Annotated in this window: 55 protein-coding genes and 1 rRNA gene (1 of these 56 running past the window's edge); 53 read left to right on the top strand and 3 right to left on the bottom strand. The window is 39.4% G+C overall.

The window, feature by feature from the left end; genetic code table 11:
* The 34 genes from fliN to EK17_RS07785 form a co-directional block, all read left to right on the top strand.
* On the top strand, positions 1–143 hold the final stretch of the coding sequence (gene fliN / locus EK17_RS07950; RefSeq protein ID WP_035589475.1) for a flagellar motor switch protein FliN. 829 nt of this gene lie to the left of the window's left edge; 143 of the gene's 972 nt are visible here — the last part of the coding sequence; the start codon falls outside the window, past its left edge; its stop codon occupies positions 141–143.
* 1 nt (position 144) lies between these two features.
* Complete coding sequence (locus EK17_RS07945) at positions 145–609, top strand: CoA-binding protein (RefSeq protein ID WP_198018180.1); 465 nt, start codon at positions 145–147, stop codon at positions 607–609.
* Positions 602–1,855 (top strand): UDP-N-acetylglucosamine 1-carboxyvinyltransferase, encoded by a 1,254-nt coding sequence (gene murA, locus EK17_RS07940; protein WP_035589473.1) that lies wholly within the window; start codon positions 602–604, stop codon positions 1,853–1,855. The genes EK17_RS07945 and murA overlap by 8 nt, the downstream gene beginning before the upstream one ends.
* Positions 1,852–2,454, top strand: coding sequence for an ATP phosphoribosyltransferase (hisG, locus tag EK17_RS07935; protein ID WP_035589471.1), 603 nt, complete (start codon positions 1,852–1,854; stop codon positions 2,452–2,454). Before murA ends, hisG begins: the two co-directional genes overlap by 4 nt.
* Complete coding sequence (locus EK17_RS07930; RefSeq protein WP_051904527.1) at positions 2,451–3,080, top strand: uracil-DNA glycosylase; 630 nt, start codon at positions 2,451–2,453, stop codon at positions 3,078–3,080. The genes hisG and EK17_RS07930 overlap by 4 nt, the downstream gene beginning before the upstream one ends.
* A complete protein-coding gene (locus EK17_RS07925; RefSeq protein WP_035589469.1) occupies positions 3,077–4,132 on the top strand; it encodes a type 1 periplasmic-binding domain-containing protein in 1,056 nt (351 codons plus the stop codon). Before EK17_RS07930 ends, EK17_RS07925 begins: the two co-directional genes overlap by 4 nt.
* Positions 4,108–5,178 (top strand): 3-dehydroquinate synthase, encoded by a 1,071-nt coding sequence (gene aroB, locus EK17_RS07920; protein ID WP_051904526.1) that lies wholly within the window; start codon positions 4,108–4,110, stop codon positions 5,176–5,178. Before EK17_RS07925 ends, aroB begins: the two co-directional genes overlap by 25 nt.
* Positions 5,159–5,827 carry a tetratricopeptide repeat protein gene (locus EK17_RS07915; RefSeq protein WP_035589467.1) on the top strand — a complete coding sequence of 223 codons (669 nt, stop codon included), beginning with the start codon at positions 5,159–5,161 and terminating at the stop codon, positions 5,825–5,827. The genes aroB and EK17_RS07915 overlap by 20 nt, the downstream gene beginning before the upstream one ends.
* Positions 5,811–6,383 carry a hypothetical protein gene (locus tag EK17_RS07910; protein WP_035589465.1) on the top strand — a complete coding sequence of 191 codons (573 nt, stop codon included), beginning with the start codon at positions 5,811–5,813 and terminating at the stop codon, positions 6,381–6,383. Before EK17_RS07915 ends, EK17_RS07910 begins: the two co-directional genes overlap by 17 nt.
* Positions 6,384–6,422: 39 nt before the next feature.
* On the top strand, positions 6,423–7,265 hold the full coding sequence (locus tag EK17_RS07905; protein ID WP_035589463.1) for a sulfide/dihydroorotate dehydrogenase-like FAD/NAD-binding protein: 843 nt from the start codon (positions 6,423–6,425) through the stop codon (positions 7,263–7,265).
* A complete protein-coding gene (gene gltA, locus EK17_RS07900; RefSeq protein WP_051904525.1) occupies positions 7,265–8,677 on the top strand; it encodes an NADPH-dependent glutamate synthase in 1,413 nt (470 codons plus the stop codon). Before EK17_RS07905 ends, gltA begins: the two co-directional genes overlap by 1 nt.
* 125 nt (positions 8,678–8,802) lie before the next feature.
* A complete protein-coding gene (locus EK17_RS07895; protein WP_035589461.1) occupies positions 8,803–9,153 on the top strand; it encodes an NADH-quinone oxidoreductase subunit A in 351 nt (116 codons plus the stop codon).
* On the top strand, positions 9,144–9,605 hold the full coding sequence (locus EK17_RS07890) for an NADH-quinone oxidoreductase subunit B (protein ID WP_035589459.1): 462 nt from the start codon (positions 9,144–9,146) through the stop codon (positions 9,603–9,605). Before EK17_RS07895 ends, EK17_RS07890 begins: the two co-directional genes overlap by 10 nt.
* A 14-nt stretch (positions 9,606–9,619) precedes the next feature.
* On the top strand, positions 9,620–10,150 hold the full coding sequence (locus tag EK17_RS07885) for an NADH-quinone oxidoreductase subunit C (protein WP_051904524.1): 531 nt from the start codon (positions 9,620–9,622) through the stop codon (positions 10,148–10,150).
* 12 nt (positions 10,151–10,162) lie between these two features.
* A complete protein-coding gene (gene nuoD, locus EK17_RS07880) occupies positions 10,163–11,359 on the top strand; it encodes an NADH dehydrogenase (quinone) subunit D (protein ID WP_035589457.1) in 1,197 nt (398 codons plus the stop codon).
* Between the two features lie 10 nt (positions 11,360–11,369).
* Positions 11,370–13,715: a 2Fe-2S iron-sulfur cluster-binding protein gene (locus tag EK17_RS07875; protein ID WP_035589455.1), complete on the top strand. Its 2,346-nt coding sequence runs from the start codon at positions 11,370–11,372 to the stop codon at positions 13,713–13,715.
* A 2-nt stretch (positions 13,716–13,717) separates the two neighbouring features.
* Positions 13,718–14,710, top strand: coding sequence for an NADH-quinone oxidoreductase subunit NuoH (gene nuoH, locus EK17_RS07870; protein WP_035589453.1), 993 nt, complete (start codon positions 13,718–13,720; stop codon positions 14,708–14,710).
* A gap of 9 nt (positions 14,711–14,719) precedes the next feature.
* Entirely contained in the window at positions 14,720–15,133 is a 414-nt protein-coding gene (locus tag EK17_RS07865; RefSeq protein WP_035589451.1) for a NuoI/complex I 23 kDa subunit family protein, read from the top strand.
* Positions 15,134–15,138: 5 nt separating this feature from the next.
* Positions 15,139–15,642, top strand: coding sequence for an NADH-quinone oxidoreductase subunit J family protein (locus tag EK17_RS07860; RefSeq protein WP_198018179.1), 504 nt, complete (start codon positions 15,139–15,141; stop codon positions 15,640–15,642).
* Between the two features lie 10 nt (positions 15,643–15,652).
* Complete coding sequence (nuoK, locus tag EK17_RS07855; RefSeq protein WP_035589449.1) at positions 15,653–15,949, top strand: NADH-quinone oxidoreductase subunit NuoK; 297 nt, start codon at positions 15,653–15,655, stop codon at positions 15,947–15,949.
* 12 nt (positions 15,950–15,961) lie between these two features.
* On the top strand, positions 15,962–17,860 hold the full coding sequence (nuoL, locus tag EK17_RS07850) for an NADH-quinone oxidoreductase subunit L (RefSeq protein WP_035589447.1): 1,899 nt from the start codon (positions 15,962–15,964) through the stop codon (positions 17,858–17,860).
* A gap of 15 nt (positions 17,861–17,875) precedes the next feature.
* On the top strand, positions 17,876–19,432 hold the full coding sequence (locus EK17_RS07845) for an NADH-quinone oxidoreductase subunit M (RefSeq protein WP_035589445.1): 1,557 nt from the start codon (positions 17,876–17,878) through the stop codon (positions 19,430–19,432).
* 12 nt (positions 19,433–19,444) lie between these two features.
* Entirely contained in the window at positions 19,445–20,896 is a 1,452-nt protein-coding gene (locus EK17_RS07840; protein WP_035589525.1) for an NADH-quinone oxidoreductase subunit N, read from the top strand.
* A gap of 75 nt (positions 20,897–20,971) precedes the next feature.
* Positions 20,972–22,144, top strand: a complete 1,173-nt coding sequence (locus tag EK17_RS07835) for an aspartate aminotransferase family protein (RefSeq protein WP_035589442.1) — start codon at positions 20,972–20,974, stop codon at positions 22,142–22,144.
* Positions 22,141–22,602 carry a phosphatidylglycerophosphatase A family protein gene (locus tag EK17_RS07830; RefSeq protein WP_035589439.1) on the top strand — a complete coding sequence of 154 codons (462 nt, stop codon included), beginning with the start codon at positions 22,141–22,143 and terminating at the stop codon, positions 22,600–22,602. Before EK17_RS07835 ends, EK17_RS07830 begins: the two co-directional genes overlap by 4 nt.
* Positions 22,599–23,618 carry a CinA family protein gene (locus EK17_RS09300; protein WP_198018178.1) on the top strand — a complete coding sequence of 340 codons (1,020 nt, stop codon included), beginning with the start codon at positions 22,599–22,601 and terminating at the stop codon, positions 23,616–23,618. The genes EK17_RS07830 and EK17_RS09300 overlap by 4 nt, the downstream gene beginning before the upstream one ends.
* Complete coding sequence (gene thpR, locus EK17_RS07820; protein ID WP_035589437.1) at positions 23,615–24,166, top strand: RNA 2',3'-cyclic phosphodiesterase; 552 nt, start codon at positions 23,615–23,617, stop codon at positions 24,164–24,166. Before EK17_RS09300 ends, thpR begins: the two co-directional genes overlap by 4 nt.
* A 3-nt stretch (positions 24,167–24,169) precedes the next feature.
* Entirely contained in the window at positions 24,170–25,183 is a 1,014-nt protein-coding gene (gene recA / locus EK17_RS07815) for a recombinase RecA (protein ID WP_035589435.1), read from the top strand.
* Positions 25,173–26,243: a type IV pilus twitching motility protein PilT gene (locus EK17_RS07810; protein ID WP_035589433.1), complete on the top strand. Its 1,071-nt coding sequence runs from the start codon at positions 25,173–25,175 to the stop codon at positions 26,241–26,243. Before recA ends, EK17_RS07810 begins: the two co-directional genes overlap by 11 nt.
* Complete coding sequence (locus EK17_RS09150; protein WP_051904521.1) at positions 26,244–26,696, top strand: regulatory protein RecX; 453 nt, start codon at positions 26,244–26,246, stop codon at positions 26,694–26,696.
* Positions 26,683–29,274, top strand: coding sequence for an alanine--tRNA ligase (gene alaS / locus EK17_RS07800; protein WP_035589431.1), 2,592 nt, complete (start codon positions 26,683–26,685; stop codon positions 29,272–29,274). The genes EK17_RS09150 and alaS overlap by 14 nt, the downstream gene beginning before the upstream one ends.
* Positions 29,275–29,276: 2 nt before the next feature.
* Positions 29,277–29,540, top strand: a complete 264-nt coding sequence (locus EK17_RS07795; RefSeq protein ID WP_035589429.1) for a beta-ketoacyl-[acyl-carrier-protein] synthase family protein — start codon at positions 29,277–29,279, stop codon at positions 29,538–29,540.
* A 3-nt stretch (positions 29,541–29,543) separates the two neighbouring features.
* Positions 29,544–30,347, top strand: a complete 804-nt coding sequence (amrB, locus tag EK17_RS07790; protein WP_035589427.1) for an AmmeMemoRadiSam system protein B — start codon at positions 29,544–29,546, stop codon at positions 30,345–30,347.
* On the top strand, positions 30,344–31,792 hold the full coding sequence (locus EK17_RS07785) for a ComEC/Rec2 family competence protein (RefSeq protein WP_035589425.1): 1,449 nt from the start codon (positions 30,344–30,346) through the stop codon (positions 31,790–31,792). Before amrB ends, EK17_RS07785 begins: the two co-directional genes overlap by 4 nt.
* On the opposite strand, the gene EK17_RS07780 is transcribed toward EK17_RS07785, so the two are convergent.
* The gene (locus EK17_RS07780; RefSeq protein WP_035589423.1) at positions 31,722–32,471 is read right to left on the bottom strand and encodes an SAM hydrolase/SAM-dependent halogenase family protein; all 750 of its coding nucleotides are present in this window, start codon (positions 32,469–32,471) and stop codon (positions 31,722–31,724) included. The two genes, EK17_RS07785 and EK17_RS07780, sit on opposite strands and share 71 nt — an antisense overlap.
* Positions 32,449–33,249 (bottom strand): tetratricopeptide repeat protein, encoded by an 801-nt coding sequence (locus EK17_RS07775; protein WP_156957537.1) that lies wholly within the window; start codon positions 33,247–33,249, stop codon positions 32,449–32,451. Before EK17_RS07775 ends, EK17_RS07780 begins: the two co-directional genes overlap by 23 nt.
* A gap of 157 nt (positions 33,250–33,406) precedes the next feature.
* Between EK17_RS07775 and EK17_RS07770 the strand changes: the two genes are divergently transcribed.
* From EK17_RS07770 to argJ, 10 genes are all read left to right on the top strand, one after another.
* The gene (locus EK17_RS07770) at positions 33,407–35,218 is read left to right on the top strand and encodes an aldehyde ferredoxin oxidoreductase family protein (protein ID WP_035589419.1); all 1,812 of its coding nucleotides are present in this window, start codon (positions 33,407–33,409) and stop codon (positions 35,216–35,218) included.
* Between the two features lies 1 nt (position 35,219).
* Entirely contained in the window at positions 35,220–35,495 is a 276-nt protein-coding gene (locus tag EK17_RS07765; RefSeq protein ID WP_035589417.1) for a MoaD/ThiS family protein, read from the top strand.
* Between the two features lie 3 nt (positions 35,496–35,498).
* Positions 35,499–36,170: a HesA/MoeB/ThiF family protein gene (locus EK17_RS07760; RefSeq protein WP_051904520.1), complete on the top strand. Its 672-nt coding sequence runs from the start codon at positions 35,499–35,501 to the stop codon at positions 36,168–36,170.
* Positions 36,171–36,173: 3 nt separating this feature from the next.
* Positions 36,174–37,241 (top strand): tungsten cofactor oxidoreductase radical SAM maturase, encoded by a 1,068-nt coding sequence (locus EK17_RS07755; protein ID WP_035589415.1) that lies wholly within the window; start codon positions 36,174–36,176, stop codon positions 37,239–37,241.
* Positions 37,242–37,350: 109 nt separating this feature from the next.
* A complete protein-coding gene (locus EK17_RS09505; RefSeq protein WP_051904519.1) occupies positions 37,351–38,421 on the top strand; it encodes an OmpA family protein in 1,071 nt (356 codons plus the stop codon).
* 968 nt (positions 38,422–39,389) lie between these two features.
* On the top strand, positions 39,390–40,112 hold the full coding sequence (locus EK17_RS07745) for an oxygen-binding di-iron domain-containing protein (RefSeq protein ID WP_035589413.1): 723 nt from the start codon (positions 39,390–39,392) through the stop codon (positions 40,110–40,112).
* 75 nt (positions 40,113–40,187) lie between these two features.
* Complete coding sequence (rplM, locus tag EK17_RS07740) at positions 40,188–40,616, top strand: 50S ribosomal protein L13 (RefSeq protein ID WP_035589411.1); 429 nt, start codon at positions 40,188–40,190, stop codon at positions 40,614–40,616.
* A gap of 9 nt (positions 40,617–40,625) precedes the next feature.
* Positions 40,626–41,015, top strand: a complete 390-nt coding sequence (rpsI, locus tag EK17_RS07735) for a 30S ribosomal protein S9 (RefSeq protein ID WP_035589406.1) — start codon at positions 40,626–40,628, stop codon at positions 41,013–41,015.
* A 44-nt stretch (positions 41,016–41,059) separates the two neighbouring features.
* Positions 41,060–42,049, top strand: a complete 990-nt coding sequence (argC, locus tag EK17_RS07730) for an N-acetyl-gamma-glutamyl-phosphate reductase (protein ID WP_035589516.1) — start codon at positions 41,060–41,062, stop codon at positions 42,047–42,049.
* A gap of 12 nt (positions 42,050–42,061) precedes the next feature.
* Positions 42,062–43,267: a bifunctional glutamate N-acetyltransferase/amino-acid acetyltransferase ArgJ gene (gene argJ / locus EK17_RS07725; RefSeq protein WP_051904518.1), complete on the top strand. Its 1,206-nt coding sequence runs from the start codon at positions 42,062–42,064 to the stop codon at positions 43,265–43,267.
* Here the strand turns inward: argJ and EK17_RS09140 are convergent.
* On the bottom strand, positions 43,264–43,740 hold the full coding sequence (locus EK17_RS09140; RefSeq protein WP_051904517.1) for a PaaI family thioesterase: 477 nt from the start codon (positions 43,738–43,740) through the stop codon (positions 43,264–43,266). The genes argJ and EK17_RS09140 overlap by 4 nt on opposite strands.
* 95 nt (positions 43,741–43,835) lie before the next feature.
* On the opposite strand from EK17_RS09140, the gene EK17_RS07715 reads away from it, so the two are divergent.
* The 9 genes from EK17_RS07715 to EK17_RS07675 all read left to right on the top strand — a co-directional run.
* Entirely contained in the window at positions 43,836–46,280 is a 2,445-nt protein-coding gene (locus EK17_RS07715) for a diguanylate cyclase (protein ID WP_084675124.1), read from the top strand.
* A gap of 2 nt (positions 46,281–46,282) precedes the next feature.
* Positions 46,283–47,032 carry a DUF3108 domain-containing protein gene (locus tag EK17_RS07710; protein ID WP_035589395.1) on the top strand — a complete coding sequence of 250 codons (750 nt, stop codon included), beginning with the start codon at positions 46,283–46,285 and terminating at the stop codon, positions 47,030–47,032.
* Positions 47,033–47,091: 59 nt separating this feature from the next.
* Positions 47,092–50,499 (top strand): DNA polymerase III subunit alpha, encoded by a 3,408-nt coding sequence (dnaE, locus tag EK17_RS07705; RefSeq protein ID WP_035589393.1) that lies wholly within the window; start codon positions 47,092–47,094, stop codon positions 50,497–50,499.
* A complete protein-coding gene (locus EK17_RS07700; protein WP_035589391.1) occupies positions 50,496–51,548 on the top strand; it encodes an NAD-dependent epimerase in 1,053 nt (350 codons plus the stop codon). The genes dnaE and EK17_RS07700 overlap by 4 nt, the downstream gene beginning before the upstream one ends.
* A gap of 100 nt (positions 51,549–51,648) precedes the next feature.
* Entirely contained in the window at positions 51,649–52,656 is a 1,008-nt protein-coding gene (locus EK17_RS07695; protein WP_035589389.1) for a TAXI family TRAP transporter solute-binding subunit, read from the top strand.
* Between the two features lie 73 nt (positions 52,657–52,729).
* On the top strand, positions 52,730–54,781 hold the full coding sequence (locus EK17_RS07690) for a TRAP transporter permease (RefSeq protein WP_035589385.1): 2,052 nt from the start codon (positions 52,730–52,732) through the stop codon (positions 54,779–54,781).
* A 65-nt stretch (positions 54,782–54,846) separates the two neighbouring features.
* On the top strand, positions 54,847–55,479 hold the full coding sequence (locus EK17_RS09135; protein ID WP_051904516.1) for a GntR family transcriptional regulator: 633 nt from the start codon (positions 54,847–54,849) through the stop codon (positions 55,477–55,479).
* Between the two features lie 10 nt (positions 55,480–55,489).
* Entirely contained in the window at positions 55,490–56,767 is a 1,278-nt protein-coding gene (locus EK17_RS07680; RefSeq protein ID WP_035589383.1) for a pyridoxal phosphate-dependent aminotransferase, read from the top strand.
* A gap of 193 nt (positions 56,768–56,960) precedes the next feature.
* Positions 56,961–57,671, top strand: a 16S ribosomal RNA gene (locus EK17_RS07675); the annotation flags it as partial.

Raw genomic sequence — 57,671 nt, 5'->3', positions numbered from 1 at the left:
AAAATATAGAGGAGCCGATGGATATACTTGTAAATGGCAAGGTTGTAGCCCAGGGTGTGGTTGTTGTGGTTGGTGGAAAATTTGGTGTCAAAATAACAAAAATTCAGACAAAAGAGCAAAGAATAAAATCATTGGGTGGTTGATATGGAGATTATGAATATTGCAACATGCAGGGTGGATTTTGGCAATCCTACTAAAGGGCAGGAGAAAGCTATTATAGAAATTTTAAAGATGAAAAACATAGCTGTGGTGGGTTTAAGCCCAAAACCCAACAGACCCAGCTATGATGTTGCAAAATTTTTGCTCCAGAACGGTTATAACATAATCCCCGTTAGACCTGCTGTTAAAGAGATATTTGGTCTGAAATGCTATGCAGATTTAGAAAAGATAGATCAGCCCGTTGATGTTGTGGATGTTTTCAGAAGAAGCGAATATGCCGAAGAAATAGCAAAAAAAGCAGTTAAAATTGGCGCAAAGGCGTTGTGGCTACAGGAGGGTGTGGTATCCGAAGAAGCTTACAAAATAGCATCAGAAGCTGGCTTGATTGTTATTATGGATTACTGCTTAAAAAAAGCTCTTATTCGATATAAAGATAGGCTCAATGGATAAATTCGTTATAGAAGGACCAAATTCACTAAAAGGAGAGGTTACCGTTAGCGGCTCAAAAAACGCCTCTCTGCCCATGATGGCTGCAGCAATTCTAACAACAGAAGATGTTATTTTGCACAATGTGCCAGACCTTAAAGATATTGCCACGATGTGCAAGCTGCTTGTTGAACTTGGGTGTAGATGTAAAAGGGAAGATAAAACTATTGTGATAAACTGCTCCAATTTAGACTCAAATAAAGCGCCGTATGAGCTTGTAAAAACAATGAGAGCCTCCATTCTTGTCCTTGGTCCTTTGATGGCAAGACTGCATAATGCTGAGGTTTCCCTGCCTGGGGGATGCGCCATCGGTGTAAGGCCTGTAAACTTTCATATAGATGGCCTTAGGGCTCTATCTGCGGATGTAAAAATCGAAAACGGCTATATTGTTTCTACAGCAAAAAAACTCAAAGGCGGTAGTATCTACTTTGATATTCCATCTGTTACAGGCACAGAGAATCTTATGATGGCGGCAACTTTAGCAGATGGAGAAACGGTCATGAAAAATGCAGCCAAAGAGCCAGAGGTTGTTGACCTTGCTAAAATGCTGATTATGATGGGTGCAAAGATAGATGGTATAGGTGACTCAATCATTAGAATAGATGGGGTAGATAAGCTTAGCGGTGTTGAATATACCGTAATGAACGATAGAATTGAGGCTGGCACTTTGATGGTTGCTGCTTTAGCTACATCATCTGAGGTAACCATCAAAGGTATGCCGATTTATGCAATGGATGCCATAGTTGATAAGTTTAAGGAGATTGGTGGAAAGATTGAAATTATCGATAAGGATGTGGCAGTTGTTGGGGGCAAAACAATAAAACCTACAATAATCAGCACGGCTGTTTATCCAGGCTTTCCAACAGATATGCAGGCTCAATTTATGGCGGTATTGTCGTTGGCGGATGGTAGCAGCATTATTAAGGAGACTATATTTGAAAACCGCTTTATGCATGCAGCAGAGCTCAACAGGCTTGGTGCTAATATCGTAATCTCAGGCAATGAGGCTGTTGTAAACGGTGTTGATAGATTTGTTGGGGCTACTGTGATGGCCACCGATTTGAGGGCATCGGCAAGCCTTGTTATTGCGGGATTGGCAGCAGAGGGCAAAACAGAGGTCTTAAGGATTTACCATCTCGATAGAGGATATGAAAAGCTTGAGGAAAAACTTTCAAACCTTGGGGCTGTAATAAGGAGAGAAAAAGAGTGATAACCATAGCACTGCCAAAGGGCAGATTGATGGAGGAAACCATAGAGGTTTTCTCAAAAGCCTCAATTAATGTTGAGATACCCACATCAAGGAGGCTTTATTTCTACGATAGCTCGTCCAATTATAGATTTCTTATTGTGCGTGCTCAGGATGTGCCCACTTATGTTGAACGAAACGCAGCAGATTTGGGCGTGGTGGGCAGGGATGTGTTAAACGAAAACGCAAGCGATCTGTTTGAGCTTGTTGATTTAAGTATCGGCTACTGCAGAATGGTTGTGGCAGCAAAAGATACAGAGTGTTTTAAGAAAAACAGCACAATAAGGGTAGCTACAAAGTTTGTTAATATAGCAAAGAGGTTTTTTGCTCAGAAAAGACTCAATGCCGAAATTATAAAACTATACGGTTCGATTGAGCTTGCCCCACTGCTTGGTATTGCAGACTGTATAGTGGATATTGTTTCAACAGGCAGGACGCTTAAGGAAAACGGCCTTAAGGTGGTTGAGGAGATCTTTGAATCCACAGCTGTTTTGGTATCAAATCGGGTTGCCTTCTATACCAAAAACGAAGAGATATCACAATTCATTGAACTGTTAAAATGAAATCGATTATCGATATACTTACATTTTATAAGGGTTTGGGTGTTGAATATATGAGGAGCATAAATATACACACAAAGGAGGATATTTTTAGGCAGCTCAAACAGGAAGCTGAACATTGTAGGAGATGTGAGCTTTATAAAACAAAAACCAAAACGGTATTTGGTGAGGGAAGTTTTGATGCAAGCCTGATGTTTGTTGGTGAGGCGCCAGGAAAAGATGAGGATATACAGGGAAGGCCGTTTGTAGGAAGAGCGGGCAAACTACTGCGTCAGCTTTTAGATGATGTGGGTATAGATAAAAACGATATCTATATAGCCAACTGTTTAAAATGCAGACCGCCTGCAAACAGAGACCCTTTGCCGGATGAGCTTGTAGCCTGTTTTGGATTTTTAAAAAAGCAAATTGAGCTTATAAAACCTAAGGTTATTGCAACACTGGGCAGATACTCAACTTATGAGCTAACAAATCAGAAGGCGGCTTTGGGTATGCTGCGTGGCAGGGTGTTTGATTATCACGGTATAGCTGTTGTGCCTTTGTATCATCCAGCCTACCTTTTAAGAAACCCCAAGGCAATCGATATTTTTCTTGATGATTTAAAGAAAATTAAGTCGTTGTTGGAGCAATGAGGAAGTTAATTGCAATAATAATTCTTCTTTTTGCGATAAACAGCTATGGTGCTGATATACTCTATATTGCACCGTTTGGTGGCTCATTCAACGGCTATGCAGAACAGCTTTTAGATGGTTTGAAGCTATCTTTAAATAGCCAGTTAACTATAGAGACAGCAAACTCAAACGATAATCTGACAAAGGTTTTGGAAAGAAAAAAAAGCTATGTTGTTGTTGGACCGTTTTTTGAGCAAGCAGCAAAAGCTGTGATAGATCAGCTATGCAATAAAAATATACTTGTTATTCTGCCGTTTTACAAACCGAAAAAGGTATGCGGTAATGTTGTCTTTTACGGTTACGATCCGCTTGCAGCAGCAAGACAGCTTTCAGAGAAGGTATGCTCTATCAATAGTGGCAGAATTGCTGTGTTTTACTCTTTTGGAAAACTATACAAAAAAGAGAGGGATATTTTTTTAAGTTCACTGTCGTATTGCAACAAAGAGGCAGAGTATGTTGAGGCTATACCTTCATTTATAAACCTTATAGATAGTTTCATTAAGGATTTTTTTGGCGTAGAGGAGGTTAAAAAGGTTGCAGGTATTACAAGGGGAAGGGTGTTTAGATACACCAATCATATAGACACACTGATTATTTTTGCCCCTCAAAAGGTTGTTGTTCAGATCTTAAACCTTTTGGATTATTACGATATCTACCCGGAAGATGTATTGTCTGTGGATGAGGAGGTTGATAGCGATTTGTTAAAATTAAGAAGAAGCGCCATCAGACACTTTGGTTTTGTAACGCCGTATTATTTGTGTGATAATAACAATTTTGTTGAAAATTATAGACAAACATACTTTGCAGATCCAACTTTTGCTTCAGCGCTTGGCCATGATATTGGCAAATTTATAAACTTCTATCTATCTGGAGGGAAAATAGATAACTACACCGACAGAAATATGCTTATAGGTAGATTGTTGTTTTTTGATGATAGAAACTGGTCTGTCATGACATATAAATTTGTAAATTACAGACAGGTGAGGCGATGTCACAAAGAATTATCAAGATAGATGTTAAAACATCAAAGCCATATCCGGTTTACATAAATGAGGGGTTTGATTTTATCTATGAAAATTTAAAAGATAGGCGCTGTTTCTTTGTTACAGATTCAAATTTATACAGGCTATATAAAAGTTCTGTTTTTGAGAAATTTTCTACTGAAGTGTGCGTGTTTGAGGCAGGTGAGGAGAGCAAAAACTACAAAACCCTTTTTGAAATTTATGACTTTTTGCTTAAAAACAGGGCAGACAGAAGCAGTTATCTTGTAGGTGTCGGTGGTGGAGTGGTTGGTGATATTGCTGGTTTTGCAGCAAGCAGTTATATGCGTGGTATGGGTTTGATTCATATCCCAACATCGCTTCTTGCAATGGTGGATAGCTCAATCGGAGGAAAAACAGCCATAAACTACGGCGGTTATAAAAATATAATCGGTAGTTTCTATCAGCCCGATGCGGTTTTTGTCGATGTGAATTTTTTAAAGACACTTCCTGGCAGGGAGTATTTTTCAGCTTTCGCTGAGGTTATAAAATACGGCATTATTATGGATAGCGATCTGTTTGATTATATTGAGGAACATATCAAAGAGATTAAAAATAAAGAAACAGGTGTTTTGAGATTGATTATAGAAAAGAGCATAAAGGATAAAGTGGAAGTTGTTGAGGATGATGAGAAGGAGTCATCAAGAAGGGCGATTTTGAATTTAGGCCATACATTTGCCCATGCAATAGAAAGCATTACTGATTATAAGGTTTATCTCCACGGGGAGGCTGTAGCAATAGGTATTTTGATGGCTTTAAGGTTGTCTTTAAATAAAGGTTTGATTGAAGAATCCACAATAGGTAGAGTGGAAGCTCTACTTAAAAAACTACACCTACCCACCAAAATTGATAGTAATATTTCTTCAGAGAGAATGTTTGAAATTATGCTAAACGATAAGAAAAACAGAGATATGAGATTGCATTTTGTCTTGACAAGGGGGATAGGCAGTTCTATAATCTCGCAGGCGATAGTAAAAAGTGAGGTTATTGAGGCTATAGATGCACAAAAGGCTGATTGAGCGTTTGGAGGTTTACTACAACAAAAATAAGTCAGAGAGCGTATATTTTTATCCGCTTGCCTTGCTTTACTTTAAATCAAAACAAAACGATAAGGCATATCAGATTTTGATAGATGGTTTACAAAGATACCCCAGATACGCTCTGGCTTTGGTTTTGATTGGCAGAATTCTTATAGAAGAGGGTAATTACGATGCGGCTGTTGCCTATCTTGAAACGGCTGCAAATATTCAAAAAACCAATATAAAAGCACTTGAGCTTTTAGCTGAAAGCTATGAGCATCTGGGCAAGACAAAAGAAGCGGTGGATGTTTATGAAAAGTTGCTCAAAATAGAAGAAAAAGAGCAATATAAGGATAAGCTTTTGAAATTGAGTCAGATGGTGCAGCCGCCTGAGGAGGATGTTGAAAAAATCGTAGAAGAGATGGATAGTGAGTCAGACATACCAAAGATTGAGCTTGAGGAAGCAGAAGAGACTGAAGAGGAAGAGGAAGCTACGATTACACTTGCAAAGCTGTATGAAAAGCAGGGGTATATAGAGGATGCCATAGATGTTTATAAAAAGATTTTGAAAAAAGAGCCCGATAATGAAGAGGCAAAAGAAGCTTTAAATAGACTACTTGTAGAGGATGAGAATGAAAAAGAAGATTAGTTTTTTGATTTTTTTTCTTGTAGTTTTTGCAGTAAGCGGCTGTGCCCTGCAACAAAAACTTGCCTCACTGGGTTTTAGAAGCTATAAATCCATTTATTTAGAGCACCTTCAAGCCCATACCCAATCTAAGACGCTTTATAGGGATTTTTCAACCATAGCGAAAGCCACTGTTACGCATTTCAATAAAAAACTCTTTGAAGAATACTTAAAATCACTATCTAAAGAGAATCTCTTTGTAAAAAAATTCAGGCAATATATTGATGAATTTGATAAATATGATATTTATTACCTTGCATTTTATACACCTGATCTTAATCTAAATAATCTGGATAAGAAGAACTCATTCTGGATTGTTTATATTTCTGAATGCGGCAATATACAAAGACCTGAATCGATCGAGTTGATCGATAAAAACGATTTTAGAAGTAGCTGGCTTTATTCTTTGAAGGATGAGCGGTGGAGTAAACAGTATATTGTTAAATTTAAGAAAAATAATTGTAGAAAAAAGGAGTTTGTAATCTCGTCGTTTTTGGGGAGTTTGGTTTTTAAATTTTAAAGCGATTTTATAGAAAATAAAGGTTGTTGGGAGGTTTTGATGGCAAAGATACTCAAAAAGGAGCAGTGGAGTGATACGATTTTCTCCATGCTTATTGATGCAAAGGATGTGGCAAAAGCTGCAAAACCGGGTCAGTTTATCATCCTGATCCCCAAAGAGCATGGAGAAAGAATCCCCCTTACAATTGCGGATAGTGATGCGGATGAGGGATGGGTTCAGATCGTTTTTCAGGTTGTTGGTAAAAGTACGCTTGAACTTTCAAGAATGAATGAGTCTGAAGAGTTATTCTCGTTCGTTGGTCCACTTGGTATGCCCTCAGAGGTTGAAAAGTTTGATGGCAAGGTAGTGATGGTTGGTGGTGGTATCGGAATAGCACCGATTCATCCAATTGCAAAAAAGCTTAAAGAGATGGGCAATCATGTAATCTCTATCATCGGTGCAAAAACAGCCGATTTGCTGATTATGGAAGACAAGCTTAAAGAAGCATCCACAGAGTTACTGATTGCAACCGATGATGGCAGTAAGGGCAAAAAGGGTTTTGTCAATCTTGTTCTTGAGGAGTTGCTTGCAACAGAGGGCGACAACATCAAGATGATATGGGCAATTGGTCCTCCAATCATGATGAAGGCATGTGTTGAATCGGCAAAGAAATTCAATGCTCCAATAATCGTTTCTCTGAACCCTATAATGGTTGATGGGACTGGAATGTGTGGTGCCTGCAGGGTAACCGTTGGCGGTAAAACAAAATTTGCCTGCGTAGATGGACCGGAGTTTAATGGCGCAGAGGTAGATTTTGATGAGCTTATGGCAAGGCAAAGACAGTATGCTGAGCTTGAAAGGAAAGCTCTTGAGCTTTATAAGTCAAAGGAGGGTATAGCATAATGGCTGAGAGATTAAGACCTGCTGAGAAGTTTAAAAGAGATAGGGTTCCTATGAAGGAGCAGGACCCTAAAGAAAGAATAAAAAATTTTGATGAGGTTCCTTTTGGATATAGCTTTGAGGAGGCGATAAAAGAGGCTCAAAGGTGTCTTCAGTGTAATCCTGCCCCCTGCGTTGAGGGATGTCCTGCAGATGTTCATGTGCCTCAATTTATAGATAAAATTCTTGATGAAGATGTAGAGGCTGCATTTAGAGAGATTAAGATTACGAATGCTTTGCCTGCCGTGTGTGGTAGGGTATGTCCTCAGGAAGAGCAGTGTGAAGGTGCCTGTGTAATGAATAAGAAGGGTAAACCGATCGCTATTGGAAGGCTTGAGAGGTTTGTTGCAGACTGGGCACGAGAAAAAGGCATCACAGATGAAGATGTAAGAGCTGAAAAAACAAATAAAAAAGTGGCAATAGTGGGTTCTGGACCGGCAGGATTGGCATGTGCGGCAGATCTTGCAAAATTGGGCTATGATGTAACGATCTTTGAGGCTTTGCATAAGCCCGGTGGTGTTTTGGTTTATGGAATTCCTGAGTTCAGATTGCCAAAAGCTATTGTTCAATACGAAGTGGATCAGATTAAAAAATTGGGTGTAAAGATTTTAACGGATTATGTAATTGGTTATATAAAAACGGTTGATGAGCTTGTTGAGGAGTATGATGCTGTATTTTTAGCAAACGGTGCAGGTGCTCCATCATTTTTGGGAATTCCTGGAGAGAACCTAAACGGCGTGTATTCTGCAAGTGAATTTTTAACCCGCTCCAATCTTATGAGGGCGTTTGATTTTCCTAACTACGATACACCGATTAATGTAGGTAAGCGTGTTGTTGTGATAGGTGGCGGCAATGTTGCCATGGATGCTGTAAGAACGGCAAAGAGGCTTGGAGCTGAGGAGGCGATTATAGTTTACAGAAGAAGTAGAGCAGAGATGCCTGCAAGGGCTGAAGAGATAGAGCATGCCGAAGCAGAAGGCATTAGATTTGAGCTTTTAACAAACCCTGTAAGGGTTATTGGCGATGAAAACGGTAATGTTAAAGGGCTTGAATGTGTAAGAATGGAACTTGGCGAGCCAGATGAGTCTGGCAGAAGAAGACCTGTACCGATTGAGGGTTCAAACTTTGTAATGGATGTTGACAATGTGATTATTGCCATCGGTCAGAATGCAAACCCCATTGTAGCAAGAAGCGCCACGGGCGTTGAGACAAATAAATGGGGTTATTTTATAGCAGATGAGGAAACAGGTAAGACCACGCATCCAAAGGTGTGGGCAGGTGGAGACATTGTTACAGGTGCAGCTACAGTTATTTTAGCTGTTGGAGCTGGCAAAAAAGCGGCAAAATCGATACACGAGACGCTTTCTAAGGCTTAAAAAATAGGCGGCAGTTTGGTCTGCCGCTTTTGGTTTTTTGTTGTTGGTTTATTATTGACATAAGTTCTATTTGATGTAAAATTGGGCGAAATGTAGGAAAGTAATGTGTTAAAGGGGGTCGGAGTATGACTAACTGGTTGATTGCTTTTATATCCGTCATTATCCTCTTTGTTATTTTCTTTGCTATGCTGGCGGTTTCTAAGTATTTAGCCCCTAAGGAGTATTACGAGGAAAAGTTTGACCTCTACGAGTGCGGTTATCCGATGCTGAGTGAACTGCACCACATGAATATACGCTTCTATATCATTGCAATTATGTTTACTTTGTTTGATATAGAGGCGATATTCATGTATCCGTGGGCTGTTGATTTTAAGGGGCTTGGCGTTTTAGGTGTTATTGAGATGGGTTTGTTTGTTGTAATGGTTTTTGTGGGCTGGATTTATGCTTACAAGAAAGGAGCATTAGAATGGGAGTAGAGAATCCTTGGATTACGACAAAGCTTGACAAGCTTGTAAGCTGGGCGAGATATTCATCGCTATGGCCTATGACATTTGGACTTGCCTGCTGTGCTATTGAGATGATGGCAACAGGAGCCTCCCGATTCGACCTTGACAGGTTTGGTGTTGTTTTCAGGGCATCTCCCAGACATTCAGATATTATGATTATTGCAGGAACACTAACAAAAAAGATGGCTATTGCAGCAAGAAAGGTTTATGACCAGATGCCCCATCCAAAATGGGTTATCTCAATGGGTTCCTGCGCAAACACCGGTGGCATGTTTGACACCTACAGTGTTGTTCAGGGTGTTGATACAGTTATGCCTGTAGATGTTTATGTGCCAGGATGCCCGCCAAGACCTGAAGGTCTGCTATTCGGTATTATGAAGCTTCAGGAGAAGATCAGAAGAGAAGGCTCAATGAAAGCCTAAAAAAGGAGAGTCTTATGACTAACGAGGAGTTGTTTGAGAAGATCAATGCCAGGTTTGGCGAATGGATTATAGAGCATGATACTTTTAGAGATGAGTTATCGGTAACTGTAAAAAAAGAAAAGTTGCACGAATTGATGCAGTTTTTGCACGATGATCCAGAGCTAAAATTTGACTATCTTGTTCTTGCTACGGCGGTAGATTTCCCCGATAGGGGTGAAAGATTTTACCTTGTCTATGAGCTAAGGTCCCTTGATTACAAGATGATAATGCGTGTTAAAACAAGAACAAAGGAAGATGAGCCTGTAGATAGCGTATGCGACATATGGCATTCTGCTGACTGGGATGAAAGGGAAATCTACGATATGTTTGGCATCACATTTAACAACCATCCAGATTTGAGGAGAGTATTGATGCCAGAGGACTGGGAGGGGCATCCATTAAGAAAGGATTATCCTCTTAAGGGTAGGCCAGAGGATGATGTCTGGCTTGATAAGCACCTCCCAGAGGGTCAACTCAAAAAGCCAAGACACACAAGGATGCCTTAAGGAGATCGGATTATGAATGAAACTTACAGGGTTAATAATGAAAGAGAGGTTATAATCAATGTTGGTCCGCAACATCCAGCCACACATGGCGTTTTGAGGTATGTGGTAAAGCTGGATGGTGAGAGGATTGTAGACTCCGACCCCCAGGTAGGTTTTTTGCATAGGGGTATAGAGAAACTTGCCGAAAACATGACCTATCAGCAGTTTAACCCCTATACAGATAGGCTGGATTACCTTGCTGCCATGAACAACAACCTTGCCTATGCAATGGCGGTGGAGAAGCTTTTAGGAATAGATAAAGAGATTCCTGAAAGAGCTCAGTATATCAGGGTTATTATGGCTGAGCTTGGAAGGATTGCATCGCATCTTGTCTGGCTTGCTACCCATGCCCTTGATATTGGTGCTATGACGGTTTTCCTCTACTGCTTCAGGGAGAGGGAATATATACTTGATATGTATGAGATGGCATGCGGTAATAGGCTCACATACAACTACATAAGAATTGGTGGTGTTGCAAGAGACCTGCCCGATGGTTTTATGGATAAGCTTAAAGAGTTTGTTAAGCTATTTCCAAAGAAGGTTAAGGAGTATCACACGCTCCTTACCAAAAATAGAATCTGGCTTAAAAGGACAAAGGATGTTGGTTATATTTCAAAAGAGGATGCAATCAACTACGGTATAGCTGGACCATGCACGAGGGGTAGCGGTGTTGATTGGGATCTAAGGCGCGACATGCCCTATCTTGTTTACCCTGAGCTTGATTTTGAGATCCCTGTGTATGATGAAGGTGATGTTTATGCACGCTACCTTGTGAGAATGGATGAGATGGTTCAGTCAAACAAGATACTTGAGCAGTGTATTGAGAAAATCCCAGATGGTCCAGCAATGATAGATAAGCCTGAGTATGTCTGGGAGCCCAAAGAGCGCCTTATGATGAACAATTACGCCTTAATGAAACATTTTGTAAAAGTTGTTAAGGGTATAAAGGCACCTGCTGGTGAGGTTTACTTTGGCGCTGAAAACCCCAAAGGTGAACTTGGATTCTACATCTACTCAACAGGTGAAGGTAAGCCATACAGATTAAAGATCCGCTCGCCGTCGTTTATCAATATCTCTGCTATGCCAAAGATGGTTAAGGGCGGTTTGATAGCGGATATTATCTCGGTAATCGGTAGTCTTGACTTCGTGTTTGGCGAATGCGATAGATAAGGGGTGCAAAATGGCGGATACTGTAAAAATAAAGATTAATGGCAAAGAGTATGAGGCAAAAAAAGGCGAAACCATCCTTGATGTAGCAAGAAGAAACGGCGTTTATATACCCGCTATCTGCTACTCAGACAGATTTGGCGCAATCGGTGCTTGTAGGATCTGTGCTGTTGAGATAGTGGGAATGAAAAAACCGATGCTGTCCTGCGCTTTTAAGGTTAAAGATGGCATGGAGGTTTTGACAGATAGCGAAAAGGTTATTGAGCAGAGAAAAAAGATCGTTTGGGAGTGGGATAAATTCCACCCATTGCAGTGTGGTGTCTGCGATAAAAGTGGTGAATGTGATCTACAGGATATCAATTATGAATTAAATATCACAGAAAACCCACTTGAAGAGGAGGCTGATCCATTAAGCGTTCCCAACAGAAGCATTCATCATGAGTGGCGAATTATCCATCACGATGCAAATCTATGTATCCAGTGTAGAAGATGCGTAACTATCTGCGATAAGGTTGTCAATTTTGGTATTCTGGCAATGGTTAAGAAAGAGTGGGGTGGTAGAGAGGTTGACACAAAAGATGGCAAACCGCTTGAATGTGAGTTCTGCGGACAGTGCGTAAGCATCTGCCCGACAGGCGCTATGAGCTCAAAGCTGTTTAAATACAAAGCACGCCCCTGGGAGATGGAGAAAGTTCCCACCACATGTCAGTTTTGTGCATCGGGATGTCAGATGGACTTGAATGTAAAGGATAATAAGGTTTTAAGGGTTACCTCTAAAGATGATACACCAAATCTGGCAAACCTCTGTAATCTTGGAAGGTTTAACTATTCTGTGATTGATAGGAGACTTTCTGATTACTATGTCAATGGACGCCAGACAACAAAAGAATCGGCTCTCGATAAGGCTGTAAAGTTAATATCTTCAACAAAACCGGAAAACATCGCTGCTATTTGTGGTGGTAGAGAGACTGTTGAAGATCAGCTTATGTTAAGATTTTTCCTTGATGATGTCGTTAAATCCAACAATGTTGACTCATTTGCCTCAACCCACATTGCAAAGCTATACAGCGTTCTTCCCGAGGGTGTAGCAGCGTTTAACAACATAAGGGATATGGAGGATTGCGATCTGATTTTTGCCTTCGGTGGCGATTTTGCAAACGAGATGCCCAGACTCGACTGGCAGATAACAAGAAATGTTAAGCTGCTGGGTGTTTCAAAACTGATTACAGCATACTGGCGCGATACGAAGATAGATACCCTGGGCAGCAATCCTTTGAGGTATGCAGTTGGCGATGAACTTAAGTTTTTAAACTCCCTTGCGGCAAATCTGTCGAAAGCCCTGGGTGTTGATATACCTGTTGAAGACGGTGGTTATGAGATTGCTCAGGAGACTTTGGAACTTATAAGTTCAGCAAAGAAGGTTGCTTTTGTAGTGGGTCAGGAGGCGTTAGAAAGACCATTTGGAGATGAAATTGCAAAGGCTATAAGCAATCTGCTTATGCTGGTAAAGGATAAAGTAAGACTGTATGTTTCAAGTAAATACAACAACGCATATGGAGCTATCTTTAGCGGTTTAACAAATGGTTTTGGTTTGTTTGGCAAAAAGACAGAGAGGGTTTTCAATATCTATGATCTAAAAGAAAAGGTTTTGGATGGCTCTGTTAAGACATTGATCTTGATGAATGCAGACCTTCATACGCTTTTTAGCGATAGCGATGTTGATGAAATATCCTCAAAAGCCAATATTATTTTGTTTGATAGTTATCCAAGTAGAATGACCTCAAAAGCAGCTGTTGTCTTGCCCACTACAACTTTTGCTGCAACTGATGGGCATTACATCAATATTGAGGGTAAGCTAAACAGGGTTTCGAAGGCAATTGATGAGGGTTTTGAGACAGCATATCAATTGCTTGTTGAAATGGCTGAAAAATTGGGTACAAAACTTGGAATGGGTAAAGTGCAGGAGGCTTTAAAGGGAGAGTTTGCTATTCAGCCCTCTGTTGAAAGCTTTGTCTCTACATCCAACAGCAGTTTTGAATTTGCTGAAGAGTTTAAGGGTGCACTTATCTACTCCAAGTTTAGAAGCGGCATATTCTCATCATTTGGCGATGGAGCATCGATTGCATCACCTGAGGGCTGGGTTGAGTTGAGCAAGACAGATGCAGAAAAGCTGGGTGTATCAACAGGTGATAGGGTAACAGTTTCAGGTGAAGGTTCCATTGAAGCTGTTGTTAGAGTTGATGAGGCTCAACCCGAGGGCGTTGCAGGTGTGACATTGTGGTATGATGGTTTAAACGGCTTCAATGTAGCCGGTTCGTTAAATAACCTATTCAGTGCAAAAATAACGAAGGGTGAGTAGCCATGGAAGTATTGATAGCAATCATTAAACTGATAGTTGTTGTGACAGTTCTTAGTGTATATGTTATGTATGCGACATGGTATGAAAGAAAGGTTATAGGTCATATGCAGCAGCGAATAGGACCAAAAAGGGTTGGCTGGCATGGATTGCTACAGCCTATCGCAGATACAATTAAATCGTTTTGGAAGGAGGATGTAATTCCAGAGCGTGCTGATAAGCTACTTTTCTGGCTTGCTCCTGCAATTGCTGCTACACTACCGTTTGCTGCTGCTATAGCAATTCCATTTGGTCCTCCGATTCACCTTTCAGGCGGAAAGGTATTTTATTTAAGCGTATTCCATTCCAAAGTCGATATACTGTTTATACTTGCGATGCTTGGGCTTGCCTCTTTTGGTGTTCTAACGGCTGGTATCGCATCAGGCGGAAACAAATATTCATTCACAGGTTCGCAAAGAGAAGCAGCGCAGGTTGTCAGTTATGAGGCAATTTTAGCTTTAGCTTTACTGAACCCGATCTTAATGGCGCATTCTCTTGATATTAACGAAATAGTAGCAGCTCAAAAGCATCTCTGGTTTGTATTCTATCAACCCTTTGCTTTTGTAGCTTTTGTTATTGCAATGATTGCTGCATGTGCAAGGGTGCCGTTTGACTTACCTGAGGCTGAGCCAGAGTTGGTTGCTGGTCATATGACAGAGTTTTCTGGTTTGAAAATGGGTATGTTTTTCTTTGGCCAGTATGTCACAATCTTCGTTGTATCTGCTCTTGCAGTAATAATGTTCTTGGGTGGCTGGAACGGACCCATACTACCGGGGTTTGTCTGGTACTGGATTAAGGTTTTAGCGTTTATATTTATGTTCACATGGTTCTGGGGCACATTCCCACGATACAGATACGACCAGTTAATGGATATCGCATGGAAGGCTCTACTACCTCTTATGATTCTAAATATACTCTGGACAGGCTTTGCTTTAACAGTAGGCTTACCGGTGTTTTAGGAGGATGCCATGTTGTTTAATGATTTAAGAAAAGGTTTATCGGTTACGATAAAATATCTGTTTACACATGCAGTTACCTGTCAGTACCCCGATGAAAGGCTTGAGGTGCCCGAAAGGGGAAGATGGCTGCATGCACTTGAGAAATTTGAAGGCTCTGAAAAGATTAAGTGTATCGACTGCGGCTTGTGTGAAAGGGTTTGTCCTTCGAAATGTATAAAAATTACACCTGTTGAGAATGATGATCACACGAAAAACGCTGCCGAATATGAGATCGACTTAGGCAGGTGTTTGTTTTGCGGCTTGTGTGTTGAGGTGTGTCCTGAGCTTGCATTGAGTATGACAGATAAGTATGAGCTTTCTGAGTATGATAGGGAGAAGTTTGTTTATACAAAAGAGCAACTTCTAAAAAGTAAAGAAGGGTGATGGTTATGGAAGCAATTGTATTTTACATTATCGCACTTATAACGGTTGGTTCGGCTTTAGGGGTTGTGTTGAGCAAAAACCCATATCGGGCGGCTCTGTGGATGGTGTTGACATTCTTTGGCATTGCTGGGCTGTTTGTTATGCTGCATGCACAGTTTAATGCTATGCTGCAGATTATTGTATATGCTGGAGCCATCGCCGTTATGATAATGCTAACTATGATGGTCATGGATAGGCGAACCATCGAAGGTCTTAAGAGATTTAATTCTCATGCATACTTTCCTGCTCTAATCGGTGCTGGATTGCTGTTGGATCTTGCTTATCTGGCAATAAAGGTAAAAATTGACCTTGCCAATGCTGGCAAAAATCTCACGATGGACGGCTCCAATACAAAGATGATAGGTGAAATTTTGTTTAAACACTACCTATTCCCCTTTGAAGTTACAGCGATAATCCTCCTTGTTGCACTGCTTGGCGCTGTTGTTCTGACAAAAAGGGAGATAAAGTAAGGGGGTTGATATGTTTAGCGAATATTTGATTGTATCTGCACTGCTAATAGCCATTGGCGCCACAGGCGTTATGATCAGGCGTAACTTTATGATTGTATTGATGTCGCTTGAGGTGATGATAAACGGTGCGGGATTGCTGCTTATTACAATGTCTTACTATTTGGGTAATGTTTCAGGTCAGGTGATGTTTATATTTGTGGCTGCGGTTGCTGCATCTGAGACGGCTATAGGCCTGGCTATTGCAGTGATGATGTATAAATCAAAAAAGAGCGTGGATGTGAACGACTTCTCAATCTTAAGAAAGTGAGAGGGGAAAGCGATGAAGGTAATACTGTTATTTATCATTTTAACACCGCTGATAGGCTTTTTAATCAACGGTATATTTGGCAAATGGACAAAGCCGATTGCTGGTGTTATAGCTGCATCTGCTTTGGGAATTTCATTTTTATTGGGATTGTTTCCCATTATTTCCGTTTTAAAAGGGCATATAGTTGAATACACCTACTACACATGGTTGCCCTTTAAAGGTGTAGCGATACCCTTTGGTTTGAGAGTAGACTATGTGTCAGCTGTTATGCTGTTTGTTGTAACCTTTGTCTCCTGGATGATTCATATCTACTCAAACGGCTATATGAAGGGGGATAAGGGTTATGCAAGGTATTTTGCCTATCTCAACCTATTTGTTACTGCGATGCTGATTCTTGTTCTGGGCAACAACTACGCCTTGATGTTTGTGGGTTGGGAAGGTGTTGGTCTGGCATCCTATCTGTTGATCGGTTTCTGGTATGAGAAAAGCTCAGCTGCTGATGCAGGTGAGAAGGCATTTGTTGTAAACAGGATAGGTGATGCCGGTTTCATTATCGGTATGTTGTTTTTAATCTACCATTTCGGCAGCCTCACATATTCAAATATTTTCCCGAGAGCTGAAGAGGTTCTGGGATACGGATCAACTGCCGCGACGGTTATAGGCCTTGCACTATTTTTGGGTGCAGTTGGAAAGTCCGCTCAGTTTCCATTGTATATCTGGCTTACAGATGCAATGGAAGGTCCAACACCTGTTTCATCGTTGATTCATGCAGCAACAATGGTTACAGCAGGTGTTTACATGGTTGCAAGATCCAATGCTATATATTCACTTACACCGGTTGCTCAGGAGGTTGTGGCAAGTGTTGGTGCGTTTACAGCCTTCTATGCAGCAACAATGGCATTGACGCATAAAGATATAAAAAGGATTCTTGCATACTCCACACTATCTCAGCTTGGATACATGTTTATAGGTGTTGGTGTTGGAGCCTACTGGACAGGTATGTTCCACCTTATGACACATGCATTCTTTAAAGGCTTGCTCTTTCTTGGAGCAGGTGCAGTGATGCACTCGATGAGGGGATTGCTCTCCATAGATTTGATGGGCAATCTGAAAAAATATATGCCTCAGACTGCAATCTTGATGGTCATAGCATCACTTGCAATTTCTGGTATTCCGCCTTTTGCTGGATTTTTCTCAAAAGATGCCATTCTTGCATCAGCCCTTGAGATGGGTCATCCAATTATCTGGATTGTTGGTGAAGTGACAGCCTTTATGACAGCCTTCTATATGTTCAGATTTGTGTTTACTGTTTTCTACGGCGAGGAAAAGGTTGAGGGATTGTACCATGAATTGCATACACATGAAGCCCCAGCTGTTATGACCCTACCTATGTGGGTGCTTGGTATTCTCTCTATAATTGGCGGCTGGGTAGGTATACAGTACGCAGGCCATATTCCGTTTGAGTGGTTTGTAACACACACTGCACCCACAACAGAGGTTGCACATGAGGCTCACTACTCTGAGGCTTTGCTAATGGGTATATCTGTAACCATGGGTTTGGCAGGAATATTTACAGCCTGGCTGATATATATCAAAAAGGTCATCACTGCAGAAAAGATTGCAAGTATGTTCAGGCCAATCTATACATTGCTTGCCAATACGTACTATGTTGATGAGTTTGTATATTGCTGTATTGTTAAACCGTTCTGGTGGGTTTCAACAAATGTTTTGTGGAAGATTGTTGATGTTGTTGTGATAGATAAGGGAATGGTAGATGGCTCTGGCTGGATTGCAGGTAGAGTTGGTAAAGGTTTGAGATTGCTTCAAACCGGTTTTGTGTCAAACTATGCATACTGGATCAGTCTCGGGATCTTTCTGTTAAGTGGCTGGTACCTGCTTAAAATTATGTAGTAAGGAGTTGGGCTTATGAATCAGCTGCATTTTCCGATCTTAACGACAATAACCTTTCTTCCATTGGTTGGAGCATTTTTAGTTGCTTTGATCAACGAGAAGAATGAAAACTTGATACGCTATGTAACCTTTGGTGTACTTGTGCTTGATTTTCTAATTTCATTGCCTCTATTTTTCTACTTTGATCCAACAACATATCATATGCAGTTTGTGGAACGCGTACCGTGGATTAAATCACTGGGTTTTCAGTACTATGTGGGTGTTGATGGCATAAGTTTATTTTTGGTGCTTTTGACAACATTTTTAACACCACTTGCACAGCTATCAACATGGAAGGCTATTGATAAGAAGGTTAAGTTATTTAATATAACCATACTGCTTATGCAGACAGGCATGTTAGGTGTCTTTATTTCACTTGATATGTTTCTCTTCTATGTCTTCTGGGAGGTTCAGCTTATACCGATGTATATGATGATCGGTATATGGGGTGGACCAAACAGGGTATTTGCAACGATGAAGTTCTTCCTCTACACATTTGCAGGTAGTGTTTTGATGATGGTAGCAATAATGGCTTTATACTTCCTGCACCATAAATACACAGGTGTTTACACCTCCGACATGGTGCAGCTTATGAATCAACCATTGCCACATCATCTACAGTTGTGGTTGTTCCTTGCATTCTTCATAGCATTTGCTATCAAGGTTCCGATGTGGCCATTCCATACATGGCTGCCCTGGGCACATGTTGAGGCACCAACGGCAGGCTCGGTTTTGCTTGCTGGTATATTGCTGAAGATGGGAACATACGGATTTTTAAGATTCAATTTACCGATGTTCCCTGACATGACACAGGCTTTTGCTGTTCTTGTAATAATTTTAGCTATTATCGGTATATTTTATGGTGCATTTGTTGCAATGGTTCAGCCGGATATCAAAAAGCTTGTTGCTTATTCTTCGGTTTCCCACCTTGGCTATTCGATGTTGGGTATGTTTGTTTTGACGCAAACAGGCGTTGAGGGTTCAATTCTACAGATGATTAACCACGGTATTTCGACAGGCGCCCTGTTCCTTGTTGTGGGAATAGTATATGAGCGCAGGCACACAAGACTTATTTCTGAATATGGTGGCATTGCAGCTTTGGTTCCCGTATTTGCAACATTCTTTATGATATTTACTCTCTCATCTATTGCCGTACCTGGTACAAACGGTTTTGTTGGTGAATTTATGATTTTGCTTGGCTCATTTTTGAGACATCCTGTTTATGGTATAATCGTTGCATTTGGAGGTATTTTCTCGGCTGTATATATGCTTACGATGTATAAACGGGTATTCTTCAATAAGGTTACAAACCCAAAGAACCTTGGTTTGCCGGATATGAATATAAGGGAGTGGATCTATCTTGTGCCTTTACTTGTTTTTGTTTTCTGGATAGGTTTATACCCCAATACATTCCTATCAAGGATGAGGGTATCGGTTGAGCATCTCTTAAATCAAACAAAGAGAACCACTGTCAGCTACAACATAAATATTCAACATAAGGTTAATCAAACAGTGGTTGTTAAAAAAGGATAAGGGGAGATGGGTATGCTTTACAGTCTAAAGGATTTAACGGCAATAATCCCAGAGCTGATTCTTACAGGTTTTGCGTTTGCTATTTTACTGATCGATTTATGGTTGCCAAAGAGGTTAAAGAATTTTAACGGCATACTTGCCCTGTTTGGAGTCGTGTTTGCCTTTGCAGCAGCTGTTGTTATGTACAACACACCTATGGATGCTTTCAATCACATGATAGTGATGGATAGGGCAAGTAATTTAGCCACCATTATTATGCTGCTTACAGCATTTGTAGCCATAGTGATGAGCTTTGATTTTCTAAACAGGGAAGGCTACAACCTTGGTGAGTATTATGAGATTCTACTGTTTTCGCTTGTTGCAATGATTATTCTTGCCTCAACCTACAACCTGATCGTTATGTTTATAGCTGTTGAGACACTTTCAATAGGCATGTATATACTCACAGGCTTTTTAAGACATAAGGCAGAAAGCGTTGAGGGTGCAATGAAGTATTTTATCCTTGGGTCATTTGCATCTACCTTCCTTGTTTTGGGTATAGGTCTGTTTTACGGTATGTTTGGTAGCGTAGATCTGTTGACGATCAAAAAGTTACTTGGCACAAGCAGCGAATTCTATAAATGGCTTGCCATTTTGGCATTCCTCTTTGTATTTGTTGGATTTGGATTCAAGATTGCAGCTTTTCCATTCCACTCCTGGACACCTGATGTTTATGCATCAGCTCCAACGCCTATGAGTGCGTTTATGTCTGTAGCACCAAAAGCAGCAAGCTTTTTGGCACTGCTGAGGTTTGTTGCTATGGGAATGGGGCCGATTGAGGCTAACTGGACAAAGATTCTCTGGGTTATTGCAGTAGCTACAATGACCTTTGGTAATACTGTGGCGCTGTGGCAGAAGGATTTAAAAAGACTCCTTGGTTATTCATCTATTGCACATGCAGGATACATGCTTGTAGGTATAACAGCAGCCAACGCTTTAGGATATGGCGCTGTGATGTTCTACCTGTTTGGCTATCTGTTTATGAACCTTGGCGCATTTGCCGTTGCTGAGTTTATTTCTCAAAAGGATGACAGGGGTACAGAGATTGAAAACCTCAAGGGTTTTGGATATAGATATCCCCTGCTTGGTGCGGCAATGCTTATCTTTATGTTCTGTCTTGCCGGGGTCCCACCAACAGTTGGCTTTGTGGGTAAATACTACCTCTTTTCAGCAGCGGTTAAATCACACCTCTACTGGCTTGCTGTAATCGGTGTTATAAACAGCGCTATTTCTGCATATTTCTATCTCAATATTGTTGTTACGATGTATATGAAAGAAGAAAAAGGCCAGGAGAGCAGGGTTTATGAGGTGTTTAACTCAATCCCTGTAAAGGCTGTTATTCTTATTACGGCATTGAGCGTTCTTTATATCGGTATCTTCCCAAGCACATTTTTGGATATCGCACTGCATTCTATAAGCTTTTAGGTAAGGAGGGGCTTGCCCCTCTTTTTCTTGACTTAAACCATAGCCTCTATTATAACTAATTCAAAGGAGAAGAAGATGGATGAGATATTTAGCTTAAGCGATAGCTATCTATTCAACACATACAACCGTTTCAGGGTTGTTTTTGAAAAAGGAGAAGGGGTTTATCTGTACGATTATAACGGCAATAGATATATCGATTTTTTAGCTGGTATTGCCGTAGTTAGTCTTGGTCATTGTCATCCTGTTGTTGTTGATGCAATAAAAAAACAGGCTGAAAAACTCATCCATACATCAAATCTGTATTATATAAAGCAGCAGGCTGAGGTGGCAAAACTGCTGGTTGATCATTCATGCTGTGATAGGGTTTTTTTTGTAAACAGTGGAGCTGAAGCCAATGAAACGGCTATCAAACTTGTAAGGAAGTTTTACAACCCGCATCGATTTAAAATCCTGTCGTTTAAGAACTCATTCCACGGCAGAACGCTTGCAGCCCTGTCTGCAACAGGGCAGGATGCCTATAAAACAGATTTTGAGCCTCTTGTTGAAGGTTTTGAGTTTGCCGAATTTAACAACATCGATGATGCTATCTCAAAAATAGATGATAAGACTGCTGCTGTGCTTGTGGAGTTTATTCAGGGTGAAGGCGGCATCAATGTAGCTAAAGAGGATTTTATAAAAAAACTTTACAACTACTGCAAGGATAGAGGAGTTTTGTTTGTTGCAGATGAGGTTCAAACAGGTGCAGGCAGAACAGGTAAGTTTTTTGCCTATGAGCATTACGGTGTAGAACCAGATGTAATAACACTTGCAAAAGGCATTGGCGGAGGGGTGCCTATAGGTGTTGTGCTTGCAAAAGAAAATGTGGCAAAAGCACTTGGTCTGTCAACCCACGGTTCTACATTTGGCGGCAATCAGCTATCCTGTAGTGTTGCAGAGGCTGTTGTTAAACATATTCTAAGTGATGGTTTTTTGGAGGATGTAAAACAAAAGGGTGAATATCTCATTTCAAGCCTTAAAAATAAGCTTTCTGATAAACAGTGGATTGTGGATATAAGGGGTCTGGGATTGATGATAGGTGTTGAACTTGACAGTGTCGATCATGCAAAAGCCGTTATAAATAAAGCTTTTGAAAATGGTTTGCTTATTGGTAGGGCTGGCGAAAAAACGATCAGGCTTGAGCCACCTCTAATTGTTGAAAAAAGTATAATTGATGAGGCCGTTGATATTTTAGATGGAATTATTCAATGAAAATCAATGAGGATACGATTCAGAGGATTTCTGAGCAGATAAGCACGGTTTTTGGTGTGGGTTATACAGCCTATGCTCCCGGTACCATGGGCAGTCTCTATGGATTGTTGCTGTACATGTTTGCAAAAGAGCTAAATGCCGTACTCTATGTTTTATTTATTGTAGTACTTTTTGTAATAGGCACCTTTACAAGCGATGTTATGGAAAATGTTTACGGTATTAAAGACCCATCTTTTGTGATTATTGATGAGGTTGTGGGGATGATGATCTGCTTTATAACCATTCCATACTCACCCCTAACGGCGATTGCGGGTTTTTTACTGTTTAGAATTATCGATATTTCCAAGCTTCCGCCTTTGAATATACTTGAAAAAATCGGTGGTGGTTTTGGTATAATGATTGATGATGCCGTAGGTGGCTTAATGGTAAATATAATCCTTCAGGTGATAGTAAAATGAGTGTTGGTGTGATATATGCTTCATTGCTGGCTAATAACTGGATAAATAGAGACTTTTTTGCAAAGTTTGGCATTGAGATCGGTTTTGAAGCAGTCAGCGTTGATTATGAAATTTTGAAAGATACAATAAATACAGCTTTTCAGTTGACTGAGGGTTTAATTATTATTTACGATTCACTGCAGTGGCACAATATTCAGAAGATTATGATGCAGAATTTTCAAAGGAGTCTAATTTTTGTTGATGTCAGTAAACCCTATGTGATCGCAAAGGGTTTTAAAAGGATAGCCGAGGGTGTGTTCTTTGATAATATAGATGGCAAGCCTGTGGCATTCATCGATGCATCGTTAAAAAAAGAGGATGATTTTGGAAAAGTAGCTGCGCATTTTGTATCCGATAGAAGTATTGTGAAGGTGTTTGGTAGACTTGAGGATCAAAAGCTGGAGCCTGTATTCAGGGATGAGGTTGAGGAGATTTATCTACTAAAAAAGGAAGAAATAGAACATTTAAAAGATAACCTAAAAGTTTATTCGACAGATGGAGCCTCTGAAAGTTATGCGCTTGTCGATGTTTTAAAGGTTAAAAATGCAAAGATTGCAACAGCAGAAAGCTGCACAGCAGGTCTTGTTGCAGCAAAGATAGCCGATGTGGCAGGTGTGTCGGAGTTTTTGGAAGGTGGTTTTGTTACCTACTCAAATAAAATGAAGGTAAATCAACTTAAGGTTAGCTCAGGAGTGCTTTACAGGGTTGGTGCTGTTAGTAGAGAGGTAGCAGAAGCGATGGCAGCCGGAGCCATTGCCTCAAGTGGTGCTGATTTTGCCGTATCAACAACGGGTATAGCAGGACCAACAGGCGGTAGCGATACAAAACCCGTGGGTCTTGTCTGGTTTGGCGTGGCAGGAAAAAATGGTGTTGTTAGGGCAACAAAAATGGTTTTTAGCGGCAATAGGGCTGCAGTTAGAGAAAAAGCGGCAAGATTTGCCATTCTTTATTTAAGGGAGTTTATTTTAAGTCAGTGAGATTGTTTGTAGCCTTAGAGGTTTCAGAATCGATAATACAACAGATTGGTTTGCTGCAGAAAAAAATCGCTCAAATAACGGATAAGATCAGACCTGTAGCCTTAAAGAATATGCATATAACGTTGAAGTTTTTGGGCGAGCAGCTTCCGCAGGCTGTAGATAGGATAGCTGAAATTATAAACGATAATGTTAATAAGAAGCCTGTAGCAATAAGGCTTGATAAAGCCGGTGTTTTTAAAAATCTCAAGCATCCGCAGGTGTTGTGGCTGGGTGAGGAAAACAAACAGTTTGAAGATTTTGCTTTAAAATTATCAAATGAGCTTGATGTTTTCAGGCCTTCAGACAACAAACCGTTCTGCCATCTTACAATTGGACGAATGAAATATATAAAACAAAAGGATCTGTTGGATGTGTTGAAGCTTTGCAGGGATTTTGTTTCAGAAAACAACCTGAATTTTGTTGCAGATAGTATCGGCCTGTTTGAAAGCAGGCTTAAAAAAAGCGGCGCTGAATATAGATTGATTAAAAAATTCAATTTTAAGGGGTGAGTTATGGATGAAAAAAAACTTCAATCGTTGAATATGGCTATCTCAAAGATAGAAAAGACATTTGGCAAGGGTGCCTTAATGAAACTTGGTGATGCAAAAGCAGTTGATGTAAATGTAATTCCAACGGGTATTTTATCGCTTGATTATGCACTTGGTGTATGCGGCATTCCACGCGGCAGAATCACAGAGATCTACGGTCATGAATCCAGCGGTAAAACAACACTTGCACTTCATTGTGTGGCTGAGGCTCAAAAGGGTGGTGGTATAGCTGCGTTTGTTGATGCAGAGCATGCATTGGATGTTTATTATGCAGAAAAGTTAGGTGTTGATATAGATAATCTGCTTGTCAGTCAGCCAGACTCAGGCGAACAGGCGCTGGAGATTATCGATACGCTTGTAAGGAGCAATGCTGTTGATATTATAGTTGTGGATTCTGTGGCTGCACTTGTGCCGCAGGCTGAAATCGAGGGTGATATGGGCGATGCCCATGTGGGTTTGCAGGCTCGCCTGATGAGTCAGGCGTTAAGAAAACTTACAGCGGCTATCAGTAAATCCAATGTGGCTATTATTTTTCTCAATCAGATCAGAATGAAAATTGGTGTTATGTTTGGCAATCCCGAAACAACAACAGGTGGCAATGCACTGAAGTTTTACTCATCAATCAGGCTTGAGATAAGAAAAAGTGGCACACCGATTAAGCAGGCTGGCGAGGTTGTGGGAAACAGGGTAAAGGTTAAGGTTGTTAAAAATAAAGTCGCACCGCCATTCAGAGAGGCTGAGTTTGATATTATCTACGGTATGGGTGCTGATAAAATCGGCGATTTGCTGGACTTGGCTGTTGCCAGCGAGATTGTGGAAAAAAGCGGCTCATGGTATTCATACAACGATGAAAGATTGGGTCAGGGCAGGGATAATGCAAAGGAATTCCTCTCTCAAAGGCCTGAACTTATAGAGGAGATAGAACAAAAATTGAGAGAAAAACTCAACTGTAAACAAGAGGAGAGCGATGAGGTTTGATCAGATTTTAAAAAAGGCTGTTGGTATGGATGCAAGTGATATCCATCTAAAGGTTGGTGCATATCCTTTTTACAGGATAAACGGTGAGATGGTAAAGGATGAGGATGAGCAGCGTATATCAAAAGAGGACTTTGATGAGTTTTTAGAAAAAGGTGTTGATGAGTTTTTGCGTGAAAAATTCAAGGACAACAGGCAGATCGATGTGGGATACGGGTTAAGCGGTATAGGCCGCTTCAGGGTTAATATATTTTTTCAAAGAGGAACCCCTGGTGCGGTGTTCAGGTTTATACCCTACGATATACCATCGCTTGATGAGCTCAATCTGCCAGAGGTTATAAGGGATATCGCCTTAAAACCGAGGGGCTTGATACTTGTTACGGGCGTGACAGGCAGTGGTAAGTCAACAACACTTGCATCGATGATAGATTTAATCAACAAAACAAAGAAAAAAAACATTATCACGATAGAAGACCCGATTGAGTATCTGCACAGAGACCACAACTCATCTATTGTTCAAAGGCAGGTTGGTTATGATGTTTTAAGCTTTGCTGATGGTTTACGTGGTGCATTAAGGGAAGATCCCGATGTAATTTTGGTGGGTGAGATGCGCGATAGGGAAACCATTGCAACAGCGCTTGAGGCGGTTGAAACAGGTCATCTTGTTATGTCAACACTGCATACAAAAGACGCCACAGAGACGATAAATAGAATTATAGCGGCGTTTCCATTAAATGAGCAGCGCCAGATCAGGCTGCAGCTTTCTGCAACGATCGAGGCTGTCATTTCTCAGAGGCTTTTAAAAAGAAAGGACGGTAAAGGCAGGGTGCCAGCAGTTGAGATAATGATAGCAACCCAGCTTGTCAGGGATGCGATTTTGGATGCAGAAAAGATGCACAATATCAAACGCTCTATCGAGATAAACAAAGACACCTACGGCACACAGACATTTGATCAATCTCTGCTTGAACTGTATCAAAAAGGGCTTGTGGATTTTGAGGAAGCAAAGGAGTATGCAACCAATCCAAACGACTTTGCCCTTCAGGCAAAGGGTATCTATTAAATGAACAAAGAGGCGTTGAATTATGCCCTGAGACTTTTAGATAGAAGGGATTATACAAAAAAACAGCTTGAGGATAAATTAAACTCAAGAGGCGTATCTAAAAGAGACATTATCGAGGTTGTAAATTATCTTAAAGAAAAGGGCTATGTTGATGATGAGCGATATGCAAGAAATTATGTTTACTTTAGACTCAAGCGTGGGTATGGGAAAAAAAGGATAAGGTTTGAACTGTTAAATAAAGGCATAGATGAGGCTATAATCGATAAGGCTTTAGGTTTGCAAGATGAGAAGGCAGATGAGGTTTTTTTAAAGAAATATGAGCTTTTGAGGGGTAAAAAAAACCTTAAAAAAAAGTTGTTTGATTATATGCAGCGCAGGGGTTTTGATAGCCAGACGATTTTTGGTTTATTTGAAAAATACGATGTGAGGGAGAGGATAGATGAAAACGGCTGATTTAAGGAAGGCTTTTTTAAACTACTTTAAAGAAAACGGACATACAATTGTAAAATCTGCACCGCTTATTCCCAAAAACGACCCTACCCTGCTGTTTGTCAACGCAGGCATGGTGCAGTTTAAGGATGTGTTTTTGGGTAAAGAGGTGAGGGATTATAAAAGGGCGACAAGCTGCCAGAAATGCGTAAGAGCCGGTGGAAAACACAACGACCTTGAAAATGTGGGTTTTACAGCAAGGCATCATACATTTTTTGAGATGCTGGGGAATTTTTCATTCGGTGATTACTTTAAAAAAGAGGCGATTCATTTTGGCTGGGATTTTGTGACAAGGGTGCTTGGAATAGATAAAAATAAGCTGTGGATAACGATTTTTAGGGAGGATGATGAGGCTTTTGAGATATGGAATAAACAGGAGGGCGTGCCTCAAAATAGAATCGTTAGAATGGATGAGCATGATAACTTCTGGGCGATGGGCGATACAGGTCCGTGCGGTCCCTGCTCAGAGATTCACATCGATCAGGGTCCGGGTGTGGGTTGCGGCAGGCCTGATTGTTCTGTAGCCTGTGACTGCGACAGGTACCTTGAATTGTGGAATTTAGTATTTATGCAGTTTAACAGAGATGAGGCGGGAAATTTAACACCGCTTCCAAAACCCAGCATCGATACGGGTATGGGTCTTGAAAGAACAGCAGCGATTCTGCAGGGTGTGCATAGCAATTTTGATATAGATGTTTTCAGGTTTATTATTTCTCATCTGTCTGAGTTTTTTAGCGTTGAATATGGCAAAGACAACGACATCGATGTGGGCATAAGGGTTATAGCTGACCATCTAAGGGCTATAGATTTTCTTATAACAGACGGTGTTTTGCCGGATAAAGAGGGTAGAGGTTATGTGTTGAGAAGGATTTTAAGGAGGGCGATGAGGTTTGGCAGCAAGCTCAAAGCAAAAGAGCCGTTTCTGCATAAATTCATCGATGTTGTAAATGAGATTATGGGAGATACCTATCCTGAGCTTATTGCAAACAGGGATGTTGTGGTTAATGTTGTTAAGTCTGAGGAGGAGCAGTTCTTTGAAACACTGGAGAGCGGCTTAAAGATCCTTTCAGATATTTTCAAAAAATCTGCATCAAAGGTTGTTGAGGCAAATGATGCTTTTAAGCTTTACGATACATACGGATTCCCTATAGATTTAACCGTTGATATTGCAAAGGAAAACGGCTTTAAAGTTGATATAGAAGGCTTTAATAAGCTGCTTGAACAGCAGAGGGAGGCCTCAAGAAAAAGCTGGAAGGGAACGGGCGAGGAGTTTGTGTGGGATGTCTTTGGCGAAGTTTACAAAAAAGTCGGCAAAACAGAGTTTGTGGGTTATGATGAGTTTGAATGCGAGGCCGAGCTAAAGGGTATAGTTGATGAAAATAAAACGATTCAGAATACAGTTGATAAAAGGGGCATCTATTATCTGATCTTCGATAAAACACCGTTTTATGCAGAAAGTGGCGGTCAGGTGGCTGACAGTGGTTTTGTATTAAAAGACGGTGTCAGGGCTTTTGTGGATGATGTGCAGAAGTATTTTGACGGCAATCTCTTTGTTCATAGGGTTGAGCTAAAAGAGGGTAAATTGGAAACTGGTGAGAAATATACACTGAGAATCAATGTTGCACGCAGAAAGAACATAGCAAGACACCATACGGCCACACACCTGCTTGATGCAGCTTTGATAAAGATACTGGGCAAGCATGTCAGACAGGCTGGATCGCTTGTTGAGGAAAATAGATTTAGATTCGACTTTACCCATTTTGCAAAGCTAACCGATAAGGAGCTTTTTGAGATTGAGCAGTTGATAAATAGCTGGATTGTAGAAAACTACGAGGTTAAGACAGAAATTTTAAAGCTTGATGAGGCTATTAAAAAGGGTGCCATAGCGTTGTTTGATGAAAAGTATGCCGATAGAGTGCGCGTGGTGAGTGTGGGCGATGTGAGTATGGAGCTATGCGGGGGCACACATGTGAGGTATTCTGGTGAAATTGGTCTGTTTAAGATAATACATGAATCAGCCGTATCAAAAGGTGTCAGAAGGATTGAGGCAAAAGTGGGAATTGATGCCTATGAGTATGTTCATAGTCTTGAATCTATTTTGAAACATGCAGCCTTAAAACTCAATGTGCCGCTTAATGAGGTTCCAAAAAAGATAGATGAGCTAAAGAGTAAAAAGCAGACAAAAACAAAGCCAAAATTTGACCAATCAAAGCAAAAGACGATAAACGGCATCAACCTGTATATCGATGTCTTTGATAATGAAGATATGGCGGATTTAAGGCATTTAGGAGACATTGCAAAGGCAAAGATGAAAAGCGGTGTTGTTGTGTTATTTGACAAAAAAGAGGATAGGGTTAATTTATTGGTAATGGTAACAAATGATTTAATTGACAGAATAAAGGCAAAGGATGCGGTGAAAAGAATTTCTGCTGAGCTTAAAGGTAAAGGCGGCGGAAAGGATGAATTTGCCCAGGGCGGGGGTAGGGATTTATCGAAACTTGATAAGATTGTCTCAAACATTGCTGAGTATCTGGGGGTGTAGCGATGTTCAAAGAGATGGTTTATATGGCTGTGGGCTTATCGAAAAGGGTTGATAAAATAGTAAATTCGATTATAGAGGAAGGCAAAAAAGAGGTTGAGGATAAGGGGGTAATTGAACTAACAAAAGAGCATCTAAACAAGCGCAAAGAGATGGTTAAAGGCATGCTTAAAGAGGATGTGGAAGAGGTGATAAAGGAGTTTGGGCTTGCAACAAAACAGGATATCGAGGAGTTAAAAAACCTCATTAAACAAACAAAAGCGGGGTAGCTTATGCTTGTGAGAAAACCGGCTGTTGCTGGATTGTTTTATCCAGATTCAAACGATGAATTGCAGGCATACCTAAAGAGTGCTATAAAGCCTGTTGAAGAGAAAATATCACCTGTTGCAATCATTGTGCCGCATGCAGGTTATATCTATTCGGGGGCTACTGCAGCAAGCGTTTACTCTTTAATTGAAAGCTTTGATACATATTTGATTTTTGGACCAAACCACACAGGTCTTGGCGCTGATATATCGCTTTTTGACGGCATATATGAAATGCCGTTTGGCGAGGTTATGCCGGATAGCGAGCTTATAGAAAAGATAGCTAAAGGTGAATATGTGGAGATTGACTATTATGCTCATCTGCAGGAGCATAGCATAGAGGTGCAGCTTCCATTTATCGATTATATTTCAGAAGGCGATTATCGGATTGCCTCGATCGTTGTTGGAACACACAATGTTGCAAAGCTTTACTCAACCGCTGAAACCATTGCAAAAGCCATCAAAGAGCATAATAGAAGTGTGTTGATGGTTGTAAGTAGCGATATGAACCATTATGAAGACCAGAATACGACCTTAATTAAGGATAATAAAGCCATAGAGGCCATGAAAAATTTGGATGAAAATGAGCTGTTGAGGGTTACGCAGGCAGAGGGTATAACGATGTGTGGTGTTGGTAGTGCATACATTGCCATAGCCGCTGCAAAGATGCTTGGTGCAAAGCGATTTGTGGAGGTTGACCACAGAACAAGCGGTGAAGTAAACGGCGACTTTGATAAGGTTGTTGGATATCTTTCTGCTTATATAGAATGATCCACAGGATTATATATTTTGTAAAAAACCTGACTTACGACTACCCTTTTGCTTTTGCTTTTGTTTTTTTGTTGTTTTTGCAGCTGCATTACGAAACGCACAACACGCTGTTTTTAATAATCTGTTTTGCTATATTTGTTGTCTCTATGATAGGCACACGCAGGGTGTTTTTGGCTATGTTTGTATGTTTTCTGATTTTTATTTTAACACCACAGCAAAGACAGTGCAACTGCCCATCCAAGATCACAGGAGAGGTTAAATCTAAAACATTTTCAAACAGGCTTGGTTTAATGGTGAAATCAAACCATGGCGGTGTTTATGTCTTTGCCTCAAAGGCTTTTGATAATCTACTTGTTGGCGATAGGGTTGTCTTGAAGGGAAAATTTAAGCCGATTGAAACGGTTAAAAATGACTCATTTAGAAGATATCTGTTTTCAAGTGGCATCTGCTGTATTGGATATGCCTATTACATCAAAAAAATCGGCACAACACCTGTTATTGGTTTTTTTGCCCGTTTAAGAAAGAAGATTGAGGATGAGTTTTACTATTTTTTGCCAGAAAAGGTCGATTATTTTTTAGATTCCTCCATTTTGGGTGATAAAAGTTTTTCAAAAACAATAAAAGAGCCGTTTATAAAAACACAGACTGCTCATCTGCTTGTCGTTTCTGGTTTGCATATGAGTTTTGTTTTTGGTTTATTTTATATGCTGTTTTTTCAAATTGTAAGCAGGATTTCATTTTTCTACAGGCGCTTTAACATAAAAAAGATTGCCAGCTTATTTGCCGTTGTGCCCCTTTTTTTCTATTTTTTGCTTATTGGTGGCAATATTCCAGCCATAAGGTCTTTTTTGATGAGTATGCTTGTTGTGATGTCTATGATTTTTGGTTTTAGAAAATCATCCTACAATGCACTGTTTTTTATAGCTGTTTTGATTGAGTTGTTTTACCATCGAGCAATTTACAATCCATCGTTTATTATGTCGTTTTTTATGACATTTGTGGCGCTTTTTTTATACGGTTTTTGCCAAAGTATTCGGGTGTATAAAATTATAAGAAGCCTGATTTTTGTTATTTTGATGTCTTTGTTTGCTATGCCTTTGAGTGGCTATTTTTTTGGTCATGCCAATCTGTTTTCAGCTTTGGATAATATCGTGGCTGTGAGTCTATTTGGCTTTGTGGTTGTGCCGCTATCTTTTGTTGGTATTTTAGTTGTGCCGTTGTTTTATCAGGTAAAGTTATTGTTTTTTAAGTTTCTGGACAGCGTTGTTTTGCTATATTTGCATCTAATTCAAAAGCTTGCTGCATTTTATTATACAATTCCTTTAAGTTTCAGCCTGCCCAATATGGTTGTGATTTATCTGTTTGGCTTTGGTGTTATTGGTTTAGCAAAACTTCTACTTCATCTAAATAATCAACGCCAAACTCAGCCGCAAACGACTTCTTAAAGTAGGCAAATTCAAGATAACCTGCTGAGTTGATCAAAGCCTTATAGCTGCTTGTCGGTGAATGGTATGTTTCCTCTAAATGCCTGAAAATCAAGTTTTTAAGCATTATCCTTTCAAAACCGCCATTCAGGTAGTCTTCAGTGATGTTTGAGATACAGTTGCCAAAGTTATCGATATAGATTATCTGCCCCTTTATCCTGTTCTTTTTCTGCTGTGGCTTAAAAGAAAAGCTTAAGCTTTCCTTTTTTTTGCCAATAGTTTCTAAATCGCTGTTTGTTGCAAGCCAGGCTGCTTTGACCATAATGTCCCGCGCTTCAAATGTTTTTGAGCTTTGAGGGTTTATTTCATCTTTTGAGATAACCCTTATTAATTCAGGTTCGATTAAACCTAAAGCCTCATTGTCGGGTGAAACGATAATCTGATCTTTCCATTTTACAACAACGATATCCCTATCGCTGCCAACGCCTGGGTCTACCACAACGATATGGATGCTGTTTTTAGGAAAGCGGGGTATTGTTGTTGCGACAATATAAGCTGCTTCTATGGAATGAAACGGTTTGATGTTGTGCGTTATATCCACTATTTTTAAATTTTCACCAAAGAGTTTAAATATCTCGGCTTTTAGTTGGGCTACAAACCCGCCGCTGTCTGAAAAATCAGTTGTTAATGTTAGTATCATTGTCAATCTCCTCTAATAAAGCTTCCTTCTTTTTAAAACAGTTCGACGAAACATCCTTTATTTTGTTTAAAGTTTTTACAGCCTGCCCAAACTGTTTTAGTTTTATAAAACAAAACGCCCTTGTTGTGATTGTGTAGCAGTTTTCACCCTCATGCTGTTCCATAAGATTGATGGTTTTTAAGGCGTTTATGTAATCTTTTTTTGCAATGTAGATGGCTATGAGGTTTTTGAAATACACTGGATTTGAATAGTTTGAAAAAACGATGGCACTTTCAAGGTCATCTATGGCTTTTTGTGTCTGGTTAAGCTTTAAATAAACCCTGGATCTATTGAAAAACGCAACATCGGCAGCAGGATAAAGCGGGTTGTTTATAAGCTTTGTAAACATCTCAAGCGCTTTTTTATACTGTTTTTTTTCAAAGTAGAATATACCCAATGCGTTGTATGCATCGTAAAAGTTTTTGTCAATTTTTAATGTTTCTTTTAAATATTTTTCATACATTGCATCGTTTTTTCTGAGTTTGTAGGCTATCGCAAGAAGATAATCAACACGCGGGTCGTTTTTTAAAACCTGCTTTGCTTCTTTGAGATACAAAAACGCCTTGGGAAGGTTTTCATAATCCTTATGCGCTATAATATTACGCGCCATCTCATATTTAATCAGAGCAATTTTTATACTTTTATCCATTGATTGCTTTTTTGGCTGGGGAGAAACACACGATGATAGCAGAATTATAATGCCGCTTAGAGCTAATATTATTGGTATTAACCTTCTCATCAGTTAAACAATAATGTTTTTTGTCTATTGAGTCAAGTATAATGAATATTTAGAATTTATAAAAAGTTAATTGACCGAGTTAAAAAATAGTTGTATATTTAAAAAATGGTGGAATTTGTTTAAAATTAAGAACATTTTTTGAAGAAAGGAGGAGGGGATGGCAAACGATATTTTAAAAGTGAGAGCCTTGAGGATTAATCTGTCAAGCGGAGAGATCTCTGATTTTGAGGTGGATGGCGAGCTTGTTAAGAAATATTTGGGTGGACGAGGTCTTGCAACAAAGATTCTAATGGATGAGATTGACCCTACTATTGACCCTTTGAGTGAGGAAAACAAGCTGATTTTTGCAAATGGCCTTTTGACAGGCACAGCTGTTCCAACAGGCGGCAGGTATATGGTTGTAACAAAGGGACCTTTAACAGGAACAATCGCCTCCAGTAATTCCGGTGGTTTTTTTGGTGCTGAGCTAAGAAAGGCAGGCTGGAGTTTGCTAATTGTAGAGGGAAAAGCAAAAAACCCTGTTTATATAGCAATAAACGACGATAAAGTAGAGATTAAAGATGCAGGGCATTTGTGGGGTAAAACGACAGACATTACAACCGATATGTTGCTTGAGGAGTTTGGTGATAAACGGGCAAGGGTGGCCTGCATAGGTCCAGCAGGTGAAAACCTTGTAAAGTTTGCAGCAATAATGAACGATAAATCAAGGGCGGCAGGCAGAACCGGTGTGGGAGCTGTTATGGGCAGCAAGAACCTAAAAGCCATCGTTGTAAGGGGCTCCCAGAGGATCAATGTTATGGATCAGGCAACATTTATGGATGCTGTAAAAGCCAAGGTTGATATAATAAGAAAAAATCCTATAACAGGTGAGGGCCTGCCAAAACTTGGAACAAAGGTGCTTGATAGTATCATAAACCAGAACGGGTTGTATCCAACAAGGAACTTTCAATCCGGCACATTTGAATATACAGAAGAGGTAAACGGGGAGGCATTGGTTGAAAAGGGTTATCTGATCAATAACACAGCCTGTTATGCATGTCCCATAGGATGCGGTAGAGAGGTTGTCTTGCCAAACGGCAGAAAGGGTGAAGGCCCTGAGTATGAATCTGGATGGGCTTTTGGTGCTGACTGCGGCGTAAAAGATTTGATAGCGATAACCGATGCTAATTTTATGTGTAACGAGCTTGGGCTTGATACGATTTCTGCCGGTACTACTTTGGCTGCGGCTATGGAGCTTTATGAGAAAGGTTATCTGCCAAAAGAGGATTTAGGCGGCGGTCCTGAGCTTGTTTTTGGAAGCAGTGAGTCATTGCTGTATTATCTTAAAAAGATAGCCTACCGCGAAGGCATAGGTGATAAATTAGCTGAGGGTTCTTATAGATTTTGTAGCTCATACGGCCATCCAGAGTTTTCTATGACCGTTAAAAAACAGGAGCTGCCAGCCTACGATCCAAGAGGAGTGCAGGGGCATGCGCTTGAGTATGCAACAAGCAACAGGGGCGGCTGCCATGTTAGGGGTTATATGATTTCACCAGAGATTTTAGGCGTCCCGGAAAAACTTGACCCACAAAGTCTTGAAAGCAAGGCAAACTGGGTAAAGGAATTTCAGGATTTGACGGCTGTTATAGATTCTGCAGGATTGTGTCTGTTTAGCTCGTTTGCTCTGGGTGCGGATGATTATACCGAGCTGATTAATGCTGGAACAGGTTTTAATTTAACAACAGATGAGGTATTAAAGATTGGGGAAAGAATATGGAATCTTGAGAGGTTGTTTAACTTTAAAGCCGGCATCGGGCCTGATGAGGATAGACTACCTGAAAGGTTTGAAAAAGAGCCTCTACCTGATGGCGCTCAAAAAGGATCGGTCAGCCATTATAAAGACATTTTGAAGGAATACTACAAACTCAGAGGCTGGAGCGAGGATGGTTATATACCAGAGGATAAACTAAAGGAGCTTGAAATAGCTTAAAATGGCCGTTTTTAATTTTTATACGCTTTTAAGGCTCGAATTTGGCTTAAAAACAATTGAGATAGATGTTGATGGTGTGAGTATCTATGAGGCTTTAAAGCTGTGTCAGCAACATACAGGTAAAAATTTTCTTCATAAACTCTTTGATAACTCACACTTAAAAACAGGCACCATTATTTTGATTAACGGTAAAAATATCATGCACCTTGAAAGAGAAAAAACAGTTGTGCATAAAGATGACAGGATTGACATATTTCCACCCGGAGGCGGGGGATAGACTTTGGATATACTTCAAAGAAGCAGGTTGTTTTTTAAAGAAGAGAAGCTAAAAACCATTGCAAACAGCAGTATTCTTGTAGCTGGCGTCGGGGCGTTGGGATGTGTTGTAGCTGAGATTCTTGTAAGGCTTTCTGTTGGTAGGCTTGTCATCGTTGACAGGGATGTGGTCAGCGCTTCCGATCTTGGGCGCCAGCTACTTTATAACTCAAATGACTTAGATAAACCCAAGGTTGAGGTTGCAAAAGAAAGGCTTTCTGTGATTGGAAGCAACACAGCTATAGAGCCGTATTTTTTAGATATAACAGCTGGCGGTATGGATGATCTATTAAAAAGTGTGGATGGTGTTGTTGATTGCCTTGATAATTTTGCCTCGCGGTTTTTTCTTGAAGACCTTTTGCCTGAAAAGACCTTTATGGTTCATGGTGGTATAAAATACAACTTTGGTCAGATTACTACGATTGTTAAAGACAAAACACAGGCTTTAGGTGATATCTATGCGGGAATTGAGGATAGCAGTAAGCCTATTGGTGTTGCGCCAACAGCTGTATTTGTCATTGGTGGATTAATGGCTGAGGAAACCCTGAATAATATATTTGGCAAACCTCATTTTTTAAATAAATTATTGATTGTTGATTTAGGTGATTTTAGCTGTTCGGTAATTAATCTGGAGTAGGATGTGGATGAGAAATTTAAACTAAAGGATGCCTTTTTAACCATTCCCGATTCTAAAAACATCAGGAAGGTTTATATTGAGCCAACAAATAGCTGCAATTTTAGCTGCAAAATGTGTTTTAAGAATACCTTTGTAGAAAAAGATGGATTTATGGATAACTCAACCTGGGAGAATCTCAAGCATTCTTTAAAAAAATTGCCCCATTTAAAAGAGGTTGCTTTAGCTGGCATTGGTGAACCGCTGTTGCATAAAGATATTAAGGGTATGATAACATTTTTAAAAAATGAGCTGGGCTGTTATTTAACCCTCTCATCAAACGGGTATCTGCTTGGCAGGTTTGTAGATTTTATTATCGATGCAGGAGTGGACAATATTGTTGTCTCGGTTGATAATACGCCTGTTGGGCATCTGCATAACTCTGTTGTTTACAAAACATTGAAAGCGCTTATTGAAAAAAGAAAAAAATTAAAAGCCGATAAACCGGCAGTTTCAATAGAGATAGTGTTAGATAAACAATCGATAAAGGATGCCGCAGATACGATTGAGAGTTTTTTAGAAATAGGCGTTAAAGATGTTATTGTTTCAAACATCCTGCCTGTTTTTGAGGCTTTATGCGATCAGACGCTTTATCCAGCAGATGAATCGATTCTAAAAGAGATTGTTGATGCGGTGCAGGCAAAGGCATCAGCAACTCTGCCCTATTTAAGTATTAAAACAGAAAGAAAGTGCAATTTCATAAGCAAAAACGCTACTGTTGTTAGATGGGATGGAGAGGTAGCCCCATGTTATAGATTCTTGCACACCTCAGTTGAATATGTGCTTGGCAGGAAAAAGCAGATCTATGCTCATTCCTTTGGTAATGTTAATGACAAAGAACTTATAGATATATGGAACAGCAGGGATTATAAGTGGTTTCGCTTTATAGTAGAGCATAGTCTTTACCCATCCTGCATCGATTGCAGCCTGAATTCATCATGCGATTTTGTTAAAGATACTGAAATCGATTGTTTTGGTTTATCGCCATCCTGCGGTGATTGCCTGTGGTCAAGAAACATTATAATCTGCCCTTAATGTTTTTTATGTTTTTCTAAATACTTTGAGTAATCTTATATTTTCGTTGACTCTTTTTATAGATTTGTTAAAATTAGATAACAAAACAATTTAATAGGAGAGGTGGGATATGAGAAAACTTTTTTTAAGTATGATTATTGTGTTGCTGTTTGGTTATTCTGCTTTAGCAGATGGTTTACAAACAGGATCCAGTAAGCCATTTATTCCCGCAGATAAGGTTGTTTTTGTAGATGATTTTTCAGATTGTCCTATAGGAGAGCCGCCGTCTAAATTTGATAAAGTGAGTGGTGCTGGCGAATGCGTTAAATATAGAAATATGATGTGGCTTGCTCCTTCTACAGATGGAGATTACAGGGTTTATAAAAAAATAGATTTAGGCAGAGATGAGTTTTCTATTGAGTTTGATTTTTTGGGTTATCAGGATCCTGGGGGAGCAGACTTTCTATTTAGGTTTTTGCAAAGCAAAGGAAATAGCTGGGATCAAGCAAGATTACCTTACGACCTACAAATACACGATGATTACAATGGGTATACATTCTGGCTTGAGAAGGTTGGTAAGATTGGAAGACTGGAAAAGTTTCACAAAAAGAAGGTTCATATAGCGATTCAGGTAAGGCGGCATCAATTAAGGATTTATGCAAATGGTAAAAGATTAACGGTTGTTCCTTTCAGTGTTAGCCAAAATGAACATGTAAGTGGTGTAGGGTTTATGTTTTATGATGATACGCGTAAATATGGCGAACTGTTAACGAATATCAGGATTGCTAAATACTCAAAGAAGGAAAAAAGGCCCCAGCCTGAAAAACTTGGTATAAAGATGGAGAAAACCTCTGAAGGAACAAAACTTACAATCCCTGAAAAAGTGTTATTTGATTTCAATCAATTTTTCTTAAAGCTTAAAGCAAAAGATGCTCTTCATGTAGTGGCTGAGATTTTGAAACAACAGCCTGATAAAAGGGTTTTGATTATTGGCTATACAGATAATGTTGGTAGTGATGCTTACAATCTAAAGCTTTCTCTTCAAAGAGCTCAGAGTGTGGCTGATTATTTGATATATGTTGAGGGTATAAACAAGGGCAGAATTAAGATAGAAGGGAAAGGCAAGGCAGACCCTATAGCAAACAATAATACAGAAGAAGGAAGAGCAAAAAACCGCAGGGTCGAGATAAAAATCTATTAAAAAATTATAATTCATAAACAAGTATATATCTTTGATAAAACAAGGTATGCAAAGGTAGTTTGTCTAATAGGAGTCTGTTGCTATTTAAAGAGGAAAATTTTTTCTGTAGCCCAGCACTTACTTTTTTTAATTGAGTTTATATATAAAATTGAGTATAATTATTGCAGAATTAGGCCTCAATAAATAGATTAAGATTTTCAAGTTAAGTAAGTGCTGGGGTTAAAAACTGTTCTTTTACAATGAAATATGGCTGTTTTTTCGTACAGCGGGTACAGCACTTACTTTAATTAAGAAACTCTTTTTTTGTAGAAAAGTATCATTTTCAAAATAATAGATTTTAGGGAAAATAAAGTCTGTTAATAGAAGTAAGTGCTGGATAAAGCACCTGTTGCACTATTCCCGCCTGTCTGACTATCATGAGTTCTACAAAGTTGTTCTCAAATTGATGGTCAGACTCCTGAAGGGAATTATCCGAGCCCCTACTTTTTTGTGCTTACTCAGAGGGAAAACAAAACTTAATTAGACTTAATTGAGTTTCATTTATGTTCTAATAGGTGTTTATTCAAGTAGGGGCTCGACAGACTCCTTTATCGAGCCTGACGCCAAGAACTCTTCAAAGACTTTCTTAAGTAGGCAATAGGGCTTGATGAGTTTTATTTATTCTTAGTAGGGGCTTGGTGAGTTCTTCAGAGAAAATTCTTAAACAAGGTATTAGGCATAATTGAGTTTAAATGAAATATTGAGATATATCCTCCACAAATAGACTTAAAACAAAATATTAAACTTATCAATTTAAGTAAGTGTTGGATTTCAATGGTTATTTATTTAACTGAGAATTCGAAGTAGCTATTCACTTTTTGATGAAATTTCAACTGAACAGTTGTGGATATAACTGTTATTTTTTATAAATTTAATTGACATTTATTAGTAATTTCTAATAATGTTTTTAAACAAATTTGGAGGGTGCTGTGGAGGTTTTGTTTGATTCTAATTCACATAAAAATGTGATGTTTTTTGATTTGACGAAAGGGGATATGATTCAGGCTAATCAGCATGTGATTATAGATAGTACTGAATCCATGATACTTGATCCAGGAGGCTCTAAGGTTTATTCCAAGCTGTTTTCTCATCTTGCCGATGTTACAAATCCTAACAAATTGAAATATATTTTTTTCTCTCATCAAGATCCGGATATTGTTTCATCGTCAAATTCCTGGTTTACTATAACTGAAGCCAATGCATTTTTATCTCAGCTATGGATACGTTTTATGCACCATTTCTGCATAGATGATTATGTAAAAAACAGGATAACACCTATTCCTGATGAGGGGATGACTATAAAATTGGGTGAAAGTGAGCTTTTGGTAATACCTGCTCATTTTTTGCACTCTGCAGGAAACTTTCAGGTTTATGACCCTATTTCAAAAATACTCTACAGCGGCGATTTAGGTGCTTCTTTTGGCAACGATTATGTTGTTGTTGAGGATTTTGATAAGCATATACCATACATTGAGGATTTTCATAAACGGTATATACCCTGCAGCGGTGTTATACAAAAATGGCTTGAGACAATAAAAAACCTCGATATTCAGATTATAGCCCCACAGCATGGTGCGGTTTATATAGGCAGTTCGGTTAAACGGTTTCTTGAATGGTTGAAGGTTTTGCGTTGCGGTGTTGAGATAATGTAAGCAAAAACTTGACAAATTCTTATAATTTCAGTATAAAGCTTTTTGCTTTTAGAATTTTGAGGTAAGGAGTGGGTTATGAAAACTTTTATGGCTAAATTTGAGCCAGAGAAAAGAAAGTGGTATCTCATAGATGCAAAAGGTAAGGTGCTTGGTAAAATAGCCACTCAGATTGCAAATATTTTGAGGGGTAAAAATAAACCCACATACACACCGCATATTGACGGTGGTGATTTTGTTGTTGTTGTTAACGCAAGGCATGTTAAGCTGACGGGTAAAAAGCTTCAGCAGAAGAAATACTACAGGCATAGCGGTTATATAGGTGGATTAAAGGAAATTCCAGCTGAAAAGATGTTAGAGGAACATCCTGAAAGGGTCATAATACATGCCGTAAAGGGTATGTTGCCAAAAAATAGGCTTGCAAACAGGTTGATTACTAAATTAAAGGTGTATGCAGAAGATGACTATCCGCATAAGGCTCAAAAACCGATAAAGATAGAGTTATAGAGGTGCTAAATGGAAAGATATTACGCAACGGGTAAAAGAAAGACATCTGTTGCCAGGGTGTGGGTATATTCTGGCGATGGTAAGATTACGGTAAACAAAAAGACGCTGGATGAGTATTTTGGTGGTCTTGAACAGGCAAAGCTAAAAATCTACTATCCACTCAATCTTGTTGGTTTAAATGGAAAGATTGATATCTATGCCACTGTTAGAGGCGGTGGCATAATGGCTCAGGCTGAGGCTTTGAGGCACGGCATCTCAAAGGCTCTGGTAGAGTACGATCCAAATTTGAGGTCAACCCTCAAGCCACTTGGACTGCTTTCAAGGGATGCAAGGGCAAAGGAGAGAAAGAAATACGGAAGGAAAAAGGCAAGAAAATCCTTCCAGTGGTCGAAGAGATAACACCCCCGCCCCACGCAAGTGGGGTTTTTCTTTTTAATTGTGAAATGATAAAAGCTGGTATTGTTGGAATAAGCGGATATACAGGCGTTGAGCTATTAAAATTATTGTTGCACCACAGGCAGGTTCAAGTAGCATATATTGCATCAAGAAGCCATGCAGACAAAAGAATTGACCAGCTGTATCCGTTTTTGAAGGGTTTTAGTAATCTTGTAATTGAGAAGATCGATATAGAAAAGATTAAAACGCTGGATGTTGTATTTTTAGCCCTGCCCCATACGGTGTCTGCAGGCATTGTAAAGGATATATTTCCCCATGTTAAAGTAGTTGACCTGAGTGCCGATTTCAGGCTTGATATAGATGTTTATGAAAAGTGGTATAAAGTAAGGCATCCTGCAAAAGAGCTAATAGATGAGGCTGTTTATGGTATATCTGAGCTAAACAGGGATAAAATAAAGCACTGCAGCTTGCTTGCAAATCCGGGATGTTATGCAACCAGTGTAATTTTGGCATTGGCACCGATTGCCGATTTAATAGATGACAGCGTGATTATTGATGCAAAAAGCGGTGTTAGTGGTGCAGGAAAGAGTCTGAAAGAGTCGATGCTGTTTTGTGAGGTGAATGAGAATTTCAAGGCCTATGCAGTTGGCTCTCACAGGCATGTTGCAGAGATAGAGCAACAGTTTGGACTTAATAATAGGGTTGTGTTTACTGCACATCTGTTGCCTATTCAAAGGGGAATTCTATCCACGATTTATGTGAATCTAAAAAGGGCTGTAGATATAAAAATATTTGATGAGTTTTATAAAAGTGAATTTTTTGTAAGGGTTGTTGATAATCCGCCTCAGATTGTCGATGTGAAGGGCACAAATTTTTGCAACATATATCCTGCTTTGATTGATGAGAAAAAATTAATTATTGTCAGTGTTATAGATAATCTTATAAAAGGTGCTGCTGGTCAGGCTATCCAGAATATGAATATTATGTTTGGATTAGATGAAAAAGAGGGGCTTTATCCTGCCCCATACTATCCTTAGAAAAGGTGAGGTATGAAATCAAAAGAAACTAAAGGTTCTATCTGTGTTGTTCCATCTATAAAAGCCGCAGGTGTTCATTGTGGTTTAAAAGAAAAAGGCAAAGATCTGGGGTTGATTTTTTCAGAAACACCCACAATATCTGCGGCGGTTTTTACTCAGAACGCCATTAAGGCAGCCCCTGTGATTTATGATATGCGACTGATGAAAAAAATACCCGATATCAGAGCCGTTATTGTAAATAGCGGCAATGCCAATGCGTGCAATAGTAACGGTTTTGATGCTATAGGCGATGTTGTAAATACCCTTAGTAAAAGGCTTAACATAGAAAAAGATCAGATTTTTGTTGCCTCAACAGGAATCATAGGTGAGGATTTGCCTTCTGAAAAGATTACAACGGCAATTGATGAGCTTGTTTATAGGTTGGGCAGCAATAGGTGTGATGATTTTTCTGAGGCAATACTGACTACAGATACATTTACAAAGCAAATGGCGTTGAACTGTAGTTTTTACGGCGAAGAGTTCAATATTGGTGGTGTGGCAAAGGGTGCTGGCATGATTCATCCCAATATGGCAACGATGCTTGCATTTATCACCACCGATATAAATATCAGCCACGATATGCTTGATAGGGCTTTGAGGGAGGCTGTAGATAAATCGTTTAACAGAATCAGTGTAGATGGCGATACATCCACAAACGACACGGTTTTTATTATGTCAACCTGTCAGGCAAAAAATGAAAAGATAACAACAGAAAATGAGATATACAGGTTTTTTGCAGATCAGCTCATCCATATCTGCACACATCTTGCAAAAATGATTGTTAAAGATGGTGAGGGTGCCACAAAAACAACAGAGGTTGTGGTTGTGGGTGCATTTTCTAAGAAAGACGCTCAGCTTGTTGCCCGAAGTGTAGCTAATTCCCTGCTTGTTAAGACGGCGATCTTTGGTGAGGATCCCAATTGGGGCAGGATTGTTGATGCTGTGGGTTATTCGAATGCCTATTTTAGCGTTGACAGGCTGAAGGTGTTTATAGGTGATGAGCTTGTTTATGCATACTCAAAAAAAGTCGATTTTGATAGAGAAAAACTTAAAAATTACATGAAAAACGACGAAATTCGCATACTTATAGACCTTGGATTGGGTGTTTGCACATATAATATGTGGTTTAGTGATTTAAGTTATGATTATGTAAAGATTAACGCCGAATACCACACCTAAAGGTCTTCTTTGGTTACCGGTTTATTATCTTCCGGTTCATGGTGCAGCATGGCAAAGATTGATTTTTCTTCAGATTCTTCTATTGGATAGTATTTGCCTGATGCGATAATCAAAATATCGCCTTTTGCATTTTTGATTATGCCTTTTGATGCACAGATGTAGTGTTTTTCTTTGATAAATTCAGCTTCCACAATCAACTGTTCATTCGGCAGAGCTGCTTTTTTGAACTTTATGTTGAGTTCTATGGTGTAATATAACCGCTTTGTTTTAACACTGCAAGCCCAGCCCATTGCCTCATCTATAATAGTTGAAAGAATACCCCCATGAATCCTATTTTTGAAACCGCAATATTCCTTTTTTAGCTTTAGATTAACAAATACGATTTTGCCGTCTGTCTTAAATGTTATATTCAGTCCAATGGGATTGTTTTTGCCGCATACAAAGCACTCTTTATAGCGTGGTAGGTTTCTCATTGCATAACCCCTTTTTGAAAAATTATATGAATTTTACGGTTATGCTCAAGTTTAAAAAAATTGAAAAAACTTTCTTTTTTAGTTAAACTTTATATATGAGAAAAATACAAAACATAAAATTAACTCAGCTACTAATGATTTTTTCTGTTATTGGGATTATTGTGGCTGCTTTAATTATGGCTGGATTGTGGATTTATTATGCAAAAACAAGCCTGAAAGATGATGCAGAAATAGCTGAGAAGCTTTTTGTTAAAGATAAAAAGGAACAACTTAAAACAGGTGTGATGAATGCTTTAAATTATATCGATTTAAAAAGAAAAGAGGCTTTGAAGCTTAAGGAAAAAGAGCTTGATATTACACTGCATGCAATAAAATCGGTTATAGATGTGAACTCTAAAGCCTCAGATGTAAATTTTAATGGCTTAATTGAGTATTTAAAAACTTTGAGTAAAAAGAGTGATGGATATTTTCTACTTAGAAAAAAAGATAATGTTTTTTTGATAAAAAATGGAGTCTTTAAAAAGATAAAATCTTATTTAGGGGGTATTTGTAAAACCGTTGATCTAAAACATTTTTCATCACAACTTTCTTATTGTATAGACAGAAGCCAATTTAAAAAACAGCTTGAGGTAGATATTTTAAAAAAACTGGCTTTATATAAAGCTGTAAAATATAAAAATAGCTATTTTTTTGCTGCAAAGCTTTTAAATATCAACGGCGGAGGCTGCTTTGCAAAGGTTTTATTGAACCCCAACAAGCCATCGTTGGTTGGAAGATGTATATCAGACAATATTACCGACAGCAGGGGGTTTTATTATAGAAAGGCGTTTTTAAAAGACTTAAAACTGCATAAAGAGTCCTTTGTTGAATATACATATAAGATTCCATCGAAAAATGTGGAAGGCTTAAAGTTGTCCTATATAGTTTTGTATAAGCCGTTTAACTGGATCGTTGGAAGTGGCATATATATTAAAGATTTAAAGAGCGAATTTAGAACGCTTGCCTTTTTGAAGTTCAAAAAAAGACTGAAATCAAGAATTACAGTTATTGTTTTAGCTATTTTCATTTTAGTTGCTGTGTTGATACTGATCCATCTTGTGCTTTATTTGATATTGAAAAAAGACACGGCTGTTGTGGAGGATTTTTTTAACAGCTATCCAGACAAAAAAAGGATAGATTTATCCAGGCTGAAGGTGTCAGATTTAAAGCTAATAGCTGATAGAATCAATGATATGTCGGATAAAGTTGAGCGATACTCCAAAGAAACAAAGAGATTGTTTGAGCGTTATTTTAGCCTTGTGTCTAATTTTCCAGATTGTGTGGTTATCTTCAGGCGAATTGATTCAGGTGTATTTATTATTGAGGATGCAAATAGGTGTGTAATTAGTTGCCTGAATATTAAAAGAGATGATGTTGTAGGAAAAAATGCCTTTGATGTGTTTGGGTTTATGGGTCATCTTGATAAGAAATTTGAAGAGGCGTTTGAGATAGATGGTGTTTTAAGCTTTGTTGACTGTTTGACTTTCAACAATCAAGATAAATATTTCTTTGTAGTTTTTTACAGAAAAGATAATGAGATTGTTGCCATTGCAAAAGAGATTACCGATAGCGTGGAGCTATTTAGAAAAAGACAGCGAGAGCTTGAAAGATTTAAAAGTTTTATGGAAAGCGTTAATGTGGGTGTGATTGCTATTGATAAAGCGTTGAATGTTGTGTATGCAAACGGGGTATCGCGTAAATTGTTAGAGATTAAGGAATTCAGTTTAGAAACTATAACAGACATTGTTGGGCATAAGAATATCAAAATTATAAAGAATGCCGTAAAGGGTGTTCAAAATGGTAAAAAGTGTATTGATTGCACAACAAGTATTATAACAAAGGGCAATAAAAATAAGTGGTTGTTTGTTTCTGTGTCTGAGATTGAGCTGTATTCTGAAAAACTGTTTGTTGTTTCGCTGTATGATATAACGAAAAGATATGAAAAAGAGAAGGAGACGGAGTATTTAAGTTTTCATGATTCATTAACATCACTGTATAACAGGCGCTATTTTACTGAGGAATTGAGGCGGTTGTTTAATAGGAGAAACTATCCTTTATCGCTTGTTGTGTGTGATATAAACGGTCTTAAAATTATCAACGATAATTTGGGCCATACTGCGGGTGATAAGGCTATTAAATCTATTGCCAGCATCCTCAAGAATCAAGCACGAGCTAACGATATTGTTGCAAGAATCGGTGGTGATGAGTTTGCCGTTATTATGCCCAATACCGATAAAGAAGGCGTTGAGGCTTTTTTGAGTAGAATTAAAAAAGAGGTTGATAAATTTAATACGGGCAGTGAATTTTTTCTTTCTGTATCGCTTGGAATGGCTGTGCAATACGGTGATATTGAAAATACAGATGAGTTTTTTAAGATTGCTGATGACAATATGTATAGAAATAAATATTCTGTAGATAGAGAAAAGACGCTTTTGAGGATTTTGCGCTCCGTTAGGGGTAATGATATCGGCACTGATAATCAAATAAAGGGTTTGAGGTAGCTATGTTTAAAAGAGTTGTTGCATGGATTGTCCTTTTTTTTCTTGTTAGTGGAAATTTGTATGCAAAATGCCCATTTAAAAATTTCACAGCCAACTACAAGTTTGAATTTAGTGGTTTGAAGGTGGGCGAGGGAAAGCTTACTGCTTATTGTGATAACAACAGCTATGTTGTTCACTTTAAAGCACAAACATCAAAATTTATCAGTATCTTTTATAAGCTGAAGGTTGATATTGAAGATGCTGTTGATGTTAAAAGCTTGAAGGATATTTATTACAGGGCTAAGTTTAGAGGCTCATCAAATAAGGATGTTTATGTAAAATTTGATAATGCAACAACGGCTGATGTTTACTATAAGAAAAAGCACCTTAAGCATTATGTTTTAAGTTCAAAAAACGGCGTTTATTCACCTTTGAGCGTTTATTTGTTTTTTGTTGAACACCCCTTTGAGTTTTCAAAAACATATTTTAAAGATGTTGTTATTTCAAAGCACCTTTATCGTGTGGAGATTCTTCCCTTAAAAGAAACTATCGTCAATATCGATATGCTGAAAAGAAAAAAAGGCAAAAGAGAGGCTATTGAGGCTGAGCTAACCTTCTACAAGCTTGACAAAGGTAGATTTGAAAAGAAAAAAGATGTTAAAAAAATGATTGTATTTGTCAGTAAAAATCAACCAAAAATCCCACTGCTTAGCAGGATGTGGCATATAATAGGAGTTTTTGGTTTAAGGCTTACAAAACTTTCAATCCAATAGCTGCAATTTTTTTTCTAAATTGATATACTCTTTTTTAGATTATTTTGGAGGTTTGAAAGATGGCGTTTGTGCATTTGCATAACCACTCAGAATACAGCCTGCTTGATGGTGCAAGCAAGATTAAAAATATGGTTGAAAAAGCTAAAAATAGTGGCATGGAGGCTTTAGCTTTAACGGATCACGGCAATATGTTTGGTGCACTTGAGTTTTATAAAACGGCAACTGCGGCGGGCATAAAGCCGATTCTGGGGTTCGAAGGCTACATAGCCCCCAAAGACCTGCACGATAAATCTACAAAAGGCAACTTTCACATAACACTGCTTGCCAAAAACAACAAGGGATACGAAAACTTAATGTATCTTTGCAGCATGGGATTTTTGGAGGGATTTTACTACAAACCCCGTATTGATAAAAAGCTTCTAAAGGAGCATGCAGAAGGCGTAATTGCAGGCAGCGCCTGTTTGCATGGTGAGATTCAGCAAAGACTCCTTGATGGCGACTATGAAGGTGCAAAGAAGGCGGTTTATGAATATAAGGAGATCTTTGGTAAAGAGAATTTCTTTATGGAAATTATGAGACATGGGCTTGAGGATCAGCAAAAGATCGATGCCCAGATTATTAAACTTGCCTTAGAAACCGACACACTGCTTGTTGCCACAAACGATTGTCATTATTTAAACAAAGAGGATGCCTCAGCTCAGGATGCCCTTCTGTGTGTTCAAACAAACAAGCTTATCGACGATAAAGACAGAATGAGGATGGGCTCAGAGGAGTTTTACTTTAAAACGGAAGAGGAGATGGTTGAGGTTTTTAAAGATAATCCTGAGTTTGTGTATAACTCAAAGTTTATAGCCGATATGTGCAATGTTGAGCTTGAGCTTGGAAAACTTGCCCCACCGCATTATAAAACGCCGGATAACACAACTGAGGAGGAGTATTTAAGATCGCTTGCCTGGGAGGGTCTTGAGAAAAAAATATCCAACTTTGATGAAAAAAGAAAAGATATTTACAGAAACAGGCTTGAGCATGAGCTAAAGATCATTGAACAGATGGGCTTTTCTGGCTATTTTTTAATAGTCTGGGATTTTGTGAATTATGCAAAGAAAAACGGTATCCCTGTTGGACCTGGCAGAGGCTCTGCAGCTGGCAGCCTTGTGTCCTATTCAATAGGAATCACAGACATTGACCCGATTAGATACAATCTGCTTTTTGAGCGATTTTTGAATCCAGAAAGGGTAACGATGCCCGATATCGATGTGGATTTTTGTGCAAACAGACGCGATGAGGTAATCCATTATGTGAGGGAAAAATACGGCAAATACAATGTAGCTCAGGTTATCACATTTGGAACAATGGGTGCAAAGGCAGTTGTGCGTGATGTTGCAAGGGTTTTGGGTTTCCCATACAAGGAAGCAGATAGAATTGCAAAGATGATTCCAGCAGGCCCAAAGGTTACACTTGAAGATGCCATTAACTCCAATCCACAGCTTAAGGCTGAAATTAAAAAAGACGAAAAGGTAAAAAAGTTATTTGATATATCAAAAACGCTGGAGGGTGTAAAAAGGCACGCTTCAATCCATGCAGCAGGTGTTGTTATCTCCACCCAGCCCATATTTAAAAGCTGTCCTCTGTATAAAGCCCCCGGTGAGGATACGATAGCCGTTCAGTTTTCGAAGGATTATCTTGAGGATATTGGTTTGATAAAGTTTGACTTTCTTGGGCTTAAAAATCTCACGATTATTGATGAAACGGTTAGATTTATAGGTGATGGTTTTGATATCTCTAAGATTCCACTTGATGATAAAAAAACCTACGAACTTTTGCAAAGTGGCAATACACTTGGCGTGTTTCAGCTTGAATCATCAGGCATGCAACGATTGATTGTTGACTTAAAACCCACCACATTTGAAGACTTAATAGCCCTTGTTGCTTTATATAGACCTGGCCCTTTGGGTAGCGGAATGGTGCAGGATTTTATCGACAGAAAGCATGGCAAAAAACCAATCGAATATCCACTGCCGCAGCTTGAAGAGATTCTAAAAGACACATACGGCATTATTCTATATCAAGAGCAGGTCATGCAGATAGCAAGCAAACTTGCAGGGTACACGCTTGGTGAGGCAGATATTTTGCGCAGGGCGATGGGCAAGAAAAAACCAGAGATTATGCAGCAACAAAAAAGCATATTTGTTGAAAGGGCAGAGCAAAACGGTATAGATAGGCAGAAGGCAGAGTATATATTCGACCTGATAGCAAAATTTGCAGAATACGGGTTTAACAAATCTCATTCAGCAGCTTATGCCTACATTGCCTACCAGACGGCATACCTGAAGGCTCACTATCCTGAATATTTTATGAGTGCCTTGCTCACAAGCGAAAAAAACAATACAGACAATATTGCCAAATATATAGAAGAGTGTAACAGAATGAAAATTACCGTTCTTCCGCCCGATATCAACGATTCCTACCACGATTTTGCAGTGGCTACAAAAGATGGAAAAGCTGTTATAAGGTTTGGCTTTAGTGCTATAAAGAATGTGGGTGATGCTGCTATAGAAAACATTATTGCCACAAGAAAAGAGAAAAAATTTGAATCGATTTACGATTTTTTAAAGCGTGTGGATACAAGAAAGGTAAACAAAAAGGTTATAGAGAGTTTAATAAAAAGCGGATGTTTCGATTCATTGCATTCAAACAGAGCAAGTCTTTTAGCAAGTCTGGATGATCTGCTTGAGTGGTCTGCATCCTCCCATAAAAAGGCCACAAAAAAGATGTCTTCGTTATTTGGCAAAAAGCAGGAGGAGGAAAGCCATCCTAGACTTATAGAGGTGGCGCAGGTATCGGAAGACCAGATTCTTGAGTATGAAAAGGAGCTTTTGGGTTTCTTTATTAGTGCTAATCCTATCGCTAAATATGAAGGTTTTATCGAGGCTGTTATTAATGCAACAAGTGAGGATTATGGAGATAAGTATGATCAGGATCTTGTGATGGCAGGCATTGCGGTGGATATTAGAAAGATGAAGACAAAAAGAAAAGAAACAATGGCGTTTGTAAAGTTTATAGATATGAAAGGCACATTTGAGGCGACCGTGTTTCCAAAGCTTTATGAGACAAAAAAGGATTTGCTTGAAAAAAACGAGCTGTTGATTGTTTTTGGTAGTCTTGATCCCACAAGTGAAAAGCCCAACCTGATTGTTAAAGATATTATATCCAAAGATGAATTTGACTCAAAGGTTAGTAAGCTAAAGGTGTTTTTATCGTTGGAGGATAAAAGCCATTTTGAAACATTAGGAAAGGTCTTTGAAAGAAATAGCGGCAATAAGTCGCTTGTAATATACTACAAAGAAAACGATCAGATTTATGAAATTCAAAGCATGCTAAAGATCTCCATCACAAAACCGCTACTTGATGCGCTGAAGAAATTTAATATACCGTATAAATTAGATGTAAAAGGAGATGCCGCATGAAAATATTAATTACAGGAACTGCAGGATTTATAGGTTTTCACCTTGCAAACAGGCTTGCAAAAGAGGGTTTTGATGTTGTTGGCCTTGATAATATAAACGATTATTACGATGTTGGTTTAAAGTTTGGCAGGCTTGAGTTTGCAGGTATAGAACAAAACAGGGTTGCCTATGGAGAGCTTGTTGATTCAATAAAGTTTAACAACTACAGGTTTATGAAACTGGATTTAAAGGATAAGGTTGCAATAGATAGGCTGTTTAAAGAGGAGAGGTTTGATTGTGTATGCCATCTTGCAGCTCAGGCTGGCGTAAGGTATTCTTTAAAGAATCCCTATTCCTATATCGATAGCAATATTTACGGTTTTTTGAATATTCTTGAAGCATGCAGAAATTTTGAAGTGGAAAATTTATGCTTTGCAAGCTCATCCAGTGTATATGGGTTGAACAAAAAACAACCATTCAGCGAATCGGATAATGTGGATCATCCAATTAGCCTGTATGCTGCCACGAAAAAATCAAACGAACTTATGGCGCATACCTATAGCTATCTATACGGTTTAAAAACAACTGGTTTGAGGTTTTTTACCGTTTATGGACCTTGGGGCAGGCCGGATATGGCTTTGTTTAAGTTTGTTAAAAATATACTTGAGGATAAACCTATTGAGGTTTACAACTACGGCAAGATGAAAAGGGACTTTACCTATATCGACGACATAATTGAGGGTGTTGTGAGGGTAATTAAAAAACCCGCCCAGCCAAATGATGAATGGAGCCCCTTACATCCAGACCCTGCAAGCTCTAAAGTAGCCTATAGGATTTATAATATCGGCAACAATTCTCCCGTTGACTTAATGGAGTTTATTGAGATTATAGAAAGGCTTTTGAGTAAAAAAGCAAAAAAACAACTCCTGCCGATGCAGCCTGGTGATGTTGAGTCTACTTTTGCCGACTCATCGGCTCTTGTTGAAGAGTTAGGCTACAGGCCACACACGCCCCCAGAGGTGGGTATAAAAGAGTTTATCGACTGGTATCGCAGTTATTACAGAGTTTAGCTTAAGTTAATTAATTTTTAATTGACAATTGATATGAACACGATTATAATTTAAGTGTGATGGAGTTGGTAAGTTTTTAAAAATTTTTTAGGAGGTGTTTATGAGAAAGGTTTTATCTTCTTTGATGGCAGTTGTGTTCTTCATCGCTGCATTTGCCCTTGTTTCTGAGGCTAAGGTGACATTTGTTACCATCGGAACAGGTGGTGTTACAGGCGTTTACTATCCTGCCGGTGGTGCTATCTCAAAGATGGTTAACGCCAAATTTAAACAGTATCACATCAAAATGACGGTTGAATCAACAGGTGGTTCTGTTTACAACATCAATGCAGTTCTAAGTGGAGATTTAGATTTTGGAATCTGTCAGTCCGACAGGCAGTATGAGGCCTGGTATGGATTGGCTGAGTGGAAAAACAAAGGACCACAGAAGAATCTAAGAAGCGTATTTTCACTGCATCCTGAGTCTATAACACTTGTTGCATCCGTTGATAGTGGCATTAAAAGTGTTTACGATCTAAAAGGCAAAAGGGTTAATCTTGGAAACCCAGGCTCTGGTCAGCTTCAAAACTCAAAAGATATCCTTAAGGCTTTTGGAATTAAACTAAGCGATATCCATCCAGAGTATGTAAAGGCTGTTGAGGCTCCTGGTCTGCTTCAGGATGGTAGAATTGATGCATTCTTCTATACAGTTGGACATCCAAACGGCAATATCAAAGAGGCTACCAGTGGCAGGATTAAAGTAAGGATTATTCCTATTGCAGGTAAACCTGTAGAGAAACTACTCAAAGAGCATCCATACTATGCAAAAGCTGAGATTCCTGTAAAGAAATTCTATCCAATGGCTGCAAATAAGCAGGATGTTGTATGGACTGTGGGTGTTAAGGCAACAGTTGTTACAAGCGCAAAAGAGCCTGCTAATGTTGTATATGCCATAACAAAAGAGGTTTTTGAGAATTTAGACACATTTAAAAAGCTGCATCCTGCATTTGAGGTTCTTACAAAGAAGAATATGCTTGAGGGTCTGACAGCACCCATACATCCAGGGGCATTGAAGTATTACAAAGAAAGCGGTTTAATTAAGTATATTCCAAAAAAACTCATTCAGCAGTAAAAAACCTTAAAAAAAGGTATTTTAAAGGGGTGGCTAATCCACCCCTTATTTTTTTGCTTTAAGGGGTGAGGCTATGGATGAGACTAAAAAGAAAAAAATAGAGGAGCTCTTAAAAGAGGATACAGGAAATGTCAGGGATCTAAGACCAAAAGAAGAGCTGCTTGTAATGATTATTGGCGTCAGCTGGGCGATTTTTCAGTTGTTGATTGCCAGCGTCTGGACGCTTGATTCAACCTTTGCTCGCTCAATCCATCTTGCATTTGCCATGGCAATGATTTTTCTTTCTGTGCCTTTTTTCAAAAAAAGAAGCATTAAATTTTTACCCTGGCTTTCACAGAGAGAGGGTATTCCCTTAATAGATTACATACTTGCCGCTATAGGTGTTGCAGCTGCATTGTATATTACAGTTGCCTGGACAGGTATTTCAATGAGGATGGGCTCACCAAGTCTTACAGATAAGATCTTTGGCATTCTACTGGTGATTATGGTTTTCGAGGCAACAAGAAGGGCTATAGGTCCAGCGTTACCGATGGTAGGTTTGCTTTTTACGCTATATGGATTTTTTGGTCCTTACTTGCCTGATATTCTGGCTTATAAAGGTGTTACGCTTGATAAGTATGTCAGTCAGCTTTCGCTATCAACAGAGGGTATTTTTGGTATTCCTTTAAGGGTTTCTACAACAATAGTTTATCTGTTTGTTTTATTGGGTGCCATGCTTGATAAAGCCGGTGCGGGAAAGTTTTTTATCGATCTGGCTTTTGCAGGTCTTGGTAGGTATAAAGGAGGACCGGCAAAGAGTGCCGTTGTAGCAAGCGGACTGACTGGTCTTGTATCTGGATCGTCTGTTGCAAATGTTGTTACAACAGGAACTTTTACAATTCCGTTGATGAAAAAAACAGGTTATCCAGCAACAAAAGCAGGGGCGACAGAGGTTGCGGCAAGTATTAACGGTCAGCTTATGCCTCCAATTATGGGTGCAGCGGCGTTCATTATTGCTGAGTATGTCAATGTTCCATATATAGCGGTTGTTAAAGCTGCATTTATTCCTGCGCTTGTTGCTTACATAACACTGTTTTTTGTTTCCCACTTTGAGGCAAGTAAACTGGGGTTAAAGGGTTTGCCAAAGGAGCAGCTACCGAATGCAAAAGAGGTTTTGAAAAACGGTTTTCACTATTTGATACCTATAGGTTGGCTTGTTATCGAGCTTATGGTGTTAAGGCACTCGCCGGCAATGAGTGCGTTTAGAACCATAATATTATTGATTTTTACCATTCTGTATCAGGAATTAAGGAAAATCAAGCAAGAGGGTAGGACGCTTAAAGATGCGTTGTTTAGTTCTTTAAAGATTACAGCTGATGCATTTGTATCCGGTTCTCGCAATATGGTTATTGTTGCTTTAGCATGTGCTTCGGCCGGTGTTGTTGTGGGTCTTGTTGCAACAGGTATAGGTAGTATGATAACAGAGCTTGTCGATACAATGGCACATGGTAATATCTATCTATTGCTTATAATCACGGCTATGGCAAGTCTTCTTCTTGGAATGGGACTTCCCACAACGGCAAATTACATCGTTATGGCTTCATTGACGGCACCAGTTATTGTTACAATCGCTCAAAATTACGGTTTCTTTGTTCCTTTGATGGCAGCTCACCTGTTCTGTTTCTATTTTGGAATTATAGCAGATGATACGCCGCCTGTGGGCCTTGCTGCTTATGCTGCAGCGGCTTTAGCTGATGCTGATCCAATTCCAACTGCTGTGCAGGGATTTATTTATGACATGAGAACAGCCATTTTGCCTTTTATGTTTGTGTTTAATCCCGATATTATTCTCTATCATATCACAAGCTGGCCAAAGATTATTATGATTTTTGCCATGACCTTAATGGGTTCTTTGGCATTTGCAAGTGCTCTTCAGGGGTGGCTTATTACGCGTAATAAGTGGTATGAGATACCGTTTTTGTTGCTTGCATCCTGGATTTTATTCTACCCCGGAGGAATACTGCATACGCTGCATCTTGAAGAGGGCTTGAAGTATTACATGTATCTGCTTGGGCTTTTAGTTTTTGGACTTGTATATCTCTCTCAAAAGCTAAGGATAAAACCGCAGCAGATGGCCACAGCTTAAACACTAAAAGGGGCAAAAAGCCCCTTGACTTTTTTATTTTTTTAGTATATTGTCGACAATAGACAATGGAAAGGCTAAAAAAGACGCTTAAGGATTTTGTTATAGAACATATCTATCAGAAGCTTATGAGAAATGAATTAACAGGTGGCGATAGGCTAAACGAAAACAGTATAGCAAATGAGCTTGCAATAAGCAGGGCACCTGTCAGAGAAGCCCTAAAAGAGTTGGCTGCTTTAGGAATAGTTGAATATAAACCCAGAAAGGGCTGTTTTGTTAAAACATTCTCAAAAGACGATATCTTAGGGGTTTATGAGACGCGGGGTTTGCTTGAAGGCTATGCTGCACGATGTATTGCGGATATTTTGACAGATAAAGATTTTGAATTGCTTGAAAAGATGGTGAATGAGATGGAGTCTATGGCCTTGGAAAAAAAGGAGATTGAGGTTGTTGAATTGGGTGATAGGTTTCACGATTTTTTGCTTTCTTTTTCAAACGAGTATATCAAAAGATATGCAAGACAGTTGAGTTTAAAATCTCATTTGATGTTTAGGCGTTTCTGGGTAAAGCTATACACTCCAGAAGAGATCAAACACAGGCACCTTATTATAGTTGAGACAATAAAGAAAAAACAACAGATTGAACAGATAATAAGAGAGCACTATCTTGAGACGGCAAATAAAATTTTAGGTTATTTGTAGGAGGTTTTTTATGATCTGCAGGAGTATAAACTCCAACATTATCAATCTGCCTGTATCTGCCACCCTGGGCATCAATGAAAAGAGCAACAGGATGATAAAAGAAGGGAGAATGGTTTATAAGCTTGGCTTGGGGCAATCACCATTTCCGGTACCTGAACCTGTTGTTAGAGCCCTAAAAGAGAACGCACACCAAAAGGATTATCTACCTGTAAAGGGGCTTGAAAGGCTCAGAGAGACGATAGCTGAGTATTATAAAAAAAGTCAGGGTGTTGAGTTTGATGTTGAAAATATCATTATAGGTCCTGGTTCAAAAGAGCTGATGTTTATTCTCCAGCTTGTTTTTTATGGGGAGCTGCTATTGCCTTCGCCAAGCTGGGTTTCATACGATCCGCAGGCAAGGATTTTGGGCAGAAGTGTGGGCTGGCTTAAAACCACATTTGAAGATAAATGGCTTCTGCAGCCTGATGTTCTGGATGATTATTGCAATAGATTCCCCAAGATTCCGCGCGTGATTATTCTAAATTATCCAAACAACCCTACAGGTTTAACCTACCCTGTTGAGTTGCTAAAAGAGCTTGCAGATGTGGCGCGCAGACATAATATCGTAATAATTTCTGACGAAATCTACGGTGAATTAGATCATGACGGTGATCACATCTCAATAGCTAAGTTTTATCCAGAGGGTACAATCATTAGTAGCGGTTTGAGTAAGTGGTGTGGTGCAGGCGGCTGGCGATTAGGGACTTTTGCAATACCAGAAGGTTTATCATGGCTTGCTGATAAGATGGCTGCAGTTGCAAGTGAAACATTTACCTCTGTATCTGCACCGATTCAGTATGCAGCAATAAGGGCTTTTGAGTTTGATGATGAGATACAGGATTATCTTAAGAATGCAAGAAGGGTTTTGGGTGCGATTTCTGATTACATCTATTCAAGCTTTAAAAATACAGGCATAGAGGTTCATAAAGCAGAAGGTGCGTTTTACTATTTTGTTAACTTTGAAAACTTTAGAAACGGTTTTGAGAAAAAAGGCATCGAAAGTGGAAGGGATTTTTGCAATAAGTTGCTTGAAAAAACCGGTGTTGCTGTTTTGCCTGGTGAGGATTTTGGTAGAGACAAAAGCGAGATTTCAATAAGGCTTGCCTATGTAGATTTTGATGGAGAGTTAGCCTTAAATCAGGCTTCAAAGATAGAGGGTGAGCTGAATGAAGATTTTGTTAGAAAATTTTGCAAAAATACCTTTGATGCTATACAAAAAATTTGCAGCTTTGTAGAAGAAAATGCTTAGAATGCTGTTTTAATAGGGTTTTTAAAAAATTCAAAATCTAACATTTCCCCCTTGACAAATCCCCCAAAGTGTATTATATTCTCATTCCGTCGCTGGATGCGACATGATCTTTTAAAAGTCAGTATGGAAAGATAAAGCCCTGAAAAAGAAACAGAGTTTTAGCTAAGAAGGATATATATATCTTTCATAGTTTTAACATGAGAGTTTGATCCTGGCTCAGAACGAACGCTGGCGGCGTGCCTAACACATGCAAGTCGTGGGAGAAACTCTCCTTCGGGAGAGGAGTAAACCGGCGCACGGGTGAGTAACACGTGGGTAACCTGCCCTGAAGTCTGGGATAACCCACCGAAAGGTGGGCTAATACCGGATAGTTCCCTGCCTCACAAGAGGCAGGGGGAAAGGGGGCCTCTGCTTGCAAGCTCTCGCTTCAGGATGGGCCCGCGGCCTATCAGGTAGTTGGTGGGGTAAAAGCCTACCAAGCCTACGACGGGTAGCTGGTCTGAGAGGATGGTCAGCCACACTGGCACTGAGACACGGGCCAGACTCCTACGGGAGGCAGCAGTGGGGAATATTGGGCAATGGGCGAAAGCCTGACCCAGCGACGCCGCGTGGAGGATGAAGGCCTTCGGGTCGTAAACTCCTGTCAGAGGGGAAGAAGTCATAGAGGGCTAATACCCCTTTATGCTTGACGGTACCCTCAGAGGAAGCACCGGCTAACTACGTGCCAGCAGCCGCGGTAATACGTAGGGTGCGAGCGTTGTTCGGAATCACTGGGCGTAAAGCGTGCGTAGGCGGCCCTGTAAGTCCAATGTGAAAGCCTTGGGCTCAACCCAAGAATTGCATTGGATACTGCAGGGCTCAGAGTGCGGGAGAGGCAAGCGGAATTCCCGGTGGAGGGGTGAAA

Origin of the sequence: Hippea jasoniae (assembly GCF_000744435.1) — a bacterium.
Classification (GTDB): Bacteria; Campylobacterota_A; Desulfurellia; order Desulfurellales; family Hippeaceae; genus Hippea; species Hippea jasoniae.
This window is presented reverse-complemented; position numbering and strand designations above follow the sequence as displayed.

Bases quoted from the DNA above. Each gene is read 5' to 3' on its own strand.
- EK17_RS07945 (WP_198018180.1), top strand. From the start codon at position 145: ATGGAGATTATGAATATTGCAACATGCAGGGTGGATTTTGGCAATCCT.
- murA (WP_035589473.1), top strand. From the start codon at position 602: ATGGATAAATTCGTTATAGAAGGACCAAATTCACTAAAAGGAGAGGTT.
- EK17_RS07930 (WP_051904527.1), top strand. From the start codon at position 2,451: ATGAAATCGATTATCGATATACTTACATTTTATAAGGGTTTGGGTGTT.
- EK17_RS07925 (WP_035589469.1), top strand. From the start codon at position 3,077: ATGAGGAAGTTAATTGCAATAATAATTCTTCTTTTTGCGATAAACAGC.
- aroB (WP_051904526.1), top strand. From the start codon at position 4,108: ATGTCACAAAGAATTATCAAGATAGATGTTAAAACATCAAAGCCATAT.
- EK17_RS07915 (WP_035589467.1), top strand. From the start codon at position 5,159: ATGCACAAAAGGCTGATTGAGCGTTTGGAGGTTTACTACAACAAAAAT.
- EK17_RS07910 (WP_035589465.1), top strand. From the start codon at position 5,811: ATGAAAAAGAAGATTAGTTTTTTGATTTTTTTTCTTGTAGTTTTTGCA.
- EK17_RS07905 (WP_035589463.1), top strand. From the start codon at position 6,423: ATGGCAAAGATACTCAAAAAGGAGCAGTGGAGTGATACGATTTTCTCC.
- gltA (WP_051904525.1), top strand. From the start codon at position 7,265: ATGGCTGAGAGATTAAGACCTGCTGAGAAGTTTAAAAGAGATAGGGTT.
- EK17_RS07895 (WP_035589461.1), top strand. From the start codon at position 8,803: ATGACTAACTGGTTGATTGCTTTTATATCCGTCATTATCCTCTTTGTT.
- EK17_RS07890 (WP_035589459.1), top strand. From the start codon at position 9,144: ATGGGAGTAGAGAATCCTTGGATTACGACAAAGCTTGACAAGCTTGTA.
- EK17_RS07885 (WP_051904524.1), top strand. From the start codon at position 9,620: ATGACTAACGAGGAGTTGTTTGAGAAGATCAATGCCAGGTTTGGCGAA.
- nuoD (WP_035589457.1), top strand. From the start codon at position 10,163: ATGAATGAAACTTACAGGGTTAATAATGAAAGAGAGGTTATAATCAAT.
- EK17_RS07875 (WP_035589455.1), top strand. From the start codon at position 11,370: ATGGCGGATACTGTAAAAATAAAGATTAATGGCAAAGAGTATGAGGCA.
- nuoH (WP_035589453.1), top strand. From the start codon at position 13,718: ATGGAAGTATTGATAGCAATCATTAAACTGATAGTTGTTGTGACAGTT.
- EK17_RS07865 (WP_035589451.1), top strand. From the start codon at position 14,720: ATGTTGTTTAATGATTTAAGAAAAGGTTTATCGGTTACGATAAAATAT.
- EK17_RS07860 (WP_198018179.1), top strand. From the start codon at position 15,139: ATGGAAGCAATTGTATTTTACATTATCGCACTTATAACGGTTGGTTCG.
- nuoK (WP_035589449.1), top strand. From the start codon at position 15,653: ATGTTTAGCGAATATTTGATTGTATCTGCACTGCTAATAGCCATTGGC.
- nuoL (WP_035589447.1), top strand. From the start codon at position 15,962: ATGAAGGTAATACTGTTATTTATCATTTTAACACCGCTGATAGGCTTT.
- EK17_RS07845 (WP_035589445.1), top strand. From the start codon at position 17,876: ATGAATCAGCTGCATTTTCCGATCTTAACGACAATAACCTTTCTTCCA.
- EK17_RS07840 (WP_035589525.1), top strand. From the start codon at position 19,445: ATGCTTTACAGTCTAAAGGATTTAACGGCAATAATCCCAGAGCTGATT.
- EK17_RS07835 (WP_035589442.1), top strand. From the start codon at position 20,972: ATGGATGAGATATTTAGCTTAAGCGATAGCTATCTATTCAACACATAC.
- EK17_RS07830 (WP_035589439.1), top strand. From the start codon at position 22,141: ATGAAAATCAATGAGGATACGATTCAGAGGATTTCTGAGCAGATAAGC.
- EK17_RS09300 (WP_198018178.1), top strand. From the start codon at position 22,599: ATGAGTGTTGGTGTGATATATGCTTCATTGCTGGCTAATAACTGGATA.
- recA (WP_035589435.1), top strand. From the start codon at position 24,170: ATGGATGAAAAAAAACTTCAATCGTTGAATATGGCTATCTCAAAGATA.
- EK17_RS07810 (WP_035589433.1), top strand. From the start codon at position 25,173: ATGAGGTTTGATCAGATTTTAAAAAAGGCTGTTGGTATGGATGCAAGT.
- EK17_RS09150 (WP_051904521.1), top strand. From the start codon at position 26,244: ATGAACAAAGAGGCGTTGAATTATGCCCTGAGACTTTTAGATAGAAGG.
- alaS (WP_035589431.1), top strand. From the start codon at position 26,683: ATGAAAACGGCTGATTTAAGGAAGGCTTTTTTAAACTACTTTAAAGAA.
- EK17_RS07795 (WP_035589429.1), top strand. From the start codon at position 29,277: ATGTTCAAAGAGATGGTTTATATGGCTGTGGGCTTATCGAAAAGGGTT.
- amrB (WP_035589427.1), top strand. From the start codon at position 29,544: ATGCTTGTGAGAAAACCGGCTGTTGCTGGATTGTTTTATCCAGATTCA.
- EK17_RS07785 (WP_035589425.1), top strand. From the start codon at position 30,344: ATGATCCACAGGATTATATATTTTGTAAAAAACCTGACTTACGACTAC.
- EK17_RS07780 (WP_035589423.1), bottom strand. From the start codon at position 32,471: ATGATACTAACATTAACAACTGATTTTTCAGACAGCGGCGGGTTTGTA.
- EK17_RS07775 (WP_156957537.1), bottom strand. From the start codon at position 33,249: ATGAGAAGGTTAATACCAATAATATTAGCTCTAAGCGGCATTATAATT.
- EK17_RS07770 (WP_035589419.1), top strand. From the start codon at position 33,407: ATGGCAAACGATATTTTAAAAGTGAGAGCCTTGAGGATTAATCTGTCA.
- EK17_RS07765 (WP_035589417.1), top strand. From the start codon at position 35,220: ATGGCCGTTTTTAATTTTTATACGCTTTTAAGGCTCGAATTTGGCTTA.
- EK17_RS09505 (WP_051904519.1), top strand. From the start codon at position 37,351: ATGAGAAAACTTTTTTTAAGTATGATTATTGTGTTGCTGTTTGGTTAT.
- rplM (WP_035589411.1), top strand. From the start codon at position 40,188: ATGAAAACTTTTATGGCTAAATTTGAGCCAGAGAAAAGAAAGTGGTAT.
- rpsI (WP_035589406.1), top strand. From the start codon at position 40,626: ATGGAAAGATATTACGCAACGGGTAAAAGAAAGACATCTGTTGCCAGG.
- argC (WP_035589516.1), top strand. From the start codon at position 41,060: ATGATAAAAGCTGGTATTGTTGGAATAAGCGGATATACAGGCGTTGAG.
- argJ (WP_051904518.1), top strand. From the start codon at position 42,062: ATGAAATCAAAAGAAACTAAAGGTTCTATCTGTGTTGTTCCATCTATA.
- EK17_RS09140 (WP_051904517.1), bottom strand. From the start codon at position 43,740: ATGAGAAACCTACCACGCTATAAAGAGTGCTTTGTATGCGGCAAAAAC.
- EK17_RS07715 (WP_084675124.1), top strand. From the start codon at position 43,836: ATGAGAAAAATACAAAACATAAAATTAACTCAGCTACTAATGATTTTT.
- EK17_RS07710 (WP_035589395.1), top strand. From the start codon at position 46,283: ATGTTTAAAAGAGTTGTTGCATGGATTGTCCTTTTTTTTCTTGTTAGT.
- dnaE (WP_035589393.1), top strand. From the start codon at position 47,092: ATGGCGTTTGTGCATTTGCATAACCACTCAGAATACAGCCTGCTTGAT.
- EK17_RS07700 (WP_035589391.1), top strand. From the start codon at position 50,496: ATGAAAATATTAATTACAGGAACTGCAGGATTTATAGGTTTTCACCTT.
- EK17_RS07695 (WP_035589389.1), top strand. From the start codon at position 51,649: ATGAGAAAGGTTTTATCTTCTTTGATGGCAGTTGTGTTCTTCATCGCT.
- EK17_RS07690 (WP_035589385.1), top strand. From the start codon at position 52,730: ATGGATGAGACTAAAAAGAAAAAAATAGAGGAGCTCTTAAAAGAGGAT.
- EK17_RS09135 (WP_051904516.1), top strand. From the start codon at position 54,847: ATGGAAAGGCTAAAAAAGACGCTTAAGGATTTTGTTATAGAACATATC.
- EK17_RS07680 (WP_035589383.1), top strand. From the start codon at position 55,490: ATGATCTGCAGGAGTATAAACTCCAACATTATCAATCTGCCTGTATCT.